The organism is Mycobacterium sp. NGS39 (genome assembly GCF_059812765.1).
Map to the genome: position 1 here is coordinate 228,987 of NZ_JCALDH010000005.1, position 56,138 is coordinate 285,124.

General features: G+C 66.5%; 56 protein-coding genes, 1 tRNA gene and 2 pseudogenes (2 of these 59 cut by a window edge). 18 read left to right on the top strand and 41 right to left on the bottom strand.

The window, feature by feature from the left end; translation table 11 throughout:
• Window positions 1-327, bottom strand: partial view of a DoxX family protein gene (locus AC5Y39_RS09560; protein WP_500018269.1) — the 5' portion only. 60 nt of this gene lie to the left of the window's left edge; the window shows 327 of its 387 coding nt (coding positions 1-327); the start codon lies at window positions 325-327; its stop codon lies beyond the left edge, outside the window.
• A gap of 73 nt (window positions 328-400) precedes the next feature.
• Between AC5Y39_RS09560 and AC5Y39_RS09565 the strand changes: the two genes are divergently transcribed.
• Both AC5Y39_RS09565 and nudC read left to right on the top strand, forming a co-directional pair.
• Window positions 401-1,462: a potassium channel family protein gene (locus tag AC5Y39_RS09565; RefSeq protein WP_500018402.1), complete on the top strand. Its 1,062-nt coding sequence runs from the start codon at window positions 401-403 to the stop codon at window positions 1,460-1,462.
• Window positions 1,463-1,464: 2 nt separating this feature from the next.
• Entirely contained in the window at window positions 1,465-2,376 is a 912-nt protein-coding gene (gene nudC, locus AC5Y39_RS09570) for an NAD(+) diphosphatase (protein ID WP_500018271.1), read from the top strand.
• On the opposite strand, the gene AC5Y39_RS09575 is transcribed toward nudC, so the two are convergent.
• The gene (locus AC5Y39_RS09575) at window positions 2,373-2,627 is read right to left on the bottom strand and encodes a mycoredoxin (protein WP_500018273.1); all 255 of its coding nucleotides are present in this window, start codon (window positions 2,625-2,627) and stop codon (window positions 2,373-2,375) included. The two genes, nudC and AC5Y39_RS09575, sit on opposite strands and share 4 nt — an antisense overlap.
• Window positions 2,628-2,702: 75 nt before the next feature.
• Between AC5Y39_RS09575 and AC5Y39_RS09580 the strand changes: the two genes are divergently transcribed.
• The 3 genes from AC5Y39_RS09580 to AC5Y39_RS09590 all read left to right on the top strand — a co-directional run bounded on the left by AC5Y39_RS09580 (window position 2,703) and on the right by AC5Y39_RS09590 (window position 5,527).
• Window positions 2,703-4,850 (top strand): ATP-dependent DNA helicase UvrD2, encoded by a 2,148-nt coding sequence (locus AC5Y39_RS09580; protein WP_500018275.1) that lies wholly within the window; start codon window positions 2,703-2,705, stop codon window positions 4,848-4,850.
• 108 nt (window positions 4,851-4,958) lie between these two features.
• A complete protein-coding gene (locus AC5Y39_RS09585) occupies window positions 4,959-5,132 on the top strand; it encodes a hypothetical protein (protein WP_500018277.1) in 174 nt (57 codons plus the stop codon).
• Window positions 5,133-5,260: 128 nt separating this feature from the next.
• On the top strand, window positions 5,261-5,527 hold the full coding sequence (locus AC5Y39_RS09590) for a WhiB family transcriptional regulator (RefSeq protein WP_500018279.1): 267 nt from the start codon (window positions 5,261-5,263) through the stop codon (window positions 5,525-5,527).
• Between the two features lie 16 nt (window positions 5,528-5,543).
• Here AC5Y39_RS09590 and AC5Y39_RS09595 read toward each other — a convergent pair whose 3' ends face one another.
• The 3 genes from AC5Y39_RS09595 to AC5Y39_RS09605 are packed head-to-tail and all read right to left on the bottom strand — an operon-like array spanning window position 5,544 to window position 9,137.
• A complete protein-coding gene (locus AC5Y39_RS09595; protein ID WP_500018404.1) occupies window positions 5,544-6,905 on the bottom strand; it encodes a macrolide-binding ATPase MABP-1 in 1,362 nt (453 codons plus the stop codon).
• A gap of 16 nt (window positions 6,906-6,921) precedes the next feature.
• The gene (locus tag AC5Y39_RS09600; RefSeq protein WP_500018281.1) at window positions 6,922-7,752 is read right to left on the bottom strand and encodes a cyclodehydratase; all 831 of its coding nucleotides are present in this window, start codon (window positions 7,750-7,752) and stop codon (window positions 6,922-6,924) included.
• Window positions 7,753-7,805: 53 nt separating this feature from the next.
• Window positions 7,806-9,137, bottom strand: coding sequence for a zinc-dependent metalloprotease (locus AC5Y39_RS09605; protein WP_500018283.1), 1,332 nt, complete (start codon window positions 9,135-9,137; stop codon window positions 7,806-7,808).
• Window positions 9,138-9,231: 94 nt separating this feature from the next.
• Between AC5Y39_RS09605 and AC5Y39_RS09610 the strand changes: the two genes are divergently transcribed.
• The 6 genes from AC5Y39_RS09610 to AC5Y39_RS09635 all read left to right on the top strand — a co-directional run bounded on the left by AC5Y39_RS09610 (window position 9,232) and on the right by AC5Y39_RS09635 (window position 15,584).
• Window positions 9,232-10,254: a YlbL family protein gene (locus AC5Y39_RS09610; RefSeq protein ID WP_500018285.1), complete on the top strand. Its 1,023-nt coding sequence runs from the start codon at window positions 9,232-9,234 to the stop codon at window positions 10,252-10,254.
• A gap of 99 nt (window positions 10,255-10,353) precedes the next feature.
• Window positions 10,354-13,362 (top strand): UPF0182 family protein, encoded by a 3,009-nt coding sequence (locus tag AC5Y39_RS09615; RefSeq protein ID WP_500018287.1) that lies wholly within the window; start codon window positions 10,354-10,356, stop codon window positions 13,360-13,362.
• Between the two features lie 133 nt (window positions 13,363-13,495).
• Window positions 13,496-13,572, top strand: a tRNA-Met gene (locus AC5Y39_RS09620).
• A 401-nt stretch (window positions 13,573-13,973) separates the two neighbouring features.
• Window positions 13,974-14,228, top strand: a complete 255-nt coding sequence (locus AC5Y39_RS09625) for a hypothetical protein (protein ID WP_499962272.1) — start codon at window positions 13,974-13,976, stop codon at window positions 14,226-14,228.
• A complete protein-coding gene (locus AC5Y39_RS09630) occupies window positions 14,228-14,647 on the top strand; it encodes a PIN domain nuclease (protein WP_500018289.1) in 420 nt (139 codons plus the stop codon). Before AC5Y39_RS09625 ends, AC5Y39_RS09630 begins: the two co-directional genes overlap by 1 nt.
• A gap of 118 nt (window positions 14,648-14,765) precedes the next feature.
• Window positions 14,766-15,584 carry a cutinase family protein gene (locus AC5Y39_RS09635; protein ID WP_500018291.1) on the top strand — a complete coding sequence of 273 codons (819 nt, stop codon included), beginning with the start codon at window positions 14,766-14,768 and terminating at the stop codon, window positions 15,582-15,584.
• A 40-nt stretch (window positions 15,585-15,624) separates the two neighbouring features.
• Here the strand turns inward: AC5Y39_RS09635 and AC5Y39_RS09640 are convergent, their stop codons facing one another.
• A complete protein-coding gene (locus AC5Y39_RS09640) occupies window positions 15,625-16,104 on the bottom strand; it encodes a hypothetical protein (protein ID WP_500018293.1) in 480 nt (159 codons plus the stop codon).
• A gap of 243 nt (window positions 16,105-16,347) precedes the next feature.
• Between AC5Y39_RS09640 and AC5Y39_RS09645 the strand changes: the two genes are divergently transcribed.
• Window positions 16,348-17,316, top strand: coding sequence for an alpha/beta fold hydrolase (locus AC5Y39_RS09645; RefSeq protein WP_500018295.1), 969 nt, complete (start codon window positions 16,348-16,350; stop codon window positions 17,314-17,316).
• Here AC5Y39_RS09645 and AC5Y39_RS09650 read toward each other — a convergent pair.
• Complete coding sequence (locus AC5Y39_RS09650; RefSeq protein WP_500018297.1) at window positions 17,313-18,662, bottom strand: flavin monoamine oxidase family protein; 1,350 nt, start codon at window positions 18,660-18,662, stop codon at window positions 17,313-17,315. The two genes, AC5Y39_RS09645 and AC5Y39_RS09650, sit on opposite strands and share 4 nt — an antisense overlap.
• A 47-nt stretch (window positions 18,663-18,709) precedes the next feature.
• Between AC5Y39_RS09650 and AC5Y39_RS09655 the strand changes: the two genes are divergently transcribed.
• Window positions 18,710-20,185, top strand: a complete 1,476-nt coding sequence (locus tag AC5Y39_RS09655) for a flavin-containing monooxygenase (RefSeq protein ID WP_500018299.1) — start codon at window positions 18,710-18,712, stop codon at window positions 20,183-20,185.
• Here the strand turns inward: AC5Y39_RS09655 and AC5Y39_RS09660 are convergent.
• Entirely contained in the window at window positions 20,182-21,297 is a 1,116-nt protein-coding gene (locus tag AC5Y39_RS09660; RefSeq protein WP_500018301.1) for an Rv3169 family protein, read from the bottom strand. The genes AC5Y39_RS09655 and AC5Y39_RS09660 overlap by 4 nt on opposite strands.
• Window positions 21,294-22,424 carry a phosphotransferase family protein gene (locus AC5Y39_RS09665; RefSeq protein ID WP_500018303.1) on the bottom strand — a complete coding sequence of 377 codons (1,131 nt, stop codon included), beginning with the start codon at window positions 22,422-22,424 and terminating at the stop codon, window positions 21,294-21,296. Before AC5Y39_RS09665 ends, AC5Y39_RS09660 begins: the two co-directional genes overlap by 4 nt.
• 33 nt (window positions 22,425-22,457) lie before the next feature.
• Here AC5Y39_RS09665 and AC5Y39_RS09670 point away from each other — a divergent pair, with 33 nt between their 5' ends.
• Both AC5Y39_RS09670 and AC5Y39_RS09675 read left to right on the top strand, forming a co-directional pair.
• Window positions 22,458-23,054: a TetR/AcrR family transcriptional regulator gene (locus tag AC5Y39_RS09670; protein WP_500018305.1), complete on the top strand. Its 597-nt coding sequence runs from the start codon at window positions 22,458-22,460 to the stop codon at window positions 23,052-23,054.
• Window positions 23,051-23,713: a PIG-L deacetylase family protein gene (locus AC5Y39_RS09675; protein ID WP_500018307.1), complete on the top strand. Its 663-nt coding sequence runs from the start codon at window positions 23,051-23,053 to the stop codon at window positions 23,711-23,713. The genes AC5Y39_RS09670 and AC5Y39_RS09675 overlap by 4 nt, the downstream gene beginning before the upstream one ends.
• 18 nt (window positions 23,714-23,731) lie before the next feature.
• On the opposite strand, the gene nuoN is transcribed toward AC5Y39_RS09675, so the two are convergent.
• The 25 genes and pseudogenes from nuoN to AC5Y39_RS09800 all read right to left on the bottom strand — a co-directional run bounded on the left by nuoN (window position 23,732) and on the right by AC5Y39_RS09800 (window position 48,076).
• Complete coding sequence (gene nuoN, locus AC5Y39_RS09680) at window positions 23,732-25,315, bottom strand: NADH-quinone oxidoreductase subunit NuoN (protein ID WP_500018309.1); 1,584 nt, start codon at window positions 25,313-25,315, stop codon at window positions 23,732-23,734.
• Window positions 25,312-26,871, bottom strand: coding sequence for an NADH-quinone oxidoreductase subunit M (locus AC5Y39_RS09685; protein WP_500018311.1), 1,560 nt, complete (start codon window positions 26,869-26,871; stop codon window positions 25,312-25,314). Before AC5Y39_RS09685 ends, nuoN begins: the two co-directional genes overlap by 4 nt.
• The gene (nuoL, locus tag AC5Y39_RS09690; RefSeq protein ID WP_500018313.1) at window positions 26,868-28,751 is read right to left on the bottom strand and encodes an NADH-quinone oxidoreductase subunit L; all 1,884 of its coding nucleotides are present in this window, start codon (window positions 28,749-28,751) and stop codon (window positions 26,868-26,870) included. Before nuoL ends, AC5Y39_RS09685 begins: the two co-directional genes overlap by 4 nt.
• A 1-nt stretch (window position 28,752) precedes the next feature.
• Window positions 28,753-29,052: an NADH-quinone oxidoreductase subunit NuoK gene (nuoK, locus tag AC5Y39_RS09695; RefSeq protein ID WP_500018315.1), complete on the bottom strand. Its 300-nt coding sequence runs from the start codon at window positions 29,050-29,052 to the stop codon at window positions 28,753-28,755.
• The gene (locus AC5Y39_RS09700; RefSeq protein WP_500018317.1) at window positions 29,049-29,807 is read right to left on the bottom strand and encodes an NADH-quinone oxidoreductase subunit J; all 759 of its coding nucleotides are present in this window, start codon (window positions 29,805-29,807) and stop codon (window positions 29,049-29,051) included. The genes nuoK and AC5Y39_RS09700 overlap by 4 nt, the downstream gene beginning before the upstream one ends.
• Window positions 29,804-30,331 (bottom strand): NADH-quinone oxidoreductase subunit NuoI, encoded by a 528-nt coding sequence (nuoI, locus tag AC5Y39_RS09705; protein ID WP_500018319.1) that lies wholly within the window; start codon window positions 30,329-30,331, stop codon window positions 29,804-29,806. The genes AC5Y39_RS09700 and nuoI overlap by 4 nt, the downstream gene beginning before the upstream one ends.
• Window positions 30,324-31,532 (bottom strand): NADH-quinone oxidoreductase subunit NuoH, encoded by a 1,209-nt coding sequence (nuoH, locus tag AC5Y39_RS09710; protein ID WP_500018321.1) that lies wholly within the window; start codon window positions 31,530-31,532, stop codon window positions 30,324-30,326. Before nuoH ends, nuoI begins: the two co-directional genes overlap by 8 nt.
• Complete coding sequence (locus AC5Y39_RS09715; protein ID WP_500018323.1) at window positions 31,529-33,922, bottom strand: NADH-quinone oxidoreductase subunit G; 2,394 nt, start codon at window positions 33,920-33,922, stop codon at window positions 31,529-31,531. Before AC5Y39_RS09715 ends, nuoH begins: the two co-directional genes overlap by 4 nt.
• A gap of 88 nt (window positions 33,923-34,010) precedes the next feature.
• Window positions 34,011-35,339, bottom strand: coding sequence for an NADH-quinone oxidoreductase subunit NuoF (gene nuoF / locus AC5Y39_RS09720; RefSeq protein WP_500018325.1), 1,329 nt, complete (start codon window positions 35,337-35,339; stop codon window positions 34,011-34,013).
• A gap of 1 nt (window position 35,340) precedes the next feature.
• Window positions 35,341-36,060, bottom strand: a complete 720-nt coding sequence (nuoE, locus tag AC5Y39_RS09725) for an NADH-quinone oxidoreductase subunit NuoE (protein WP_500018327.1) — start codon at window positions 36,058-36,060, stop codon at window positions 35,341-35,343.
• Complete coding sequence (nuoD, locus tag AC5Y39_RS09730) at window positions 36,060-37,352, bottom strand: NADH dehydrogenase (quinone) subunit D (protein ID WP_500018329.1); 1,293 nt, start codon at window positions 37,350-37,352, stop codon at window positions 36,060-36,062. Before nuoD ends, nuoE begins: the two co-directional genes overlap by 1 nt.
• Window positions 37,352-38,116: pseudogene (locus AC5Y39_RS09735) on the bottom strand (NADH-quinone oxidoreductase subunit C); the annotation flags it as partial. The gene nuoD and the pseudogene AC5Y39_RS09735, both read right to left, overlap by 1 nt.
• On the bottom strand, window positions 38,062-38,628 hold the full coding sequence (locus AC5Y39_RS09740) for a NuoB/complex I 20 kDa subunit family protein (RefSeq protein ID WP_499907827.1): 567 nt from the start codon (window positions 38,626-38,628) through the stop codon (window positions 38,062-38,064). The pseudogene AC5Y39_RS09735 and the gene AC5Y39_RS09740, both read right to left, overlap by 55 nt.
• Before the next feature lie 9 nt (window positions 38,629-38,637).
• Entirely contained in the window at window positions 38,638-39,015 is a 378-nt protein-coding gene (locus tag AC5Y39_RS09745) for an NADH-quinone oxidoreductase subunit A (RefSeq protein ID WP_499907828.1), read from the bottom strand.
• Between the two features lie 113 nt (window positions 39,016-39,128).
• Window positions 39,129-39,524 (bottom strand): Rv3143 family two-component system response regulator, encoded by a 396-nt coding sequence (locus AC5Y39_RS09750; RefSeq protein WP_500018331.1) that lies wholly within the window; start codon window positions 39,522-39,524, stop codon window positions 39,129-39,131.
• Window positions 39,525-39,534: 10 nt separating this feature from the next.
• The gene (locus AC5Y39_RS09755; protein WP_500018333.1) at window positions 39,535-40,071 is read right to left on the bottom strand and encodes a YceI family protein; all 537 of its coding nucleotides are present in this window, start codon (window positions 40,069-40,071) and stop codon (window positions 39,535-39,537) included.
• Window positions 40,072-40,080: 9 nt separating this feature from the next.
• Window positions 40,081-40,455: a nuclear transport factor 2 family protein gene (locus AC5Y39_RS09760; protein WP_500018406.1), complete on the bottom strand. Its 375-nt coding sequence runs from the start codon at window positions 40,453-40,455 to the stop codon at window positions 40,081-40,083.
• 3 nt (window positions 40,456-40,458) lie between these two features.
• A pseudogene (locus AC5Y39_RS09765) lies at window positions 40,459-40,764 on the bottom strand (DUF6285 domain-containing protein); the annotation flags it as partial.
• Complete coding sequence (locus tag AC5Y39_RS09770; RefSeq protein ID WP_500018334.1) at window positions 40,761-41,705, bottom strand: phosphotransferase family protein; 945 nt, start codon at window positions 41,703-41,705, stop codon at window positions 40,761-40,763. The gene AC5Y39_RS09770 and the pseudogene AC5Y39_RS09765, both read right to left, overlap by 4 nt.
• Window positions 41,706-41,748: 43 nt before the next feature.
• A complete protein-coding gene (locus AC5Y39_RS09775; protein WP_500018336.1) occupies window positions 41,749-42,993 on the bottom strand; it encodes an acyl-CoA dehydrogenase family protein in 1,245 nt (414 codons plus the stop codon).
• 48 nt (window positions 42,994-43,041) lie between these two features.
• Complete coding sequence (locus AC5Y39_RS09780) at window positions 43,042-43,650, bottom strand: TetR/AcrR family transcriptional regulator (protein WP_500018408.1); 609 nt, start codon at window positions 43,648-43,650, stop codon at window positions 43,042-43,044.
• A gap of 2 nt (window positions 43,651-43,652) precedes the next feature.
• Complete coding sequence (locus AC5Y39_RS09785) at window positions 43,653-44,564, bottom strand: hydroxymethylglutaryl-CoA lyase (RefSeq protein ID WP_500018337.1); 912 nt, start codon at window positions 44,562-44,564, stop codon at window positions 43,653-43,655.
• Window positions 44,561-45,766, bottom strand: a complete 1,206-nt coding sequence (locus AC5Y39_RS09790; RefSeq protein WP_500018339.1) for a CaiB/BaiF CoA transferase family protein — start codon at window positions 45,764-45,766, stop codon at window positions 44,561-44,563. Before AC5Y39_RS09790 ends, AC5Y39_RS09785 begins: the two co-directional genes overlap by 4 nt.
• A complete protein-coding gene (locus tag AC5Y39_RS09795) occupies window positions 45,763-46,959 on the bottom strand; it encodes an alpha/beta hydrolase family protein (protein WP_500018410.1) in 1,197 nt (398 codons plus the stop codon). The genes AC5Y39_RS09790 and AC5Y39_RS09795 overlap by 4 nt, the downstream gene beginning before the upstream one ends.
• The gene (locus tag AC5Y39_RS09800) at window positions 46,946-48,076 is read right to left on the bottom strand and encodes a homogentisate 1,2-dioxygenase (protein ID WP_500018342.1); all 1,131 of its coding nucleotides are present in this window, start codon (window positions 48,074-48,076) and stop codon (window positions 46,946-46,948) included. Before AC5Y39_RS09800 ends, AC5Y39_RS09795 begins: the two co-directional genes overlap by 14 nt.
• A 149-nt stretch (window positions 48,077-48,225) precedes the next feature.
• Between AC5Y39_RS09800 and AC5Y39_RS09805 the strand changes: the two genes are divergently transcribed.
• The gene (locus tag AC5Y39_RS09805; protein ID WP_500018344.1) at window positions 48,226-48,789 is read left to right on the top strand and encodes a hypothetical protein; all 564 of its coding nucleotides are present in this window, start codon (window positions 48,226-48,228) and stop codon (window positions 48,787-48,789) included.
• Window positions 48,790-48,796: 7 nt separating this feature from the next.
• Here AC5Y39_RS09805 and AC5Y39_RS09810 read toward each other — a convergent pair whose 3' ends face one another.
• On the bottom strand, window positions 48,797-49,513 hold the full coding sequence (locus tag AC5Y39_RS09810; protein ID WP_500018346.1) for a Crp/Fnr family transcriptional regulator: 717 nt from the start codon (window positions 49,511-49,513) through the stop codon (window positions 48,797-48,799).
• Window positions 49,514-49,700: 187 nt separating this feature from the next.
• Window positions 49,701-49,874, bottom strand: a complete 174-nt coding sequence (locus tag AC5Y39_RS09815; protein ID WP_500018348.1) for a hypothetical protein — start codon at window positions 49,872-49,874, stop codon at window positions 49,701-49,703.
• A gap of 20 nt (window positions 49,875-49,894) precedes the next feature.
• On the opposite strand from AC5Y39_RS09815, the gene AC5Y39_RS09820 reads away from it, so the two are divergent.
• Window positions 49,895-50,143 (top strand): hypothetical protein, encoded by a 249-nt coding sequence (locus tag AC5Y39_RS09820; RefSeq protein WP_500018351.1) that lies wholly within the window; start codon window positions 49,895-49,897, stop codon window positions 50,141-50,143.
• A 2-nt stretch (window positions 50,144-50,145) separates the two neighbouring features.
• Here the strand turns inward: AC5Y39_RS09820 and AC5Y39_RS09825 are convergent, their stop codons facing one another.
• From AC5Y39_RS09825 to hisN, 3 genes are all read right to left on the bottom strand, one after another.
• The gene (locus AC5Y39_RS09825; protein WP_500018353.1) at window positions 50,146-51,360 is read right to left on the bottom strand and encodes an acyl-CoA dehydrogenase family protein; all 1,215 of its coding nucleotides are present in this window, start codon (window positions 51,358-51,360) and stop codon (window positions 50,146-50,148) included.
• A 19-nt stretch (window positions 51,361-51,379) separates the two neighbouring features.
• Window positions 51,380-52,789, bottom strand: coding sequence for an acyl-CoA dehydrogenase family protein (locus tag AC5Y39_RS09830; protein ID WP_500018355.1), 1,410 nt, complete (start codon window positions 52,787-52,789; stop codon window positions 51,380-51,382).
• Between the two features lie 121 nt (window positions 52,790-52,910).
• A complete protein-coding gene (hisN, locus tag AC5Y39_RS09835) occupies window positions 52,911-53,693 on the bottom strand; it encodes a histidinol-phosphatase (protein WP_500018357.1) in 783 nt (260 codons plus the stop codon).
• Window positions 53,694-53,716: 23 nt separating this feature from the next.
• On the opposite strand from hisN, the gene AC5Y39_RS09840 reads away from it, so the two are divergent.
• Window positions 53,717-54,034: a hypothetical protein gene (locus AC5Y39_RS09840; RefSeq protein ID WP_500018359.1), complete on the top strand. Its 318-nt coding sequence runs from the start codon at window positions 53,717-53,719 to the stop codon at window positions 54,032-54,034.
• A gap of 2 nt (window positions 54,035-54,036) precedes the next feature.
• Here the strand turns inward: AC5Y39_RS09840 and AC5Y39_RS09845 are convergent, their stop codons facing one another.
• On the bottom strand, window positions 54,037-55,701 hold the full coding sequence (locus AC5Y39_RS09845; protein ID WP_500018361.1) for an Hsp70 family protein: 1,665 nt from the start codon (window positions 55,699-55,701) through the stop codon (window positions 54,037-54,039).
• Window positions 55,702-55,796: 95 nt separating this feature from the next.
• Window positions 55,797-56,138: the final stretch of a DUF4097 family beta strand repeat-containing protein gene (locus AC5Y39_RS09850; RefSeq protein ID WP_500018363.1), read on the bottom strand. It continues 462 nt past the right edge of the window; only the last 342 of its 804 coding nucleotides appear in the window; its start codon lies beyond the right edge, outside the window; its stop codon occupies window positions 55,797-55,799.

Consider the following 56,138-nt stretch of genomic DNA (forward strand, 5'->3'; position numbering starts at 1 on the left):
CCGGGCGATCGCCACCGCCCGCATCGGCCACGGCTTGCTCCACCAGAGCCGGACCATGTTGACGTTGGCGGGAAACACCGACAAGAACAGCGCTGCGGCCACCAGCCCGCCCACCCTGCGCGTGCGGGGCACCAACAGCAGCGCGCCCGTCGCCAACTCCGCCACCCCCGAGGCGTAGGTATAGAACCGCGCCGAGCCGGGCAGCTCGGCCGGCACGATCGAGTCGAACGGTTTCGGCGCGACGAAGTGCAGGGTGCCCATGCCGAGCAGCATCGCGCCCATCCGTGTCGCACGCGTGGCGGTCGGGTTGGCGTCGGTCCGTGTCATGAGAGCATTGTGCCCGTGCGGACCGGCCCAGACGGGAACCGAATCATGACGGGTCAGCGTGGCCAGCAGTAAGTTGAGGCGCTTGGCCAGCGGCGACGACGCGCTCACATCACGACCGGATGCCGCATTGGTCGACGTGCTGCGCATCCCGGAGAAGTTCGTCAGCCCCGGGCAGCGGATCTTTCGGCGGGTGGTGTACGCGGCGCTGGCGCTATTCGCGGCGGTGCTGATCGTGTATCTGGACCGCGACGGCTATCGGGACGGCGGACAAGACAACCCGCTGTCGTTCCTCGACTGCTTCTACTACGCGACGGTGTCGCTTTCGACCACCGGTTACGGCGACATCACCCCGGTCACCGAATCCGCCCGACTGGTCAACGTCCTGGTGATCACCCCGCTGCGGGTGGCCTTCCTGATCGTGCTGATCGGCACCACCGTCGAGACGCTCACCACGCAGTCCCGTCAGGCCCTCAAGATCCAGCGATGGAGGAAAAGAGTGCGTAACCACACCATCGTGATCGGCTACGGCACGAAGGGCAGGACAGCGGTCGACGCGATGATCGGCGACGGCACTCCAGCCGGCGAGATCGTGGTCGTGGACACCGACCAATCCGTGCTGGAACAGGCCGCCACCAACGGGCTCGTCACCGTTCACGGCAACGCCAGCAAGTCCGACGTCCTCCGGCTCGCCGGCGCACAGCACGCCGCCGCGATCGTGGTCGCCACCAACCGCGACGACACCGCGGTCCTCGTCACGCTCACCGCCCGCGAACTCGCCCCCAAGGCCAAGATCGTCGCGGCGGTGCGCGAGGCCGAAAACCGCCATCTGCTGCGGCAATCCGGCGCCGACTCGGTGGTGGTGTCGTCTGACACCGCCGGCCGGCTGCTGGGTATCGCGACGTCCACCCCCAGCGTCGTGGAGATGATGGAAGACCTGCTCACCCCTGAGGAAGGGTTCGCGATCGCCGAGCGCGAGGTGGAACGCAAGGAGGTCGGCGGTTCGCCGCGGCACCTGTCCGACATCGTGCTCGGGGTGGTCCGCAACGGCACGCTGCTGCGGGTCGACTCGCCGGAAGTCGATGCGCTCGAGCCGGGGGACCGGCTGCTATATGTGCGCAGCGTGGAACGCAGCTGATCTTGAAGCTGCGCAACGTCCCCTTGCTCGCCCGCGTCGGCGCCGATCGAGCCGACGCTGTTCGCACGGATGTCGACGCTGCGGTGGCCGGGTGGCCGAATGCCGTTGTGCTGCGGGTGGATTCACGTAACCGGGTGCTGGTCTCAGGCTCGCATGTGGTGCTCGACAGCGCCCTCGGACTCGGCGACAGGCCGCCGCAGGAGGCGGTGGTCCTCGGCCGGCTGCCGGACGGCCGGCACGTGTGGGGCATCCGCGCGCCGCTGGCCCACGACGACCACGACGGCGCCGAGGTTGTCGATCTGCGCCGCGGTGGACAGCTCTTCGATGACGTCAGCGCCCAACTCGTCGCCACCGCGGCGGCGCTGCTGAACTGGCATGACAACGCACGGTTCAGCCCGGTCGACGGCGCCCCCACCAAACCCGTCAAGGCCGGCTGGGCACGCGTCGACCCGGTCACCGGCCACGAGGAATACCCCCGGATCGACCCGGCGGTGATCTGTCTGGTGCACGACGGCGCTGACCGCGCGGTGCTGGCCCGCCAAACCGTCTGGCCCGAGAGGTTCTTCTCGCTGCTGGCCGGATTCGTCGAAGCCGGTGAGTCGTTCGAGTCGTGTGTGGTCCGCGAGATCGCCGAAGAGATCGGATTGCATGTGCGCGACGTGCGCTACCTGGGCAGCCAGCCGTGGCCATTCCCGCGGTCGCTGATGGTCGGCTTCCACGCGATCGCCGACCCCGACGAGCAGTTCTCCTTCAACGACGGCGAAATCGCCGAGGCCGCCTGGTTCAGCCGCGCCGAGGTCCGCGACGCGCTCGCGCAGGGCGACTGGAGCAGCAGTTCTGTGTCACGGCTGCTGCTGCCCGGATCGATTTCGATCGCCCGCGAGATCATCGAATCCTGGGCTTACGCAGACTAATTCGCCAGCTGCGCCAACTTCTGTTTGACCTGCGCCGCACTCGGATTGGTCATCGTGGAGCCGTCGGCGAACTTCACGGTGGGCACCGTGCGGTTGCCGCCGTTCACCGAACTGACGAACTGCGCAGCAGCCGGGTCCTCTTCGATGTTGATCTCCTCGTAGGCGATCCCGTCGGCCTTCAGCATCGTCTTCAACCGCACGCAATAACCGCACCAGCTGGTGGTGTACATGGTCAACGGCACAGATGTCATAGCCAGATTTAACCAATCGTCACACGCCGCGATTCCCGCGCCATGGTGTCGGGGCGTGCTGCCATGATGGGCACCATGCCGACGGTCCGGACCAGTGGCTCTTCGCCCGAGAGGCTCATCGCTGCTGGTGGCTCTTCGCCCGAGAGGCTCATCGCTGCCGACCTCGACGACGAGCAGCGCGAAGCCGTGCTGGCCCCGCGCGGACCGCTGTGCGTGCTGGCCGGCGCCGGCACCGGCAAGACCCGCACCATCACCCGCCGCATCGCGCACCTGGTCGCGGCCGGACACGTCGCACCCGGGCAGGTCCTGGCTGTGACATTCACCCAGCGCGCCGCCGGCGAGATGCGCAACCGGCTGCGCGAGCTCGACGACGGGGTCGGCACCGGCTCGGTGCAGGCCGTCACCTTCCATGCCGCTGCCCGCCGCCAGCTGAGCTACTTCTGGCCACGCGTAATCGGCGATGCCCGCTGGGAGCTGCTGGACAGCAAGTTCTCCGTCGTGGCGCACGCCGCCTCCCGGATGGGACTGCAGGTCTCCAGTGACGACGTGCGCGATCTCGCCGGCGAGATCGAGTGGGCAAAGGCATCGCTGATCACTCCGGAGGGATACGCGGACGCGGTCGCCGAAATCGGACGGGACACCCCACTGGACGCGGGCAAGGTCGCCGCGGTGTACGCGGGCTACGAAGCAGCTAAGACCCGCCGCGACGGCGTGGTGCTGCTCGACTTCGACGACCTGCTGCTGCACACCGCCGCGGCCATCGAGAACGACGCCGCCGTCGCGCAGGAGTTCCGGGACCGGTACCGCTGCTTCGTCGTCGACGAGTACCAGGACGTCACTCCGCTGCAGCAACGGGTGCTTACCGCCTGGCTGGGGGAGCGCGACGACCTGACGGTGGTCGGCGACGCGAACCAGACCATCTACTCGTTCACCGGCGCCACGCCACGCTTCCTTCTCGAGTTCTCCCGCCGCTTTCCGGACGCCACCGTGGTCCGTCTCGAGCGCGACTACCGGTCCACCCCGCAAGTCGTATCGCTCGCCAACCGGGTGATCGCAGCCGCGCGTGGCCGGGTCGCAGGCGCCAAGTTGCACCTGATCGGGCAACGCGCCCCCGGGCCGGTGCCGTCGTTCTCCGAACATTCCGACGAGGTCGCCGAGGCGGCTGCGGTCGCGTCGAAAATCAAAGCTCTGATCCAGGCCGGCACCGCCCCGTCGGAAATCGCGGTGCTGTACCGCATCAATGCCCAGTCCGAGGTGTACGAAGAGGCGCTCACCGAGGCCGGCGTTCCCTTCCAGGTCCGTGGCGGCGAAGGGTTTTTCACCCGCCAGGAAATCAGGCAGGCACTCGTGGCGCTGCATCGCGCCGCCGAACGCGGCGCCACCGGCGAGCTCGGCCCGCTGGTGCGGGCCCTGCTGGAGCCGCTCGGTCTGACCGCCACCCCACCGGCCGGCGCTCGGGCGCGGGAGCGTTGGGAGGCGCTCGGCGCGCTCGCCGAACTGGTCGACGACGAGGTCGCCCGCCGGCCCGGCCTCGACCTGCCCGGGCTGCTGGCCGAGTTGCGCGTGCGCGCCGACTCCCGCCACCCCCCGGTGGTCCAAGGGGTGACACTCGCGTCGCTGCACGCCGCCAAGGGCCTGGAATGGGATGCGGTGTTTCTGGTCGGGCTGGCCGACGGCACACTGCCCATTTCGCATGCCCTCGCCCACGGCCCCGACAGCGAGGCCGTCGAAGAGGAACGTCGACTGCTCTATGTCGGAATCACAAGGGCGCGAACGCATTTGGAGCTGAGTTGGGCGCTCTCGCGCACCGCCGGCGGTCGGCAGACCCGGCGACCGTCACGGTTTCTGGCGGGCATTGCGCCGCAGACACCGTCCGAGACCGCGGCCCGCAAGCCACGGCGTGCACGCGGGTCGACGCCACGCTGCCGGATCTGCAACGCCTCCCTTTCGACACCCACCGCGATCATGTTGCGCCGCTGCGAGAAATGTCCGGCCGATATCGACGAAGAACTGCTCAAGCAGCTCAAAGAATGGCGGTTGCGCACCGCCACAGCGATGGATGTGCCGGCGTTCGTGGTGTTCACGGACAACACGTTGATCGCGATCGCCGAACAGCTGCCCGCCGATGACCAGGCCTTGGTGGCCATCCCGGGCATCGGCGCGCGCAAGCTCGAACAATTCGGGCCCGACGTGCTCGCGCTCGTCCGCGCCCGCAGCGCATAACCGCAGGTCAAAAATTGGTTGTCGACGGATACTGCTACCCTTTACCCTCAAACGGGCGTGTGACGCCCACGATTCATCCGCAGCCGTGACGAGAGGAGGAGCCCGATCATGTTGAGCATCAATGCGTTCGCGGTAGGCATGCGCGTTGTCGGCGCTGCTCGGGCTCTTCCGGCCGGCACCTGGACCGCGCATGCCGCCGCGTCGGCGCATGCGGCGGCGGCGCCCGCGCGCAAGCGCCGCACCGCCGCGACTGTCGGGTTCGTGGACGGGAGCACCATCTAGCAGCTCCCACATCCAAGGCCACGGACCCGCAGACAGCAAGGATCCGTGGCCTTCTCGTTTTACGGGCACCTGGTCACAGATCCACCAGCAGACAACGACGGACTACGACCAGGAAGCAGGAATTGGACATGTCGCTCTCGACGTGTCGGGAGAGAAGGCCCGAATTACCTTGCCATGCAGGCGATCCCGACTTGTGGTTCGCCGACAATCCCGCTGATCTCGAACGCGCCAAGCAGCTGTGCGCCGGCTGCCCGATCCGTCGTCAGTGCTTACAGGCAGCGCTGGAGCGAGAAGAGCCGTGGGGTGTGTGGGGCGGCCAAATCCTCGAGCGGGGCACCATCATCGCCCGCAAGCGCCCGCGCGGCCGCCCGCGCAAGGACGCCGAGGCAGCGTGACACTTTCGACGACGAGCTAGCCGTTCGCGTCGGCGAATCCTGGAAGGTATTGCATCACAATGGATCCGATCGGCACATGGGCGTCCAATTGACATGCGATTGCGACATTGGACGCGATCACCCGCATCGGGATCGCCAGCTTCGGCGGCACGTCGAGCTGTCGGACCGTCTTGATCTGCGCCACCGAGCGTTCCATCTGCACGGCGGTCATCCGCTGCAACCACTTGCGGGTGTAGTGGAACACCTCCGCTTGGACGGGTTCGATGTACTGGCGCAGCATGTCGTCGATTTCGCGCGCTGACACCTTTTCGCCGGGCTGGATGAACCCGATCCCCTCCATCGTCGCGATCAGGTTGTCGTAGTCCCCGTCGATCGCATACCGCAGCATGTGGCCCAGCTCGACCGGCAGCCCGCCGGGCAGTGGGGCGACCGCCCCGAAGTCGATGACGCCCATCTTCTGGTCGGCCATCAGCATGAAATTTCCGGGATGCGCGTCGCCGTGCATCATCTCCAGTCGCTGCGGCGCGCTGTAGGTCAGCTCGGCCAGCAGGGTGCCCATCCGGTCCCGCTGCTCAACGGTGCCGTTGCGGATGATCTGCGACATCGGAATTCCGTCGATCCATTCCGCCACAAGCACTTTCGGGGCGCTCGCGACAATGTGAGGGATCACGAACTTCGGATCCCCCTCGTACGCCTTGGCGAATGCCCGCTGATTCTCGGCCTCGAGCCGGTAGTCGAGCTCCATCTCGGTGCGTTCGATCAGCTCGTCGACGACCGCATCGACATCGGCGCCGGGGGAGAGCTGCTTGAGCACGCCGACCATCCGCTGCATGGTCTTCAGGTCTGCGCGCAGCGCTTCGTCGGCACCGGGGTACTGGATCTTCACCGCGACCTGCCGGCCGTCGTGCCACACCGCCTTGTGCACCTGGCCGATGCTCGCGGAGGCGACGGGGGTGTCGTCGAACGACATGAACCGCTCGCGCCACTTGGTGCCCAGCTGCGCGTCGAGCACCCGGTGCACCTTGGCCGCCGGCAACGGCGGGGCGTCTTTCTGGAGCTTGGTCAGCGCCTCGCGGTACGGCTTGCCGTACTGCTCGGGGATCGCGGCCTCCATCACCGACAGCGCCTGGCCGACTTTCATCGCCCCGCCCTTGAGTTCACCGAGCACGGTGAACAACTGCTGGGCGGCCTTGTCCATCAGCTCAGCGTTGACCTCGTCTTTCGACTTGCCGGTCAGCCTCTTGCCGAAGCCCAGTGCGGCCCTGCCGGCGATGCCGACGGGCAGGGAGGCAAGCTTCGCGTTGCGAGCCGCCCGACCACGTTTGATGTCTGCCACTCCACCATCATCCCCGACGAACGGATCGGCGGTCGCACCGATGTGGCAACACGGGTTGTCAGCAGGAACACCGGGGATGTCGCTCCCACCGCCGCGCGACGATCGAGCTGGCGCCGACGTCGAATTCCAGCGTGGTGTCCAGCGTCGGCGGCGGGGCCGAGGTGCTGCCGTTCTGGATGGCCCGCAGTATCCGGTCGACCTGGTTGACCGCCAGCGCGGCGGTGGCCAGCACCGTCGCCCGGTCCGCCGTGCCGATGGTGTCGCGCAGCTGCGCTGCCACCGCGGGCCAGGCCGCATCGTGATCGCTGCGGTGAAGGTCGGCGCAGCGCAGACAGCTGGTCACACCCGGCACCACCATCGGCCCGACCAGGCCGGTGCCGTCGCGCACCCGGACCAGAAGGTGTGGCGTCGCTGCCGCGTGCAGTGCCCGCACCAGACCCGGGTCGACGACGAGGTAGTCGGTCAATACGACGAGGTCTGCGTCGGCTGCCGTGGCGCCGCGCTGGTTGGTGTGCCGCACACGAGCCCCTGAGCAGCGAATCGCGCTGACGACGACGTCGGACAGCGGGCCCCTGCCGTGCACCCGGACGTTGATCGACCGCGCGGTCCGCGAAAGACGTTGGCGCGTAGCAACATTCGCACACAATAGCTGCCGGACCACCTCCGCGAACTCCTGTGGATCGGCAAGCCCGAGCTCGACTGCGCTTGCCAGCAGGTCGGCCATCGGCACCCGCGACTGCATTCTGCGCAGCAGCACCGCCAAGCCGTCGGCCGTCATGCCCAGAGGTGGGCGCACCAGCACCGCCCGGCGTGGATCCCATCCCACTTGCACGAATCCGTCGGGGCGCAGCAGCACAGGCATCGACGGCTCGAGTGTGACGACCCCCATGGCTTGACTGTGCCATGCGCGCAGTCGCGCTCAGGGGTTATCCACAGGGACGGTCAGTCCTCGCCGTCGTCCTCGGTGCGCTCGTCGGTTTCGAATTGGGCGATCGCTTCGTCGATGCCGCTGGTGTCCCCGCCGATCACCCGGTCGATGAACCCGGCCGGCTCGTCGAGATCGTGGGAATCAGGCAGCAGGTCGGGGTGCTGCCAGACAGCGTCGCGACCGTCGATACCCGCCGCCTCGGTCAGCCGCTCCCACAACGCGGCGGCCTCGCGCATTTTGCGCGGCCGCAGCTCCAGGCCGACCAGCGTGCCGAAGGTCTGTTCCGCAGGCCCGCCCGTGGCCCGTCGCCGGCGCAGCATCTCGCTCAGCGCCGCCGTGCCGGGGATGCGGTCACCCAGCGCGGCCGTCACCACCGTCTGCACCCAGCCCTCGATCAACGCGAGCAGCGTCTCCAAGCGCTCCAGAGCCGCGGTCTGCTCGGGAGTGGCCTTGGGCTCGAACACGCCCTGGGTGAGCAACTGCTCCATCGCCGCCGGGTCGCCCAACGCCATCGGGTTGAAGCCGCGCGCCGCCTCTTCGATGCCGCTCATGTCGATCTTCATTCCGCGCGCATACGACTCGACCGCGTTCAGCAGCTGACTGGCCAGCCAGGGCACGTGGCTGAACAGGCGGTGGTGCGCGGCTTCGCGGGCCGCCAGGAACGTCAGGATCTCGCTGCGCGGCTGCTCGAGCCCCGTCGACAACTCTTCGATCGCGTCGGGCATCAGCGCGCCCACGCCCTTCGGCCCCAGCGGCAGTCCGATGTCGGTGGAGGTGAGCACCTCCTTGGACAGCGTGCCCAGTGCCTGGCCCAGCTGCGAGCCGAACGCCATCCCGCCCATCTGCGTCATCATCGACATCAGCGGGCCGGCCATCGCCTTGGCCTCCTCCGGCAGCGCCGCCGCCCACACCGTCGAAATCTGTTGTGCCATCGGGTCGCACAACCGCTTCCAGGTGTCCAGCGTGTTGTCCACCCAGTCCTGCGGCGTCCATCCGACCGCCTTGACCGTGCCGGCGGGCAGCGCGGTGGCCCCGTCCAGCCACGTCTCCGCGAGGTGCACAGCGTCGGCGATGGCCGACGACGTCGTGGCGGGAACCGGTTTGACGAAACCGATCGAACTGGACGCCAGCTGTCGCGCGAGGTCGTAGTTCACCGGTCCCGACGCCTTGCCGGAAGCCATTGCACTGCCCGCGCCGCTGAACATCTGGCCGAGTTGGGTGAACAGCTTGCCGAGGTCTGTGACGTCGAAGCCCATGGCGGACTCGTCGCCGGATTCGGCATCCTTCTTCCGCTTGTCGCGGTCGGGATCGTCGCCGGCGGAAAAGCCGAAAGGCAGGTCAGCCATACCCCAACGGTACTCACCGTCGGGAAACGTGGGGCGCCTCGGCGTCACGCTCTCCGTGAACGGGTTGTGGTTGCGGTTCCGTACTGTGTCTGGCGTGAACAGGCGGATTTTGACGCTGGTGGTGGCACTGGCGCCGATCGTCGCGTTCGGTGTGCTGCTCGGGGTGGTGACGGTGCCGTATGTGTCGCTCGGGCCGGGCCCGACTTTCAACACGCTCGGCGAGGTCGACGGCAAGGAGGTCGTCGACATCGAGGGCACCACGGTGTTTCCGGCGTCCGGCCACCTGAACATGACCACGGTGGCGCAGCGCGACCAGCTGACGCTCGGTCAGGCGGTGGTGCTGTGGATGTCGGGCCGCGAGCAGCTGGTGCCGCGCAGCCTGGTCTATCCACCCGACAAATCGCGCGACGAGGTCACCAAGGAGAACACCGAAGACTTCGAGGCCTCAGAAGACAAGGCGAAATATGCGGCTCTGGGCTTCCTTCACTACGCACCGGCGGTGACGGTCGAGGTGGTCAACGACGACGGTCCGTCGCACGACAAGCTGCAACCCGGCGACGCGATCGACAAGGTCAACGGCACTGCGATCACCAGCCTCGACCAGTTCCAGTCCCTGCTGAAGCAGACCAAACCGGACCAGCAGATCGTCGTCGACTTCCGCCGCAAGAACGCGCCGCCGGGAACGACGACGATCAAACTCGGCAAGAACAAGGACCGCGACTACGGTTTTCTCGGTGTCAGCGTGCGCGAGGCGCCGTGGGCGCCGTTCAAGATCACGTTCAATCTCGCCAATATCGGCGGGCCGTCAGCCGGGTTGATGTTCGCGCTCGCGGTGGTTGACAAGCTCACCACCGGAGACTTGACCGCATCGAAGTTCGTCGCCGGCACAGGCACCATCGACAGCGACGGCAAGGTCGGGCCGATCGGCGGGATCACCCACAAGATGCTCGCCGCCGAGGAAGCCGGCGCGACGGTGTTTCTGGTGCCCGCCGACAACTGCGCAGAGGCGCGCAGTGCCGACGACGACGGCCTGGAGCTGGTCAAGGTCGACTCGTTGGGCCAGGCGGTCGACGCACTGCACCAGCTTTCAGCCGGCGGCGAACCTCCTCGCTGCTGACAATCGAGCCTCACCGCTGATGCGTACAGTTGGATCACCACCGCCGAACCGCGCGAGGCTTGTCCGAGCGGGTAACTAGCACCAAGCAGGAGTTGAGACGTGGCAATGCGGCCGTCCGCCAGGATGCCCAAGCTGACTCGGCGAAGCCGGATCCTGATCGGCGTGGCGCTCGCCGTCGTGGCGTTGCTGCTGGTGGGCCCGCGGTTCGTGGACGCGTACGTCGACTGGCTGTGGTTCGGAGAACTCGGCTACCGCTCGGTGTTCAGCACCGTGGTGGTGACGCGCTTGGTGGTGTTTTTGGTCACGGCCCTGTTGGTCGGCGCGATCGTGTACGCCGGGCTGGCGCTGGCTTATCGGTCCCGTCCGGTGTTCGTGCCGGCCAACGGCCCCAACGACCCCGTCGCGCGGTACCGCACCGCGGTGCTGACGCGGCTGCGGTTGTTCGGCATCGGCATCCCGGCGGTGGTGGGTGTGCTGGCCGGGATCATCGCGCAGAGCTACTGGGCGCGGGTCCAGCTCTTCCTGCACGGCGGTGACTTCGGCGTCGCCGACCCGCAATTCGGCAAGGATCTCGGCTTCTACGCGTTCGACCTCCCGTTCTACCGGTTGGTGCTGAGCTATCTGTTCGTCGCGGTGTTTTTGGCGTTTCTGGCGAATCTGGTCAGCCACTACATTTTCGGCGGCATCCGCCTGTCGGGACGCACCGGAGCGCTGAGCCGCTCGGCGCGCATCCAGCTGGTCACGCTGGTCGGAATCCTGGTGCTGCTCAAAGCCATCGCGTACTGGCTGGACCGCTACGAGTTGCTGTCGCACACGCGCGGCGGCAAGCCGTTCACCGGCGCCGGCTACACCGACATCAACGCGGTGCTGCCCGCGAAGATGATCCTGCTGGCGATCGCGATCATCTGTGCGATCGCGGTGTTCTCGGCAATTGTGCTGCGCGACTTGCGGATTCCGGCGATCGGGCTGGTGCTGCTGTTGCTGTCGTCGCTCATCGTGGGCGCGGGCTGGCCGCTGATCGTCGAACAGTTGATCGTCAAACCCAATGCGGCGCAGAACGAAAGCGAATACATCAGCCGCAGCATCGCCGCGACCCGCCAGGCCTACGGGTTGACCTCCGAAGTGGTGACCTACCGCGACTACAGCGGCAACTCCGCGGCCACCGCCCAGCAGGTGGCCGCCGACCGGGCCACCACCTCCAACATCAGGGTGCTCGACCCGACGATCGTCAGCCCGGCGTTCACCCAGTTCCAGCAGGGCAAGAACTTCTACACCTTCCCCGACCAGTTGTCGATCGACCGCTACAAGGGCCCCGACGGCAACCTGCGCGATTACGTCGTGGCGGCCCGCGAACTCAACCCCGACCGGCTGATCGACAACCAGCGCGACTGGATCAACCGGCACACGGTGTACACCCACGGCAACGGGTTCATCGCCTCGCCGGCCAACACCGTGCGCGGAATTGCCAACGACCCCAACCAAAACGGCGGCTATCCCGAATTCCTGGTGAACGTCGTCGGCGCCAACGGAACCGTGCGCTCGGACGGACCGGCACCACTGGACCAACCCCGGATCTACTTCGGCCCGGTGATCGCCAACTCCGCCGACGACTACGCGATCGTCGGCAAGAACGGCGCCGACCGCGAATACGACTACGAGACCAACACCGAGACGAAGAACTACACCTACAGCGGGATCGGCGGGGTGCCGATCGGCAACTGGCTGTCGCGGAGCGTGTTCGCCGCCAAGTTCGCCGAACGAAACTTCTTGTTCTCCAACGTCATTGGCGACAACAGCCGGATCCTGTTCAACCGCGACCCCGCGCAGCGGGTGCAGGCGGCGGCGCCGTGGCTGACCACCGACAGTTCGGTCTATCCGGCGGTGGTCAACAAGCGGCTGGTGTGGATCGTCGACGGCTATACGACGCTGGACAACTACCCGTACTCGGAGCTGACCTCGCTGTCGTCGGCCACCGCCGACTCCAACGAGGTGGCGGTGAACCGGCTGGCGCCCGACAAGCAGGTGTCCTACATCCGAAACTCCGTCAAGGCGACCGTCGACGCTTACGACGGCAGCGTGTCGCTGTACGCGCAAGACGAGAACGATCCGGTGCTGAAGGCCTGGATGGCGGTGTTCCCGGGAACGGTGAAGCCGAAGAGCGAGATGTCGGCAGACTTGAAGGCGCATCTGCGATATCCGGAAGACTTGTTCAAGGTGCAGCGCATGCTCTTGGGCAAGTACCACGTGAACGAACCGGTGCCGTTCTTCAACGCGTCGGACTTCTGGGACGTGCCCCTCGACCCGAACCCGACGGCCAGCAGCTACCAGCCGCCGTACTACATCGTCGCGAAAAACCTTGTCAACGGCGATAATTCGTCGTCGTTCCAGTTGACCAGCGCGATGAACCGGTTCAAGCGCGACTTCTTGGCCGCCTACATCAGCGCCAGTTCTGATCCCGAGACGTACGGCAAGATCACCGTGCTGACGATCCCGGGCAACGTCAACGGGCCGAAGCTGGCCAACAACGCGATTACCACCGACACCGGGGTGTCGCAGTATCTGGGCGTGATCGGTCGGGACAACCAGAACCGGATCCGGTGGGGCAACCTGCTGACGCTGCCGATCGCCCAGGGCGGCTTGCTCTACGTCGAACCCGTCTACGCCTCGCCGGGCAGCAGCGACGCGGCGTCGTCGTACCCGCGGCTGATTCGCGTGGCGATGATGTACAACGACCGGGTCAGCTTCGGCCCGACCGTGCGCGACGCCTTGGACCAGATGTTCGGCGCGGGAGCCGGGGCCACGGCGACGGGTCCGGCGCCCGCTCCCGTGCCTGAAGGGACACCGGCCGCAGCGCCGCCCGCGACGCCTGCGCCCGGGCTCGTTCCGCCCGACGGCAGTGCGGCGCCGCCGGCCACCGCGCCCGTTCCGGCCGCGGTGCCGCCGGGAGGGCCGGTGCAGTTGTCGACGCAGAAAGCCGCGGCCTTGCAGGAGGTGCAGTCTGCGCTGGACGCGGTGCAGCAGGCGCAGCGAAGCGGCAACTTCGCCGATTACGGAAACGCGTTGCAGCGCCTCAACGACGCGATGACGAAGTACAACAACGCCAAGTAGCACCGCCCCTCCGCGCGAGGGTGCGTGTCTGCTCAGCAACACGCCGCTCTGGGCGTACGGCGGTGCACGCTCGCGGCCGTCGAGCGCGCGATTTGGCCACTGGCCGTGGCTTCGGTAACCTTGCGTTCACCGACGCGGGGTGGAGCAGCTCGGTAGCTCGCTGGGCTCATAACCCAGAGGTCGCAGGTTCAAATCCTGTCCCCGCTACCAAATAGAACGGCCTCCGGAGAGATCTCCGGGGGCCGTTTTCAGCCGCTAGCCGGCGCCTGGAGCGGCGTAGCGAAAGCGCCTGCCGAGCTCGAGGTGGGGGTCACGGGTAAGGAGAGCACCGGCCGCGCCGCAATGCGCAGGAAGCCAGTGCCGTCGCCGAGTTGATCAGACAGTGGTGTCCTCATGGAGCACGCCTATGCGCTCTTGGGTGTGACCGCGTTGCTTCGCCGGTTCGACGAACTGTTGGTTCTCGCGCAGCAACATCCGCGGGTTCGAAGGTGGGTCGTCTCGACCATGAAATCCCCGGTCGGCGATATGCATGCTCTAAGGAGCTAGTGGTGTATCACTTTCCATATTTTTGGTGTATAGATGCTTATCATGTTGGTGTAGTCTTGTTATCCGTGACACGCATCACGGTCGACGTGAACGACGAGTGGCTCAACGCCGCGAAAGAGGTACTTGGAACCGACACCAAGGTCGCCACTATCAATGCAGCGCTGCGCTCTTTCGCGCTGCGCACACAAGCCGGCAAGATCGTCGCCGCTCTCAACAGCGTTCCCATGGATTTCACGGATTCCAATTCCTCGTGGCGTTACGGTGCCGGCCGCGACCTCACTCGACTCGAACAAGAGGCCCAGGAATCGCAAGCGCTCTGATGGCCGGTGTTGTTTACCTGGCAGACACGACGGTCTACGTCTTGCAGGGTCGCCACGACGTCGTGCGCCGCCGATTCGAAACGCTGCTGGCAGAGGGGCGACTCGCAGGATGCCAGATGTCGGCTTTGGAGTACCTCAACGGCGCCCCGGATCCGAAGGGCTATGAGATCGTCTGGGGCGCCCTGCATGGACATCGTTGGATGCACGTGACGTCGGAAGCCATGAACCGGGCGTTGGATGTGCACCGAGAACTCGCCAAGACCAGCCAGCACCGCCACTTCCGGCTACCCGACCTGATCATCGCTGCGACAGCGGAAGTCAACGGGGCGACCGTCCTACATTACGACGGCGATTACGACCGTATCGCCGCCGTGACTGGCCAGGCCACAGAGTGGGTGGCAGCCAAGGGCTCGCTGTAACCGCGGGTTCGATGCACGTTCTAGACCCTCGAAGCCGTTGCTGTAACGCATGTGACTGTGCCGCCGATGACCTTCCGACGGACTTTGGCGCAGCGCAGGGGGTCGGGTGGTAGGACGCATGAGTGCGGTGGCTGTTGCCGTCGCGGTAGCAGGCGCAGCATTGATGGGTCTCGCGGCCGGCGTTGCAAACGCAGAGTCGACTTGTCCTGACGTCCATTGGATCGGTGCCGCCGGCTCCGGCGAGCGCGACGATCCCACCGCGAACGGCGGAATGGGCCGAGTGGTCTACCAGTCATACCGCGATCTCGCCCAGCAAGTGCAGCGAGACGGCCGGGTGATCACGGCCGAAGCAGTCGACTATCCCGCCAAGGCGGTGCCAGCTGACGGCGACCTGCTCGGCTGGGCCGGCTTCATGAGCAGCGTCGACGCCGGCACCACCGCATTGCGCACGCAATACGCGACGTTCGCAACACGTTGCCCCGCAAGCAAAGTCGTGCTGGCCGGTTACTCGCAGGGTGCAATGGTGGTGCACCGCAACCTGCAGGCGCTGGCCGACAGCCCGAACATCGCGGCGGCGCTGCTGGTCGCCGACGGCGACCGGCTACCCGGCGACACCGTGATCACCATCGGTTCGGCCACCGCGTCGCCCGGCTCGACCGGCAACGGCAAAGGCGTGGCGCAGGACTGGCCGATTCTGGCGCACGCTCCAGGCAAGCTCCCCGACACCATTGGCAGCCGCACGATCAGCGTGTGCGATCGCGGCGACGCCGTCTGTGACGCCGTCTCCGGCCCGACGACCGCCGCTGGCGTGGCCATCCACACGAGCTACGCGCTCAACACCAGCGGCGGATACGCCTGGACCGCTCCGGTCTATCAATTGCTCGGGCCGTCGCCCCAGGTTTCGCAGCTGGCGTCGGACACGCGCACGGTGAGGTAATGCCTAGAACGGTGCGGTAATGCCCCGTAGAACCGCGCGACTATCGGGCCGCTTCCAGCTGGCTCGGGGCACGCCGCTTGACCCGCCGCGCATTCGCAGCCTGAGCCGCTTCGGCGTTGCGCCGCAAGCGACGGATCTCGCGGTTGATGCGACGGGTAAGCACCCGGTCGTCGCGCTTGGTCAGTGACCGACTCCGTTCGACCAGCAGATCCAACTGCTGCCAGCTGAGACCGTCGAGGTCGCCGTCGGAGTCATGCGTTGCCACAACCACTCCGCCGCGCAGCAGCGGAACCGTTTTCGCGGTGAAATTCGTGGTGGCCAAGAGTATTTCGGTAGCCCTGCGGTTGGGACGGCGCTGGCACCGCCGGGTCGAGGGAGTGAACCAGAAGTCGAACTGCCTGTCGGTGCTGGTCAAGCTCTCCAGCCCACAGTTGTTGATCAGATCTGCGATGTCGGCCTTGCTGTAGGCCCGGGTTTCATAAGCGACGCCATTGGGGCTGAAGTAAAGGACAGTGTTCATTCAGGTGTTCCATTCGACTCTTTCTCGGTGGTGGTGATGGGCTGGTGCCTGACCAACCGCTGTTACCAAAGTTACCCATGTGACAGTTGAGATAAACCTCGATAACGAATTCGACACGTCGTGAAATAGGTCACTTTCCGCCCTGAGAGAACCGCACGGCACGCCACCGCAATACGGCATAACCGGCTCAGATACTGGGTAGGATTTGCTCACGCGGCAACGTCGCCGCCGATCGGAGTGGTCATGGCACACCAGATCCAGCGCGGCCGCGCAGCTAGATCGGCTAACGGCCTTGCCGAGTTATCTCCCACCCGCGCCATCATGGTCCGATCGTCAGACGGCACCCGGCTGCATACCGAGATTTTCGGCCCCGACGACGGCTATCCGATCGTGTTGAGCCACGGCATCACGTGTGCGCTTCGCGTATGGAAACACCAGATCGCCGACCTCGCCACCGACCACCGCGTGATCGCCTTCGATCACCGCGGCCACGGCCGCAGCGAAATCCCTCGCCATGGGCGCCACTACACCCTCGACTATCTCGCCGCCGACCTGAACGCCGTCCTCGACGCGACATTGCGACCGGGGGAGCGCGCGGTGATCGCCGGACACTCGATGGGCGGCATGACCATCAGCGCCTGGTCGCACCGGTACCGCGATTCAGTGCCACATCGCGCCGACGCGGTCGCGCTGATCAACACCGCCACCGGCGACCTTCTGCGCGAGCTGCGTCTGCTCAACGTGCCGGGTCTTCTGGCTGCGGCCCGAATTCGAGTGGCAGAACAGGTGATTCGCGCTATCGGGCCGCTGCCCGTCCCGGCCGGCGCCAAGTGGACCAGCCGTCGATTCATCACGGCACTCGCGGTGGGTGCGGACGCTCACCCGTCGGTCACCGATCTGGTCTACGAATTGTTCATGGGCACCTCTCCGGTCGCCCGTGGCGGATGTGCGCGAATGCTTGCCGACGCGCTGGGTCCGGAACACCTGCCCTTGGACGGTCTGACCGTGCCGGCGCTGGTGATCGGCAGCACCAAAGACCGCCTGCTGCCGATCGGGCAGTCACGAAAGATCGCCGAGGCTGTTCCGAATCTCGCCGGCTTCGTCGAACTGCCCGGCGGGCATTGCGCCATCCTCGAGCGCCCCGACGAAGTGAACCAGCACCTGCGCGACTTGGTGGCGTCGGTGACCCGGCCCCAGCGAGCGACCTCCTAGCCGCACAGCCGCTTCGCCACCTCAGCCGCGGCGCGCTGGCCCGACCGCACCGCCCCGTCCATGAATCCGGTCCACTCGTCGGCGGTTTCACTGCCCGCCCAGTGAATTGGGCCGACGGGCCGCCGCAGCCACGGACCGAACCGGCTCCACGACCCAGGCGGGACCGCCGCCGTCGGGCCGCCGGGTGCGAACGGTTCCTGACTCCAGCAGTGGTCGAGGTAGTCGATGGGATCCAGTGCCGCGTCCCCGAAGATGTCAGCGAAGCAGCCGACTGCGACCTCGCGACGACGGCTAGGCGGCAGCGGGTCGAACGTGCGAGCGTCGGCAAAACCGAGCAGGATGCCCGGGCCGCCGCCCGACGGGCTGGCGTCGAATGTGATGAACACCGGCCCCTCATCCGAAAGGGCTTGTCCGCTCTGCCCTTTCGTGCGCCAGAACGGTGTCTCGTAGGCGACGTAGGCCTTGCTGAGGTTGCCTTGCGGCCAGCGTTCGGCGAGTTGGCGGTGCTCCAGTGGCAGCTCCGGTGCGAACTCGATGCCGTCGCGATGTTCGGGCGCGATCGCGACGATCGCGAACCGCGCGTGCACCTCATGTCCGTCGTGGGACGCGGTCACCCCGTCGAAGTCGCGCCATGCGATGCGCCGCACTCGGGCGTCGAGGCGCAGCCGGGATCCGAGCTCGTCGGCGATTCGCAGCGCAATCTGCTGCGTCCCGCCGGGGAACCGGTCCTGCTGCGCACCGCCGCGGGTGTCGAGCATCCGGTCCAGCCCTCCGGCGGCATTGACGTAGCGCACGGCGTGTAATAGCGACACTTCGTCTGGTTCCGCACCCCACGTCACGCGGCTGATCAACGCCAGCAACACCCGCACCGTCTCCGAGGCGCGGATCGATCCGAGCCACTCCGCCAAAGACACCGCATCCAGCGACGCATCGGCCGTCCACGGTTCGGTGATCGACACCCGGCGACCCAGCCGGGCCAGCTGCCAACGCACCCGCGCCAGATCCAACAGTTCACGGATGGACAGCTTCGGAATGGTGCCGCGATACGCCCTGACGCGACCGCGCCAGCGGATCAGGTTGAGGCCGTCGGCGTAGGTGGGCACTGTCTGACATCCCAGGTCGGCCGCCACTTTGAGCACTTCGTCCTGGGTGGGACCAACGAACGTGGCGCCGAGGTCGACGGGCACGCCGGCGATGGTGCCGGTGCACGATCGTCCGCCGACGCGATCTCTGCCCTCGAGGACGACGACATCGTGGCCACGGTGGACCAGTTCCCGCGCTGCAGTCAGCCCCGCGAAGCCCGCGCCCACGACCACGACGTCGGTGTTGGTCTCAGTCACGGGCATCAGTCAACTCCTGTTCGGCGCAGCGATACATGCCTATCGTGGGAGACATGAACGTCAGCGCGGACGAATACTTCGATGTGTTGATCATCGGCGCCGGAATCTCCGGAATCGATGCGGCGTACCGAATTCGCGAGAAGAACCCCGATATTCGATATGCGTTGCTGGAGCGACGTGAGCGGTTGGGCGGCACCTGGGACCTGTTCCGCTATCCCGGCGTGCGCTCCGACAGCGACATCTTCACGCTGAGCTTCCCCTTCGAGCCGTGGCGCCGCGAGGAAGCGATCGCCGACGGTGCGCACATCTGGCAGTATCTCGCCGACACCGCTGACAAGTACCACATCACCGAACACATCCGGTTCAACACGTTCGTCCGGTCGGCCGACTGGGATTCCACCACTGACACGTGGACAGTTCGTGCCGAACAGGACGGCACCGAGAAGACTTATCAGTGCCGGTTCTTGTATTGCGCCACTGGCTATTACGACTACGACCACCCGTATCTGCCTGACTTCCAGGGCATCGAGGACTTCCAGGGGGAGGTGGTCCACCCCCAGCATTGGCCGGAGTCGCTCGACTACACGGGCAAGCACGTCGTGGTGATAGGCAGCGGCGCGACGGCGATCAGCCTGATTCCCGCGCTGGCGGAAAAGGCCGGGCGGGTGACCATGCTGCAGCGCTCACCCACATACCTGTATTCGTCAAAGCAGGTGGACCCGCTGTCCAACTGGTTCCGAAAGCTGTTGCCGCCCAAGGTGGCTTACTGGTTGATCCGCTGGCGGTTTGCACTCTTCTACGTGTTCACGTATCAGTTCGCCAAGAAGGCGCCCGGGTTGATGAAGAGGTTCTTGCGGCGGATGGCGGTCAACAACCTGCCCGAGGGCTACGACATCGACACCCACTTCAAGCCGCGCTACAACCCGTGGGATCAGCGCCTGTGCCTCATTCTCGACGCAGATGTCTACAAGACCATCGCCGAGGGCCGCACCGAAGTGGTCACCGACCACATCGACCACTTCGACCAGACAGGTATTGCGCTTGCCTCCGGCCGGCACATCGACGCGGACATCGTCGTCACCGCTACCGGCCTGCAGCTGCAGGCGCTCGGCGGCATCACGGTGAGCGTCGACGGCGAGAAGATCAACATGCACGACCGCTTCGTCTACAAGGGCTACATGCTCGACGACGTGCCCAACTTGGCGTGGTGTATCGGCTACACCAACGCGTCGTGGACGCTGCGCGCCGACATGAACGCGGAGTCGATCGCAAAGTTGTTGGCGCACATGCGATCTCATGGCTACACCCACGCCTATCCGCATCTCGAAAACAAGAGCCTGCCCGAGAAGCTGACGTGGGATCTGCAGGCCGGCTACGTCATGCGTGCGCTGGACGTGTTGCCGAAGTCGAGCGTGCACCGGCCGTGGAACATGCGGCACAACTACCTGCTCGACGCGCTCGACCACCGGTTCGACCGCCTCGAGGAGTCGATGGTGTTCGGCCGCGCAGAACAGGCCCGCGCCGCTTAGGGCGCCACCGACAGCCAGTCCGCGAAGCCCGACGGGTCGTGTCGGCCCAGGGCGCCGTGTTCGAACAGACCCCAGCCCTCGGCGGGCTCGCCGTTGCCGTCGCGGCACAGCGCCCGGCCCACGTGGTCGATCACCCCGAAGCCCGACCGCCCGACGATCGCCGGGTCCGTCATGTCGTAGGTCAGCCGCTCGGTGAACTTCTCGCCCTTCCACATCCCGTGCAGCCAGTCGGAGTCGCCGCCGTAGCCGCCACCGACATGAATCGGCACGGGAAGTTTGGATTCCACGTCGAACCGTACCGGTGTGCCGTCGGCGGCGGTGGCGTCGATGGTCGCGCCGGTGGGGATCCGCGTGCCGGATCGGTAGTGGATCTTCACCCGCGGCCAGCCGAGCTGCTCGACGCGCCCGTCGTGCCAGATCCGCGTGCAGTCGTTGAGCGACCGGAAACCGTCGGGCTCCTCTTGAATGATCAGCACGATGCCGAAGTCGTCGAACGCCATCGGCACATACAGCCACCACATGCCCTCGAACGGCGGATCGGCCGGCCGGCCGGCCGGTTCCGGTTCACCGATCGGTCGGATGCCCCACGACCTGTCCCGGGAGCCGATCCAGGTGCCGGGGTCGACGGCGATCTCCTCGCCGTCGATGGCGATGCGGCCGCTCCAGGTGCCCAGCTGAGCAAATCGCTGCGCGTCCAGGGTAATTCGGTTACCACTGCGCAGCACATGCCGCTGTTCCTGCACGGCGTCGAACAAGCCGTTCCACGTGAGGTCGACCGCAACACCTTCGGTTTCCTCGAGGACAATCCGCAGTTTGTGCAACGGCTCGACGACGTCCACGCGGTAGCCGATCACGTTCTGCCGCAGGCGGTCCTGGTCGAGTGCATCGGACAGATGAACGGCGGTCTGCACATCGCCTCTGCGCACCAGCACGAAAGCGTCCTTCACGCCGAGGTTCGGGTAGTAGCCGATCCCACTGATCACGAAGATGTCTCCGGTGCGGTCGTGGGCGTTGAAGTACGAGCGGTCGTAGAAGTTGCGGTCGCTGGAACCGGCCCAGGCGATCGGCTGCGGGACCTGGTGGACGGGGAATTCGTCGACAGGACCGATCATCGTGCCTCTTCTCCGATCAGCCGCTTCATCAATGCGGCGTGGTAGAACAGCGATTCCACGTCCTGCGGCCGCTCGACCTCGCCGAAGTGCACGCGTCGCGCGCCGGTGCGCATGAACACACACGCCCACATCACTCCCGAGTACGCGTAGAACCAGTGCAGGTCGCCGAGTTCCACTCCGGTCAACTCCCGATAGGTCGCCCGGACGTCGTCCTCCCGCAGCACGTCGGGCAGTCCCGGCAGCCCTGCCAGCCCGGCGAGTTCTTGAAACACCATGTGGGCGAAGATCAGCCACGCGACGTCGAGTTCGCGTGGGCCCAGAGTCGTCATCTCCCAGTCGAGCACTGCGACCGGTCGGAAGTCGCGGTACAAAACGTTGCCGATCCGCGCGTCGCCCCAGAGCAGCACCGGGTCGGCAGCGGCTACCTCGGTCGGCCAGTTGGCTTGCAGCCAGTCGAATGTCCGCTCCAACAACCCAGACCGGCCGATGTCGGGTACCGCGAAGTCATACCAGGACCGCACCCACGCGAAGTGCCGCTCCAGCGCATTACCGTCGGTGCCCAGGAACCCGAACGTCGACGTCGGATCCGGAATGGCATGCAGCTTCGCCAGCACCTCGATGGTCGAGTTCTGCAACAGTCGCTGCGATTGCGTCGGTGCATCGTGAAACCAGTTGCCGCCGAACGTATATGGCATCACATCGGGTGGCACCACACCGTCGACGTAATCCATCAGGAAGAACGGGGAACCGAGAACTGACCCGGTTGGCTCGAGCCAGCGCACCCGCGGCACGGGAACATCGGTGAGTTCACCGACCAGCCGTATCACCTCGAATTGATGGTCGAGCCGGTACGACGGAAACACCGGAACGTCTTGGGCGCCCGGGGCGACGCGTGCGACGAATCGTTGCTCGGTCGGCGTACCGCCGTCCACCCAGCGCGCCGTGAGAATGATGGTCTCCGAGGACATCCCGGTCGCGTCGACGCCACTTTCCACGGTGACGTCTGGAATCGGGTTGCCCGGCAGCACCGTGGACAGCCACTGCGACATCACATCTGGCAGCGTGCTGGTGTCCCGGCTGGATCGCTGTAGTCGGCTGACGTCGTCGACAGCCGGTTCTCCTGCCACTTTCGCTCCAATTACGATACTGTAGGTAGCGATATGAAAGCAGATCCGTCGACCGTTGACAAGACCCCGGGACGGCCGCGCGACCCCCGCATCGACGCGTCGATCCTGCGGGCCGCAACCGAATTGCTCACGGAGATCGGATATCCGAACCTGACCATGGCCGCGGTCGCCGAGCGGGCCGGTACCACCAAGACGGCGCTGTACCGGCGGTGGTCGAGCAAGGCCGAGCTGGTTCACGAGGCGGCGTTTCCGGCGGCGCCGACCGCGCTGGTCACACCGTCGAACAGCTTCGCCGACGACGTGCGCGCGATGGTGGAAGCCAGCCGTGACGTGTTCACCACGCCGGTGGTTCGCGCCGCGCTGCCCGGCCTGGTCGCTGACATGGCAGGCGATCCGGAGCTGAACAATCGCGTGATGCAACGCTTCACGGGTCTGTTCGCGGCGGTGCGCGACCGCGTGCGACGGGCGATCGACGAAGGCGATGCCCGGCCGGAAACCGACCCCGACCGGCTGGTGGAAGTGATTGGCGGCGCGACCATGTTGAGGCTCTTGCTGCATCCGGGGGAGGACCTCGACGACGACTGGGCCGCGCAAACCAGCGCAATAGTGCTCGACGGTGTGGTGGCATGACAGGCGTGCTGCAACCATTCCCCACCGACTGGCAGTCGATGCTGGTGCTGATGCCCCACCCCGACGACCCCGAGTACGGCATGGCGGCGGCTGTCGCGAAGTGGACGTCGGCAGGCAAGAGCGTGCGATACGTGATGGCGACGCGCGGTGAGGCGGGCATCGCCGGCATGGCGCCCGAGGAGACGGCAGCGATCCGCGAAGCCGAAGAGCGGCGCTCGGCCGCCATCGTCGGCGTGTCGAGCGTCGACTTCTGGGATTTCCCGGACAGCCAGCTGCGCGACTGCGACCAATTGCGCGCGAAGATCGCCGACACCATCCGCGACGCACAGCCCGACATCGTCGTGACGATCTTCGGCGGCCCGCAGTGGGCGCCCGGAGCGCCGAATCAGCGCGATCACATGGAGTTTGCCGCCGCCGTGCGCGCAGTCTGCACCGATCGCCGGCTGTTCAGCAATGGCCCCAACGGAACGCACGCGGAGATCGTCGACGAGTTCGTCGACGTCGCGGTGCAGTCCCTGGCGGCGCATGAGAAGTATCTGTCGGTGCTCGACCCGGATACGCCGGTGGTCGAGCAGGCACGCAAGCAAGTCGAGATGACGACGCCGGCGCATCCCGACTTCGGCGGGCACCGCGTCGTCGAGTTCATCCTCGAGAACTGATCACGATCAGGGTGAGCGTCAGCGCACGAATTCCGCTGCACGGTCGCACAAGTCGAGCAGCGGCTGTGGCATGATGCCGAGCACGATCGTGGCGGCGGCCGAGATCGCGATCGCGAACTTGCTCAGCGTGCTGGGCACCACCACCTGCGGCGGCTCGGCAGCGGGTTCGGTGAAGAACATCAGCACGATCACGCGGACGTAGAAGTACGCGGCGACGCCGCTGGCCACCACGCCGACGATCACCAGCGGTGCGGCCCCGCCTTCGACAGCGGCCTTGAACACCGCGAACTTCGCGACGAAGCCACTTGTCAACGGAATACCGGCGAACGCCAGAAGGAATCCGGAGAACATCGCGCCGACGAGCGGCCGCTCCCGGCCCAGCCCCGCCCAGCGCGACATGTCGGTGTCTTCGTCGCCCTCTCTGTTGCGCACCAACGACACCACGGCGAACGCGCCGAGCGTGCTGAACCCGTAGGCCACCAGATAGAACATCGTCGACGACAGTCCGGCTTTGTTCGCGGCAATCACGCCGGTGAGGATGAACCCGGCGTGCGCCACCGACGAATACGCGAGCATGCGTTTGGCGTCGGACTGCGTCACCGCGCTGATCGTGCCGACGGCCATCGTCAGGATCGCAATCGCCCACATCACCGGGCGCCATTGCGTCTGCATGTGCGGCAGCGCGACGTAGAACACCCGCAGCATCGCGCCGAACGCGGCGATCTTCGTCGCGGCGGCCATGAACCCGGTGATCGGCGTCGGCGCGCCCTGATACACGTCGGGGATCCACGAATGGAACGGCACCGCACCGACTTTGAACAGCAACCCCACCGACAGCAACGCGACGCCGATCAACGCCATCGTCTGGTCGCGCTGGCCACCGATGACGTCGCTGATCCCGCCCAGTGTCAGTGTGCCGGCATACCCGTACAGCAAGGCGATGCCGTACAAGAAGAACGCCGACGAAAACGCGCCCAGCAGAAAGTATTTCAGTGCCGCTTCCTGCGACAACAACCGGCGTCGGCGGGCCAGGCCGCACAGCAGGTACAGCGGCAGCGACAACACCTCGAGTGCCACGAACATGGTCAGCAGGTCGTTGGCCGCGGGAAACAGCAGCATCCCGGCGAGCGCGAACAACACCAACGGAAACACTTCCGTTTGGCTCATGCCGGTCCGGTCGGCCTCGCGCTCAGCGGTGCTGCCGGGCACGGTGGACGCTTGCGGCGTGAACGCGTCGAAGCCGGATCGTGCGACCGAAACAGCCTCCAACGCCGGATTTTCGACGCTGAGGCGGCGCTCGGCGATGAGCATCAGGGCCAAGATGCTGACCACCAACAGAGTGCCCTGCAGCAGCAGCGCCGGCCCGTCGATCGCGACAGATCCCGCGACGGCGACCTGGCCGGGCAGCCGCACGCCCGACGCCACCAGCACGACCGCGACCAGCGCGGCCACCGATGCGCCGAGGCTGAGGACCAGCTGAACCGGATAGCGCATCCTGCGCGGCGCGAACGCTTCGACCAGTACGCCCGCGACGGCGGCGCCGAAGACGATCAGCATAGGGGAGGCGAGGGCGTATTCGACGCTGGGGGCAGGAATGCTCATTTCGGCTGTCCCTCTGCGGTTTTCGACGGCGGCGCCGACGGCGCCGGATCGCGCTGGCCGATGGTGGTCAAGGTGTGGCCAACGGCGGGGTTGATGACGTCGAGGGCGGGCTTGGGATAGATCCCCAGCACCACAAGCAGTGCGATCAACGGTGCCACGACCACGGCCTCGCGCGGCAGCAGGTCGCGCAGCCGCTCGTTGCCGTCCTTCACGGGACCGGTCATCATCCGCTGGTACATCCACAGCACGTAGACCGCCGAGAGCACCAGTGCGGTGGCGGCCACGACGGCGGCGGCCTGATAGCGGGTGAATGTGCCGATGAGGACGAGGAATTCACTGATGAACGGTGCCAGTCCTGGCAGTGAAAGCGTGGCTAGCCCCGCAACCAGGAACGTGCCGGCCAGCACCGGTGCCACCTTCTGCACGCCGCCGAACGAGGCGATCGCGCGGCTGCCGCGCCGCGATGTCAGGAATCCGGCGATCAGGAACAGTGCGGCGGTGGAGATGCCGTGGTTGACCATGTACAGCGTGGACCCGGTCTGGCCCTGGCTCGTCATCACGAAGATGCCCAGGATGATGAACCCGAAGTGGCTGATCGACGTGTAGGCGATCAGGCGCATCACGTCGGTCTGACCGATCGCCACGATCGCGCCGTAGACAATGCCGACCACGGCGAGCGTGATCACCAGCGGCGCGAAGGTTCTCGATGCATCCGGGAACAGCTGTAAGCAGAATCGCAGCATGCCGAAGGTGCCGACCTTGTCCACCACCGCCATCATCAGCACCGCGGTGGCCGGTGTGGCCTGCACCGCGGCGTCGGGCAGCCAGGCGTGAAACGGCCACAGCGGCGCCTTGACCGCGAACGCGAACATGAAACCCAGGAACAGCGCGTTGAGCACCAGCGGGCTGGCACCGAGCTGGCCCGTGGACGCCATCGTCACGATCTCGCGGAAATCGAACGTGCCGCTGCCGTTGCGGGCTGTCACCACGTACAGGCCGATCACCGCGGCGAGCATGATCAACCCGCCGAAAAGGTTGTACAGCAGAAACTTCACGGCCGCGCGTGATCGATGTTCGCCGCCGAACCCGCCGATGAGAAAGTACATCGGGATCAGCATGGCCTCGAAGAACACGTAGAACAGCAGCACGTCAAGCGCCACAAGGGAAATCAGAACCATCGCCTCGACCGCGAGGATCAACGCCACATAGGTGTGCACGGCGCGTTTGCGGTCACCGGCGTCGTTCCAGGCGGCCACCAAGAGCAGCGGCACCAGCACAGCCGTGAGCACCACCAGCGCCAGGGCGATGCCGTCGAGCCCGAGCGTGTAACCGGTGCCGAAAGCCGGTATCCACTGGTGCTTTTCGACGAACTGGTACTGCGCACCGGAGGCGTCGAAAGAGACCGCGAGCACCACGGCGACGGCCAGCACGCCCAGCGATACGACCAGTCCCACCCACTTCGCCAGCGCCCGTTGTGCCGGCGGCAGCAGCATGATCAGCACCGTGCCGGCCACCGGCAGCAGCCACAGAATCGACAACCAGGGAATGTGGTTCACCACAGTTTCACCGCCAGGATTGCGGCGACCACCAGTGCGGCGCCGGCGAACATGGACAGCGCATAGGAACGCGCGAAACCCGTTTGGGCGGAACGCAGTGCGCCCGACAGCCGGCCGATTGCGCCTGCGAGTTCGGTGACGGTGCCGTCGATGCCCTTGTCGTCGACGCGCACCAGCGTTCGGGTCAGGTCGGCGCCGGGCCGCATGAACACCTCTTCGTTGAACGCGTCGCCGTAGAGGTCTTTGCGTGCCGCGACGGTGAGCACCGAACCGGCGGGTGCGACGGCGGGCACCGGACGTGTTCCGTAGAGCCGGTAGGCGATCGCGATCCCGACCGCAACCACGGCCAGCGTGATCGCGGTGGTCACCCACACCGGCACCGCATGGGTCACCTCTTCGTGGGCGCCGACGACGGGCTCCAGCCAGTGCTGCAACGTGCCGCCGATCGCGAGCAGTCCACCGGAGCCCACCGAGCCGACGGCCAGCACGATCATCGGCCACGTCATCACCTTCGGCGCCTCGTGCGGATGCACATTCTCGGCCCAACGTTTCTGCCCGAAGAACGTCATCAGCATCACCCGCGTCATGTAGAACGCGGTGATGCCTGCGCCCAGCAGCGCGGCTCCGCCCAGCACGGCGCCCTTGAATCCGCCTGCCGCCAAAGCTGTTTCGATGATCGCGTCCTTGGAGAAGAACCCGGCCAGCGGCGGAACGCCGATGATCGCCAGATAGCCGAGCCCGAACGTCACGTAGGTGATGGGCAGCGCTTTGCGCAGCGCGCCGAAGCGCCGCATGTCGACGTCGTCGTCCATCGCGTGCATCACCGACCCGGCGCCCAGAAACAGGCCGGCCTTGAAGAACCCGTGGGTCAACAGGTGCAGGATCGCGAACGCGTATCCGGCCGGTCCCAGTCCGGCGGCGAGCACCATGTAGCCGATCTGGCTCATCGTGGAGGCAGCGAGCGCCTTCTTGATGTCGTCCTTCGCGCAGCCGATGATCGCCCCGAACAGCAACGTGACCGCGCCGACGGCCACGACGCCGGCCTGAGCGCCGGGGGCCAGGTTGTAGATCGGGTGCGACCGCACGATCAGATACACCCCGGCGGTCACCATGGTGGCCGCGTGAATCAGCGCGGAGACCGGTGTGGGGCCTTCCATCGCATCGCCGAGCCAGGATTGCAGCGGCACCTGGGCAGACTTGCCGCAGGCGGCCAGCAGCAGCAGCAGCCCGATCGCGGTCAGCACCCCTTCGCTCGTGCGTCCGGTCGCGCCGAACACCCCGGTGAACGAGATCGTCCCAAACGTCGCGAACATCACCATCATCGCCACGGCCAGCCCGATGTCGCCGACGCGGTTGACCACGAACGCCTTCTTGGCGGCGGTGGCAGCCGACGGTTTGTGGTACCAGAACCCGATCAGCAGGTAGGAGGCCAGACCGACGCCCTCCCACCCGACGTACAGGCCGAGGTAGTTGTCGGCGAGCACCAGCAGCAGCATCGCCGCGACGAAAAGGTTCAGATACGCGAAAAACCTTCGCCGATCGGGGTCTTCGGCCATGTAGCCGATCGAGTAGATGTGGATCAGCGCGCCGACGCCGGTGATCAACAGCACGAAGCACATCGACAGAGGATCGACGAGCAGGCCGAAGTTCACCTGGAGGCCGCCCACGGGCACCCAGGAGAACCCGTCGAGATGGATCGCGCGGTCCTCCCCGTGGCGGCCGAGCAGCTCGGTCAGCAATACCACACCGACAGCGAACGCGCCCAGCACCGTCGCACACCCCAGCAGGTGCCCCCAGCGGTCACTGCGCCGACCGGCCAACAGCAAGACCACCGCGCCGAAAGCGGGCAGCGCCAACAACAACCAACTCAGCTCGCCCATGTCAGTGCCGCAGCAGGTTGGCGTCGTCGACGGAGGCCGAGCGGCGGGCGCGGAAGATCGTCATGATGATGGCCAGTCCGACGACCACTTCGCAGGCCGCCACCACCATCGTGAAGAACGCCACGACTTGGCCGTCGAGGTGGCCGTGCATCCGGGCGAACGTGACGAACGCCAGGTTGGCGGCGTTGAGCATCAGCTCCACGCACATGAACATCACGATCGCGTTGCGGCGCAACAAGACTCCGGCCGCTCCGGTCGTGAACAACAACGCCGACAAGTACAGGTAGTTCAGCGGATTCACTGGCCGTTCCTCTCGGGGGCCCCGGCGATCACGTCGACTGGTCGCGGTGTGAGAACCTTCGGCACCGACACCTCCGCGTAGGAGCCGTCGGGCAGCTTCGCGGGCACGTCGACGGCGTTGTGGCGGGCGTAAACCCCAGGACCGGGAAGCGGGGTCGGGTGTGCGCCGCGGGCGAAGCGCTCCTGGGACAGTTCGCGCTGAGTCTTGCGTCGGTCGAAGCGTTCTCGGTGCGCCAGCACCATCGCGCCGATCGCGGCGGTGATCAGCAGTGCGCTGGTGACCTCGAACGCCCACAGGTACCGCGTGAAGATCAGCACCGCCAAACCCTGGACGTTGCCGGCCGAATTCGCCTGTGCCAGCCCGGTGAACGACGTCGTACCGGCGCCCAGGCCCGCGATCAGCAGAACTCCGAAGCCCAGCCCGGCAAGAATCGCGGCAATGCGTTGTCCGCGAATGGTTTCCACCAAGGACTCCGCGGTGTCGACACCGATCAACATCAGCACGAACAGGAACAGCATCATCACCGCGCCGGTGTAGACCACGACCTGCACCACACCCAGGAACAACGCGTCCTGCGCGATGTAGAACACTGCGAGCACGATCATCGTCATCGCCAGAAAGATCGCCGAGTACACCGCCTTGGACGCCGTCACCATCCCGACGGCACCGATCACCGCGACCGTGCCCAGCATCCAGAACAGCACGGCCTCACCGGTTCCCGTGCGCGTCAGCGCCTCCGCCAGCACAGTGGTCATTGCACCGGCTCGCTGATCGGGGGCTTGATGTTGCCGCGATAGTAGTCCTCGTCGGTGGCCCCCGGCGCCATCGGATGCGGCGGGGCGACCATGCCGGGCTGCAGCGGCGCGAGCAGTCGATCCTTGCCGTAGATCATGTCGGCACGGTTGTCGTCGGCCATCTCGTAGTCGTTGGTCATCGTCAACGCTCGGGTGGGGCACGCTTCGATGCACAGCCCGCACCCGATGCAGCGCAGATAGTTGATCTGATACACCCGGCCGTAGCGCTCGCCCGGCGAATAGCGCTCCTCCTCGGTGTTGTCCGCGCCTTCGACGTAGATGGCATCGGCCGGGCAGGCCCACGCGCAGAGCTCACATCCGATGCACTTCTCCAGCCCGTCTGGGTACCGGTTGAGTTGGTGCCGCCCGTGATAGCGCGGTGCCACCGGCCCGGGTTTCTCTGGATACTGTTCGGTGATCGGCTTTTTGAACATCGTGGACAGCGTCACGCCGAATCCGGCGATCGCGTCGAGGAACTTAGGCATCTGCGGCTTTCTTCTCGGGGAGGGGAGGAACCGGGAAGTCGCTGTACGACGACGGCGCAGCCGATGGCATCGGTTGTGTCTTCTGGCGCCACACCATTCGGAACGACGCAAGCAATGCGACGGCGCCGAGCACGCTCGCGACGATCAGCGCCGCCGCCCAGCCGTGGTATCCCTCGGCGCGCAGCGTGCGCACAGTGGCGACGATCATCACCCACACCAGCGAGATCGGGATCAGGATCTTCCAGCCCAATGCCATGAACTGGTCGTAGCGCAGCCTGGGCAGAGTGGCGCGCAGCCAAATGAACAGGAACAAGAAACCCCACACCTTGCCGACGAACCACAGCAGCGGCCACCATCCGCTGTTGGCGGCGTCGATCATGTTGAACGGCCACGGCGCATGCCAGCCGCCGAGGAACAGCGTGGTGGCCAACGCCGACACGGTGGTCATGTTCACGTATTCGGCGAGCATGAACATCGCGAACTTCAGCGACGAATACTCGGTGTGAAAACCGCCGACGAGTTCGCCTTCGGCCTCGGGCAAATCGAATGGGGCGCGGTTGGTCTCGCCGACCATGCTGGTGACGTAGATGAGGAACGACGGCAGCAGCAGGAACACGAACCACAGCCGGTCCTGGGCGGCGACGATGCCGGAGGTCGACATTGTGCCCGAATACAGGAACACAGCCGCAAACGACAGCGCCATCGCGATTTCGTAGGAGATCACCTGCGCGCTGGATCGCAGCCCGCCCAGCAGCGGGTAGGTCGAGCCGGATGCCCAACCGGCCAACACGATTCCGTACACGCCCACCGAGGTCACCGCGAGCACGTAGAGCACCGCCACCGGCAGGTCGGTCAACTGCAGCGGCGTGGTGTGCCCGAACACCGACACCTGTGGGCCGAAGGGGATCACCGCGAACGCCATGAAGGCCGGGATCACCGAGATGACCGGGGCCAGCAGGTAGACCGGCTTGTCGACGCCTGCCGGAATGATCCCTTCCTTGAGCCCGAGTTTGAGCCCGTCGACCAGGCTCTGCAGCAAGCCGAACGGGCCGACACGGTTCGGCCCGAATCGCATTTGCATGCGCCCCAATACTTTTCGCTCGATGAGGATCGCCGCCAGCACGGTCAGCACCAGGAAGCCGAAGATCGCGACGGCCTTGCCGACCACCAACCACCAGGGATCGTGCCCGAACTCGGTCATGACACCACCTCGACGCGCACCACCGCACCCACCGTCGTCCGCAACTTCTGATGCACCGCTGAGGTGGCGGAGTTCATCGGCACCCAGACCACCCTGTCGGGCATCTCGGTGATCACCAGCGGCAGCGTGATCGATCCGTTCTCGTTGCTGACCCTGACCGAATCACCTTCGGATGCCCCGATTTCTGCGGCGGTTGCCGACGACAGGCGCGCCACGGGGCGGCGTGCAGTGCCGGCCAGATACGGCTCGCCGTCCTGCAGCCGTCCGGCGTCCAACAGCATTCGCCAGCTCGCCAGCACCGCCTCACCCGCACCGGGGTGCGGCGCGTCGCCGGCGGAAACGGTCGGCGGCTGCGGCCGTGTGCCTTGCCAGAGCCCGAGCTGGGCCAGCTCGGCGTGCGCCGCTGCCGGATGCGGCAGCCCGAATTCCACCCCCATCTCGTCGGCGATCATGTGCAGCACCCGCACGTCGGGGACCGCGCCGGTGTGACGCAGCGACGGCTCGAACGGACGCTGGCGCCCTTCCCAGTTCACGAAGGTGCCCGCCTTCTCCACCACCGGGGCGACCGGGAACACGACGTCGGCGCGTTCGGTGACCTCGCTGTGCCGTATCTCGAGGCTGACGACGAACGGCGCAGCGTCGAGCGCCGCGGCCGCAGCGACCGGATCGGGCAGGTCGGCCAATTCCACCCCGCCGATGACCAGAGCACCGAAAGAGTCTGCGGCGCTGAGGATTCCGGATGTGTCCCGACCGGCTGCCGCGGGCAGGCTCGTCACGTTCCACGCCGAGCTGACCTCTGCGCGGGCGTCGGGATCGGCGACCGGGCGCCCGCCGGGCAGCAGCGAAAACAGTGCGCCTGCCTCCACGGCGCCGCGCTCACCGGCGCGTCGCGGCACCCACGCCAGTCGCGCGCCGGTCGCGTCGGCCAAACGCGCGGCGGCAGACAGTGCGCCGGGGCAGTCCGCCAGCCGTTCGCCGACCATGATCACTGCGCCTGGGGTGCCTAATATTTCGCCGAGCTCTCCGGTGCGCAGCGCCTCCAGCGCCGCGGCCTCGCCACCAGGCGCGGCCGGCAACAGCGTGCCGTTCATCTTGGTCAGTCCGCGAGTGGCGAACGGTGCCAGCGAGTACACCTTGGTGCGGTTCTTGCGGGCGGCCTTGCGCAGCCGCAGGAACACGATCGGAGACTCCTCTTCCGGCTCGAACCCGGCGAGCAGTACCACCGGCGCCGCTTCGAGGTCGGCGTAGGTCACCGTCATCGGCTGCCCCGCGACGCGTGCGGCCAGGAAGTCGGCCTCCTCGGCCGAATGCGCGCGGGCCCGGAAGTCGATGTCGTTGCTGCCCAACACAAGACGCGCGAACTTGCCGTATGCGTAGGCGTCCTCCAGCGACACCCGGCCGCCCACCAGCACGCCGGCGTTCCCGTAGGCCGCCGACAATCCCTTAGCGGCCACAGTCAGCGCCTCGGACCACGAAGCCGTCACCAAGGTGCCGTCCTCGCCGCGGATCAGCGGCGTGGTGATCCGGTCCGGCTGGGTGGCGTACGTGAACGCCCAGCGGCCCTTGTCGCAGTTCCACTCTTCGTTGACGTGCGGGTCGTCACCGGCCAGCCGGCGCAGCACCACACCGCGGCGGTGGTCGGTGCGCTGGGCACACCCCGAGGCGCAGTGCTCGCAGACGCTCGGGCTGGAGACCAGGTCGAACGGGCGGGCGCGGAACCGGTAGGCGGTTCCGGTCAGTGCGCCCACCGGGCAGATCTGCACGGTGTTACCCGAGAAATACGAATCGAACGGCTCTTTCGTGTAGATGCCGACCTGCTGCAGCGCGCCGCGCTCGAGCAGCTCGATGAACGGATCGCCGGCGATCTGGTTGGAGAACCGGGTGCAGCGAGCGCACAGGACGCAGCGTTCGCGATCCAGCAGCACCTGGCTGCTGATGTTGATCGGTTTGGGGAACGTTCGCTTGACGTCCTCGAAGCGGGAGTCCGCGCGGCCGTTGGACATCGCCTGGTTCTGCAGCGGGCACTCGCCGCCCTTGTCGCACACTGGGCAGTCCAGAGGGTGGTTGATCAGCAGCAGCTCCATCACCCCGCGTTGCGCCTTGTCGGCGGCCTCGGAGGTGAACTGGGTGCGCACCACCATGCCGTCGGTGGCCACGGTGGTACACGACGCCATCGGCTTGCGCTGGCCCTCGACCTCCACCAGGCACTGCCGGCAGGCGCCGACCGGATCGAGTAGGGGATGGTCGCAGAACCGGGGAATCGACACGCCGATCAGCTCGGCGGCCCGAATCACCAACGTGCCCTTGGGAACTGACAACTCGACGTCGTCGATGGTCAGCGTCACCATTTCGGTTTCGGTGGCCGCGCCATGGTCAGCCGTCGCCGTCATCGAGACCCCCCTCGTGCCGCGACAGTGCGGTTTCGTACCCGACTCGCCGGGCGAGGTGTACGAAAACGCAGTCTCGACGCGCTTCCCGTCATACCGCTGCCCCTTCCGGCGCGACGAGCATGGAGTCGCGCGGATCGAACGGACACCCCTGCTGCGCAACGTGGGCGACGTACTCGTCACGAAAGTACTTGATCGACGAGGTGATCGGACTGGCCGCACCATCGCCCAACGCGCAGAACGACTTTCCGAAGATGGTGTCCGAAATGTCCAGCAGCTTCTCGATATCGGCCGCAGTGCCTGCTCCGGTTTCCAGCCGCTCGTAGATCTGCGCCAGCCAGTAGGTGCCCTCGCGGCACGGCGTGCACTTGCCGCAGGACTCGTGCTCGTAGAACTGTGTCCAGCGGCGCACCGCGCGCACCACACAGGTGGTCTCGTCGAAGATCTGCAATGCCTTGGTGCCCAGCATCGAGCCGGCGGCGCCCACGCCCTCGTAGTCCAGTGGCACGTCGAGATGCTCGGCGGTGAGGATCGGTGTCGACGAGCCACCGGGCGTCCAGAACTTCAGCTCGTGACCGGCGCGCACACCACCCGCATAGTCGAGCAGCTCGCGCAGGGTGATGCCCAGCGGCGCCTCGTACTGGCCCGGCCGCGTCACATGCCCGGACAGTGAATACAGCGTGAAGCCAGGCGATTTGTCGCTGCCCATCGACCGGAACCAGTCGACGCCGTTGAGGATGATCGGCGGCACACTGGCGATCGATTCGACGTTGTTGACCACGGTCGGGCATGCGTACAAACCCGACACGGCCGGGAACGGCGGACGCAGCCGGGGCTGGCCGCGACGGCCCTCCAGCGAGTCGAGCAGTGCGGTTTCCTCACCGCAGATGTACGCGCCGGCGCCGGCGTGCACGACGATCTCCACGTCGAAGCCGGAACCCAGGATGTCGCGGCCCATAAGGCCGGCCTGATAGGCCTCTGCGACGGCCGCGCGCAACCGGCGCAGCACCGGAACCACTTCGCCGCGAACGTAGATGAACGCATGCGACGCGCGGATTGCGTATGCGGCGATGACCGCACCCTCCACCAGAAAGTGCGGAGTGGTGAACATCAACGGAATGTCCTTGCAGGTCCCGGGTTCCGACTCGTCGGCATTGATCACCAGGTAGTGCGGCTTGGCGCCGGGGCCGGTCGAATCCTGTGGGATGAAGCCCCATTTCATGCCGGTGCCGAATCCGGCGCCCCCGCGGCCGCGCAGCCCGGAATCCTTGACGGTCTGCAACACTTCGTCCGGGCTCATCTTCAGCGCGGCGGCCAGCGCCTTGTACCCGTCGTTGTCGAGGTACGTCTCCAGCGTCCAGGACTTGGGGTGGTCCCAGAATCGGCTCAGCACAGGGGTCAGAGGTGTGCCGCCGGCCATCTCAGCTGTCCTCCCGATCGATGGCGCCGCTTTCTTGTGCGACCCGCAGACCGGCCAGCGTCGCCGCGCCCGGACCGCCCTGACCGTCGTCGGGACGGTCGTCGCTGAAACCCGCGAGGATGCGCGACGTTTCGCGGAAGGTGCACAGTGGCAGACCGCGACTGGGTGTGACGGTCTCGCCGGCGCGCAGCTTGTCGACGAGTTCGATCGCGGACTCCGGCGTCTGGTTGTCGAAGAATTCCCAGTTGACCATCACGACGGGGGCGTAGTCGCAGGCCGCATTGCATTCGATGTGCTGCAGCGTGATCTTGCCGTCGCTGGTCGTCTGGTCGTTGCCGATGTCCAAATGCTCACGCACGGCGTCAAATATCGCGTCACCGCCCATGATCGCGCACAGGGTGTTGGTGCATACTCCGACGAGGTAGTCGCCGGTCGGGTCCCGCCGGTACATCGAGTAGAACGTGGCCACGGCTGTCACCTCGGCGCCCGTCAAACCCAGTTGTCCGGCGCAGAACTCGACACCCGCGGGGGTGAGGCAGCCGTCCTCGGCCTGTACCAGATGCAGCAGCGGCAACAGCGCTGAGCGTGGCACCGGATAACGGGCGATGATCTGCGCCGCGTCGGCGGCCAACCTCTCGCGCACGTCGTCGGGATAGCTCTCGCGGCCCCGAAGATGGCTCGGCTCTTCAGGTTTGGGGCCCAGCGAGACGAATACGCTCATTACCTGTCCACCCCGCCCATGACCGGGTCGATCGACGCCACCGCCGAGATCGCGTCGGCCACCATGCCGCCCTCGCACATCGCCGCTACCGCTTGCAGATTCGTGAACGACGGGTCGCGGTAATGCACGCGATAGGGGCGGGTGCCGCCGTCGGAGACCATGTGCACCCCCAACTCGCCGCGCGGCGATTCGACCGCGACGTACACCTGGCCGGCCGGCACGCGGATGCCTTCGGTGACGATCTTGAAGTGGTGGATCAGCGCCTCCATCGAGCTGCCCATGATCTTGGCGATGTGCTCGGGGGAGTTGCCCAGACCGTCGGGGCCCAGCTTGAGGTCCGCGGGCCAGGCGAGCTTCTTGTCGCCGATCATCACCGGCCCCGGCTTGAGTTTGTCCAGGCACTGCTCGACGATCTTGATCGACTCGGTCATCTCCTTGACGCGGATCAGGAACCGTCCGTACGCATCGCAGCCGTCGTCGGTGATCACGTCGAATTCGTAGTTCTCGTAACCGCAGTAGGGGTCGGAACGACGCAGGTCGTGCGGCAGCCCGGTGGAGCGCAACACCGGCCCGGTGATCCCCAGTGCGATGCACCCGGTCAGGTCGAGGTAGCCGACGCCCTGGCAGCGGGCCTTCCAGATGTAGTTCTCCTTGAGCAGGTTCTCCATGTCGCGCAACCGCTTTGGCAGCAACTTGACCAGGTTGCGCAGCGCCGGCATCGCGTCGTCGGGAAGGTCGGCGGCCAAGCCGCCGGGCCGGATGAATGCGTGGTTCATCCGCAGGCCGGTGATCAGCTCGAACACCTTCAGGATTTCTTCGCGTTCGCGGAACCCGTAGAACATCGCCGACATCGCGCCCAGCTCCATGCCGCCCGTGGCCAGCGCGACCAGATGCGACGAGATGCGGTTGAGTTCCATCAGCATCACCCGAATCACGCTTGCGCGCTCCGGGATCTCGTCGGTGATGCCGAGCAGCTTCTCCACACCCAGGCAGTACGCCGTCTCGTTGAAGAACGGCGACAAATAGTCCATCCGGGTGACGAACGTGACGCCCTGGGTCCAGTTGCGGTACTCGAGGTTCTTCTCGATGCCGGTGTGCAGATAGCCGATGCCGCAACGCGCTTCGGTGATCGTCTCGCCCTCGATCTCCAGGATCAGCCGCAGCACCCCGTGAGTCGACGGGTGCTGCGGTCCCATGTTCACCACGATCCGCTCGCCGGCGGCGGATTCCCTTGCGGCGGCGACGACTTCGTCCCAGTCCTGGCCGCCCACCATGACCACGGTGTCGCTCATCAGTTGTAGGCCCTCCTCTCGTCGGGAGGGGGTATCTCGGCACCGTGGTATTCGACGGGCACCCCGCCCAGGGGATAGTCCTTGCGCTGCGGGTGCCCCTCCCAGTCGTCGGGCATCTCGATGCGGGTCAGCGACGGATGACCGTCGAAGATGATCCCGAAGAAGTCGTAGGTCTCCCGCTCGTGCCAGTCAGTGGTCGGATACACCGAAAACAGCGACGGCACATGGGGATTCGCGTCGGGTGCGGCCACTTCCACGCGGATCCTGCGGCCATGGGTGATCGACATCAGCGGATACACCGCATGCAGTTCACGGCCGGCTTCCTCGGGATAGTGCACGCCGGATACCCCAAGACACATCTCGAAGCGCAGCGCGGGGTCGTCGCGCAGGGTCTTCGCCACGTGGACCAGGTGTTCGCGGCGCACGTCGAGTGTGAGTTCGTTGCGATACACCACCACCCGCTCCACCGCGGCGTCGTAGGTCTCGTCGCCCAGCGCCTCGATCAGCGCGTCGACCACCTCGTCGAAGTAGCCACCGTAGGGCCGCGGCGAGCTGCCCGGCAGCGCCACCTCGCGCACCAGCCGCCCATACCCGGAGGTGTCACCGGTGCCTGTGATGCCGAACATGCCTCGGCGCACCTCGATGACCTCACGGTCACCCGAGGTCAACGGCGGACCGTCCGAGGACGTGTGCGTCGGCGTGGTGTCGGTCATCGGCGCAGCCCGCCGATCTGCAGCATGGTGGGCGCCGGATTGGCTGCTGCCAGTGCAGCGGCCTCCGCCTCGCGGATGGCTTCCTCGCGGTGCACGCCCAGCGGCATCTCCTGGATCTTGGCGTGCAGCTTCAGGATTGCGTGCAACAGCATCTCGGGGCGCGGCGGGCAGCCGGGCAGGTAGATGTCCACCGGCACCACATGGTCGACGCCCTGGACGATCGCGTAGTTGTTGAACATGCCCCCCGACGACGCGCAGACGCCCATCGCCAGCACCCATTTCGGCTCGGCCATCTGGTCGTAAACCTGCCGCAGCACCGGCGCCATCTTCTGGCTCACCCGCCCGGCGACGATCATCAGATCCGCCTGCCGCGGTGTGGCCGAGAACCGCTCCATCCCGAATCGGGCGATGTCGAATCGCGGACCGGCCGTCGCCATCATCTCGATCGCGCAGCAGGCCAGCCCGAACGTCGCCGGCCACAACGACCCGGCCCGCACGTAGCCGGCGACCTTTTCCACCGTGGACAGCAGAATTCCGCCGGGAAGCTTTTCTTCAAGACCCACCGACGACCCCTATTCCCAAGTCAACCCGCCGCGCCGCCACACGTAGGCGTACGCCACGAACACCGTGGCCATGAACAGCGCCATCTCCACCAACGCGAACACCCCCAGCGCGTCGAACGACACCGCCCACGGGTACAAGAACACGATCTCGATGTCGAAGATGATGAACAGCATCGCGGTCAGGTAGTACTTGATCGGGAACCGCTGACCCGGCGCGGCATTCGGGCCGCTGACCGACTTCTGGGTCGGCTCGATCCCGCACTCGTAAGCGGCCAACTTGGCCCGGTTGAAACGGCGTGGCCCCGCCAGCACCGCAACGAAGACAGAGAACACCGCGAACGCGGCGGCGATCCCTCCCAACACCAAGATCGGGACGTAGACGTTCAACTCGCTCCCTGATGCGTCGCAGCCATGTGACGTAACCCGACTGTGAGCCCGTCAGTGACCTCCCCCACAGCCTAAACATGCGCCGGCGGGGCCGCCGAGTAGGGGTAAGAGCGTCAGGCCCGGAGCAGTCCCACGACCGCGTCGGCCAGCTGAATCGGATCGATAGGCAGCGGCACCGCCGCCTCGGCGCGCGACCACTTGGCCAGCCAGGCGTCGTCGCGGCGTCCGGTCAGCACCACGATCGGCGGACAGTTGTCGACCTCGTCTTTGAGTTGCTTGGCAAGGCCCATTCCGCCGGTCGGGGTGGCTTCGCCGTCGAGGATGGCCAGGTCGACTTCGCCGTTTTCGATGTGGCGGATCACCATCGGACCGGTCGCCACGTCGACGTAGGTCAACTCCGGCAGCTCCGGGTGGATGCGCTTGCCCAGCGCAAGCTTGACCTGTTCGCGCACATTGGCGTCGTCGCTGTAGACCAAGACGCGGACGTGAGCATTCGAGTCGAGTGGCACGACGGGGATGCTAGCTTCCGGCGCTCCGGAACACCGCGTCAGCCGACAGCGTGGTGGTGTCGGGCATCATGCCGAGCATGTTGCCGCTGACACCGAGCTGCGTCCGCTCGACCGTAGTGGTGGTCCTCAGCCGCACGGCGCCGTCGTCGAGGCGCTCGGCACGCACCCGCAGCGGCAGCGCGACGGTGTTGCCGCGAATCGACAGCTCCGCGTGGACGTCGAATTCGTCGTCGCCGGCCGGGTCGACGCCACTGACGGTGACGGTGATGTCCGGGTGGTGCTCGGCATCGAAGAAGTCGGCGGAGCGCAGGTGGTTGTCGCGTCGTTTGATCCCGGTGACGACGGACGCGGCCTTGATCGTGATCCGGCCGGAGACGTTTCCGTCGGCGTCGACGCGGCCTTCGCCGCTGAAGTCGGTGAACCTGCCGTTGACCTTCGCCAGACCCCAGAAGGTCTTGTTCGTGAACGAGAACGACGACCTGCTTTGGTCGAGCAGCCAGCTGCCGACGGCCTTCGGGTCCGTCAATAGCTCTGTGACAGTTGACATTTCGCCTCCCTACCCGGATTGGTTCAGCAGCGGCGTAAGGTCCGCCGGGTCGAAGTACTCGTCGATGCGGGTGATCAGCCCGTCGCGGCCGACCCGGAAGATGATGCCGACGCGCAGGGAGTACGGCGCGCCGGCACGTGTGGTGCCGTGCAGCACGTGCTGCTGCACGAAACCGCCCGGAAAGAACTGCCGGTCGAGCACGTCGTAATGCCGCTCGGCGGTGGCGGTCACGAACCAGTCGATCACCCGCACGCCGCGCTTCTTGTCGCTGCGGGCGGTGTCGCCGGCATGCCATACGGTGACGTCGTCGGACCACAGCGCCGCGACCGCGTCGACGTCGCCGGCCTCTATCGCCGAGAACAGGCGGTCGGCCACCGCGGCCAGCGCGTAGCCGGGGTGGGCAACTTCCAGCCGGTTGAAGACCAGGGTGCGCAGAGCGGCCACGACATCGCCCGGCCGCTCGTCGAACTCGCCGGCCCGGATCGCGTCGATGAGCTGCTGCTCGTCGATCCCTGTCGCTTCGTTGCCCAGTTCACGTTCGACGATTCGCACGACGTTCGCCGCGACGCGGGCGTGAAAGCTGATTGGGCCGTCGGTGGCGCGTCGTACGTCGGTGTCGAGGAAATCGGCGACGGCGGCGAGAAGCTCGGGCGCGGTCGGTCGGCCGAACGGGCCGGTCGTGCCACTGCTCATGCCGTGGCCTCCAACAAGTCGAGCAGATCCCACTCGGTTTCGCAGACCCGCCGGCCGATCGCGGCCAGCTCGACCGACCGGGTCTGCCCGGACAGGTGCCGCTCGGCCTGGTAACGGCAGATGATGCCCCACGACAGCGTGGCCCGGATCAGCCACCAGCACATCGCCACGCGGTCGACGGTAGTCCCGCTGGCCTGCTCGTAGGCGGAAAGGAACTGTTCCATGCTGCCCAGGCCACCGGCAGCACGGCTCTGTGGTGCCCCGAACCGCCAGGCGCGAATGCAGAACCAAGCCAGGTCTTCATAAATTTCGCCGATGTGTACGAGCTCCCAGTCGAGCACCGCGGCCAGCCCGTCGTCGTCGACGATCAAGTTGCCCATGCGGAAGTCGCCGTGCACCATGACCGGCGGCGAGGGCGGCGGCCGGTTGGCGGAAAGCCAGCGCAGCGTCCAGTCGAAAGTGGCGGTGGTGTCGCCCATCTCGTCGAGCTGAGCCCGCCACAGCGCCATCTGGTCGTCGCGGCGCAGTTCGACGCCGGCCGGGTCGGCGCGGTGGATCGCGGCCAGCGCGTGCGCGCATTGCTCCAGCAGCCGTGATCGGGCGGCGTCGTCGAGCATTCGCAGGATGCGCGGCGCGATCGTCTCCCCGTCGATGAAGTCGCAGACCAGCGACGCCGCGTCAGCGACCAGCACATGCGGCACCGGCGCGCCCTGCGCCGCGGCCAGGCGTTGCACCCGGGCTTCCGTGTCCATCGAGACGTGCACATGGTCCGGGGGACCGGTTCGCAGGATCAGTCGCCGGCCGTTGGCCTCGAATGCCCAGGTCGACCGGCTGGCGCCGCCGGTCAGCGCGCGCACATTGCTGACGACGACGGGTTCGCCGAGCACCGGCTCGAGGACGCCCGACAACCAGTCAGCGACCCCGTGAGTGTGCGGTTTCATACGCGACCCGCCGAGTTGCCGCTACGAATCCGCACACTCGGCGTCATCGCCGCTCCCGGCCGAACTTGAACAGCCGCTGCGCCACCCGGCGGATCTGGATTTCCTCGGACCCCTCGGTGATGCGGTAGCGGCGGTGATGCCGGAAGATGTGCTCGAACGGCTGGTGCCGGGTGTAGCCGACGCCGCCGAACACCTGCATGGCCCGGTCGGCGGCCTCGCACACCAGCCGGTTCGCGCGGTAGTTGGCCATCGACACCTTGTCCGACACCTCGAGATGGTGATTGCGGTCCAGATGCCAGGCCGCGTAGTACACCAGCAGCCGCACCATCTGCGCCTCGGTGGCCAACTCGACCAGAGGCCACTGCACCGCCTGGTTCACCGACAGCGGCTTGCCGAACACCACGCGCTCTTTGGCGTACTCGACGGCCCGGCCGATGCAGTACTGCGCGGCGCCGAGACTGCTCGCGGCCTGGCGAATCCTGTTCTCGTGCAGGAAGGTCTGGGCCACCTCCAGCCCGCGGTCGACCTCGCCGAGCACCGCGTCGTCGGGCACGCGGACGTCGTGCAGCTCGACCTCGCCGTGGTCGGATGGCATGTTGAACGTCCACCAGTAGTACGGCACCTCGAAGCCCGGCGCATCGCACGGCACCAGAAAGGCGGTGATGCCCACCGCCTGCCCTGGTTCACCCGATGTGCGGGCGAACACCAGGTCGTGTGTCGCCCGGTGCACCCCGGTGTTGAACCGCTTGGCGCCGTTGATCACCCAGCCGTCGCCGCTGCGTTCGGCCCGCGTCTCCAGCCAGGTGGCATCTGAGCCGTGTCCCGGTTCGGTGAGCCCGAACGCGAAGCTACGCTCGCCGGTGATCAGCGCCTCCGACCACTGCTTGCGCTGGGTGTCGGTGCCGAACCGCTCCATCATGATCACTTGTGGGAAGTTGCCGACGATCGACGACTCGTCCTGCAGGTCGTTGTGCAGCCCAAGACCCTTGGCTGCCAGGTGTTCTCGGATCACCGCCATATCGAGGTTGGTGCCGTCGCGACCGCCCAGCGACGACGGCAATCCGTAGCGCAGCCAGCCGGCTTTGTCGGCCCGCTTGCGCATCTCGCCGAGCAGTTCCTCCCAGGCCCGTGCCGGGATACCGCCGTTATCCCAGTCGGTACGGGCGTATTCGCGGCGCTGGTCGAAGTACTGCATGTGATCACGCTCGAGCGGCTTGATCTCACGCTCGATAAACGCGTCGATCTCGTCGAGCACCCCCGGAAGATGTTCGGGCAGCGTGAAATCCACTATGTCTCCTTTCGCGCCGAAACTACGGTTGTCGACGGATCCGTCGGCCTAGAAGCCATACAGCGTCTTTTTCCAGATCGTCGACAGGGTTGCGATCGCGTCTGTGTCACTGATCTGCCCCAGACCCGACGACGCGACGAACACCGTCGTGAAGTTCTCGAACAGCAGCGCGATCGCTGCGGCGACGTGCTGTGCGTTCAACTCGCGACCGTAACCCTGTTCTTGCGCTCGAAGAACCGACGCGGCGACGATCTCCATGCCGAAGCGGCGGAATTCGTTCTGCACGTGGGCAAACCGCTGCTGTGTGGCCGCCAACTGTGCAACCGCGATCATGATCCCGATGTTCTGCTTGAACATGTTCCAGTAGCCGGTGACGACCGTGGTGAAGAACTCGGTGTCGTCCGGAGATTCCGGCAACGAGACGGACAGTCCCGACGGCTCCACCACGTCGTGAAGAAAAGACTCCGCCAGAGCGGCCAGCAGATCTTCCTTGTCGTCGAAATAGCGGTAGAACACCGCGGGCGATTTCCCCGCCGCCGACGTGATGTCGGCCAGCGTAGTGCCGTGAAAGCCGCGCTCCGCGAACAACTTTCGGGCTGCCTGCGCGATGGCCTCCCGCGTCTGGCGGCCTTTGGAGCTCAGCGTCTGGACAGCCATCGTCACAGCAGCCGGTCACCGGCTCGCAACAGCGCGCTCGGCAACTCATGGCCGACCACACGTGAAGCGACGCGCGCCGCGTCGATCGCGGCCGGGAGGTCGACATCCACTGAAATTCCGCTGTCGCGCAACAGGTACACAAGGTCCTCGGTGGCGATGTTGCCACTGGCGCCCGGCGCGAACGGGCATCCGCCCAGCCCGCCGACCGATGCGTCAAGCCGAGTGACACCGGCTTGCACCGCCGCGTATGCGCTGGCGAGCCCTGCGCCACGGGTGTTGTGGAAATGCGCGCCGAGCGGAATGTCACCGAGGACGGTACGCACGTCGGCGAACAGCTCAGCCGTGCGGCGCGGCGTGGTGGTGCCGATCGTGTCGGCCAGCGCCAGGCGGTCGACCCCGTCGCCGCATGCCTTCTCGACGATGTCGAGCACGCGGCGCGGGGGAGTCGGGCCGTCGAACGGGCAATCCCACGCACAGGCGACGATCACTTCCACCGACGCCCCGCTGTCGTGTGCGACGGAGACGATGTCGGAGATCTGTGCGGCCGCTTCGGCGCTGAGCTGGCCGACGTTGGCGCGGCTGTGCCCGTCGGACGCGGACACTACATACTCGATCGACCGAAGGCCCGCGGCCACAGCGCGTTTCGCGCCGTTCGGGCTCGCCACCAGCGCGGAGAACTCGACGCCGGCCGAGTCTCGGTACCGGTCCAATTCGGCCGCCAGCTCGGCGGCGTCGGCCAGCGCCGGCACTTTCGACGGAGACACGAACGCGGTCGCTTCGACTTCTCGCACGCCGGTAGCCACCACGGCGTCGAGCAGTTCCAGCTTCGCGCTCAACGGAATAGGATCTTCGATCTGTAGTCCGTCGCGCAGCGACACCTCGCGGATCGTGACGTGGCTGGGTAGCTCGCTCATATCACTCCCTCGGCTTGCAGCGCTTCGAGGTCATCGGGGGTCTTGCCGAGCAGTCCGATGTAGACGTCCTCGTTGTGCTGTCCGGGACGTGCGGGCCCGGCGTTGCGGATCGTGCCCGGTGTGTCAGACAGCACGGGTACCACACCGGGGCCGAGCACCGTCCGCTCCACCCGTTCGTCCCAATGCTCGGCGATCATCCCGCGCGCCCGCAGCTGGGGATCGTCGACAACCTCGGCCACCGTGTTGATCGGCCCGCTGATCACGCCTGCATCCGACAGCGTCGAGATGATGTCGTCGGGCTGACGCTCGGCGGCCCAGTCGGCGATGATCTTGTCCAGCTCGTCCTGATTGCGCCCTCGCGCAACGTGATTGGCGAACCGATCGTCGGTGGCGAGCTCCGGTCGGCCCATCGCTGCGCACAGCCGCCGGAACACGGTGTCCTGATTGGCGGCGATCACCACCCAGCTGCCGTCGGCCGTGCGGTAGATGTTCGACGGGGCGATGCCCTCCAACCGGGTGCCCGACGGTCCGCGCACGATCCCACCGACGTCGTAGTCGGGAATCGTGGATTCCTGTATCGCCAAACATGATTCGGTCAGCGCCGCGTCGACGACCTGTCCCTCACCGGTGACAGTTCGCCGGTACAGGGCCGCGAGGGCGCCTTGCACGGCGAACATGCCGGCCAAGCTGTCACCCAACGACAGCGCGAGCCGCGGCGGCGGGCCGCCGGGGAATCCGTTCATGTACCGCAGGCCGCTGACCGCCTCGGCGACCGACGCGTACCCGGCCTTGTGTGCCTCTGGTCCGGTCTGGCCACAGCCGGACACGCGCACCAGGATGATGCCCCGGTTGCGTTCGCGCAGAGCGTCATAGCCCAGCCCCCACTTCTCCAGTGTGGCGGGGCGAAAGTTCTCGACGACGATGTCGGAGCGCTCGACGAGGTCGAGGAAGAGCTCCCGGCCGGCGGCGCCACGCAGGTTCAGCGTCACCGCCTTCTTGTTGCGCGCATGCACCGTCCAGAAGAAATGGTGCCCGTTCAACTCGGCCTGCCCCCACGTACGCAGTGGATCGGGCTGGCCCGGCGGCTCGATCTTGATCACCTCGGCGCCGAGGTCGCCGAGCAGCCGGCCGGCGAACGGGCCCGAGATCAGCGTGCCGACCTCGACCACCCGAATGCCGTCCAGCGGACCGGCGACGCTCATGGCGCCTCCAGCGAAAAGCCGTGCCGGGTAAGCCAATCGGTGCAGATCCCGACGGCCTTGCGCAGCGTGTCACGTTGGTCCGGGCCGGCGTAGTAGTGGTTGGCACCGGGAATCTCGTGCATTTCCTTATCGGGGTGGCCGATGGCTTCGAAGAGCCGGTGGGTGTGGCTGGGCGTGCAGGCGTCGTCGGCGAGGTTGCCGATGACCAATGTCGGAACGGCAATGTCCGGCCCGCACTTGACGGCGTCCCCGTTCGCGTCGTCATAGCTCCATTGCGACAGCCAGCTGCGCAGCGTGCAGAACCGCGCCAGCCCGACGGGGGAGTTGTTGACCCACTGCGGATCGCCCAGATAACAGGTGCCGGGCGTGCGCTCGTTCGGGTCCACCGTCGGGTCCAGCCAGCGTGGGTCGGCCATCGTGCCGTGGACGACGAACGCGAATTCGTCGTCGGGCCGACCCGATGCCTTCAGCTCGGCCAGTTTCCCCTTGACCCACTTCGTGATCCGGCGATTGCGGTCGATCTGGGCCTGCCGGTAGCGGGCGAGGAACTCCTCGGTGTAGGGCGGCTGATTCGGGTTGTCGGGGTTGTAGAGGTCCAGTTCGGGATCGCGTTTGGTGGGGTCGCACTCGTCGAGGATCGACGCGTCGAGCCATTCGGTCAGCGTGCCGTGCCGGCTCACGTGCGCGGCCAACAACATCAACCCGTCGGCGGGAATCAACCCGAGCTTGGTCAGGTCGGGCCCGTCGCCCGACGGGCTGGCCGTCACCGTCGGGTGCTGAGCCTGCTGTTGGTAGAACACCGACAGCGAGCCGCCGCCGCTCCAGCCCGCCAGCACCACCTTCGAGTAGCCGAGCCGGTTCGTGGCGTCCTTGATGCACTCACCCAGATCCTGAACCACCTTCTCCATCAGCAGCGCGGAGTCGGTGCCCCGGAACCGGCTGTTGCAGTAGATGACATGATGGCCCGCGCGGGCGAGCGCATTGATCATCGGCAGGTAGGCGCCCCCGCCGATCGGATGCATGAAGACGAGCACGGTATCGGACTGCTTGGTCTTCGGCCGCAGCAGGTAGCTTTCCAGCACCACGAGCTCGGCGACGCCGCCGTAGACGTCCCGCACCCCTGAATCATTCTGGTACGCAACGAGATACGGGATGCGGTCGTAGTCGTGCTTGACGGGACTATTTGCGGACAGTGCTGGCTCCCTTCGATGTCGCGGCCGCTGCCGCTCCGAGGTCGTGTGCGAGCACCTCGTTGGATGGAGTGAGACGCCGGCGGGTGTCGATGGCGATGACCTGCCAGTCGACGCGGTCGAAGTCGTCGAATTTGCGACGCGCCCGTTCTCGCGCCTTCTCCGGTGCGCCGTGGTGAATGCCTTGCGGCGCATGCGAAATGAGGCCCGGCGGCATCGGGATGCCGTACAGCGCGCCGCCGTGGAAAAACGCGATCTCGTCGTAGTCGACGTTGCGGTGATACCACGGCGTGCGCTCGGTGCCCGGCACGCTTTCGGCGGGCTTGGGCAGGAAGTTCATCACGTAGACGCCGGTGGCTTGCATGAACAGGTGCACGGTCGGCGGCAAGTGCACGCTGTCGGAGGTGACGACGTTGTAGTCGCAGATGTTGAACGTGAACGGGAAGTTGTCACCACGCCACCCGACGACATCGAGCGGATTGTGTTCGTAATAAAGGAAAGTCGGGCCGCCATCGTGCACGAGCCGGACTTCGTACTGGTCGCGTCCATCATCGTCGAGCGGTGCCGGATCGGGGATGGTGACCTGTGACGGGTCGAACGGGAAGTGCCGGCCGAGGTAACCGGGCGACGGCACCCGGAATTCGTCGGTGGCCTCGATCATCAGCAGTGTCGTCTCAGCGTCAGGCACCTGACGCCACGTCGTCGCCTTCGGCAGATAAACCCAGTCGCCCTCGCGGTAGGGCATCGGGCCGAACTCTGTCTGCAAAAGTCCGGAGCCTCGGTGCACGAATGACAGAAGGTCGCCGTCGACGTGGCGGACGAAGTACGGCATCTCCTCCGTGCGACGGCTCAACGACACCCGGCAATCGGGGTTGGAGAACAGCAGCAGCGGCCCGCCGGCGGCATCAGTCGCATCGCTGGGCTTGAGCTCTGTCGAGAGCACATCGATCGGCCGCAGCGGACCCACGCAGCGGTACGCGGTGGGGTCGTGCCGCCGGTACATGTTCGCGGTGCGCCCGGTGAACCCGCCGCGGCCCAGCTCGTCGTCCTTGAGCCCGTCGAGGTCTGCGTGCAGGCGCCGCGGCGTGGTGCCTTTGCGCAGGTGGACGAACGACTCCATCGTCGGCTCCCTCGGATACACGGACCAAAACTAAAAGTGACATTACTTTTCGTTACTGCCCGCCACAAGGCCTCGACGCATTCCGGGCGGCGTGTCGCGAAGCGCAGTGCACTGTCGGCGCAGGACAGGCCATGGGAAGGTAGTCAGCAATGCAGAACTACCAGTTCATCTCTTACGAGCAATTCGGCCGTAACTTCTTCGAAGTTGCCGTCACCGAGGAGCGCGTGGCGGCCGCGTTCGCCGCAATCGCCGGCGACCAGTTCGAGATGGGCCCGATGCGTCAGGGCCCGGGCGGGCTCGCCAAGGTCACCGCCAAGGTCACGATCAAGCAGCCCGAGGCGTACCGGGTCCTCGGCGAGACCATCACCTTCGACATCCGCATTCCGCTGGCGATCGACATGGTGATCGACTTGCGCCTGGACAAGCCCAGATTCAACGTCGCCGGCGAGATCAAGTTGAGGGCCGAGGCGCGGGCGGCCGAACCGCTGCTGCTCTACATCGACGTCGCGAAACCGCGCCCGTCCGACATCGTGGTCGATGTGGCGTCGACGTCGTTGCGCGCTGAACTGCTGCGGATCGTGGCCGGGGTCGATGCCGAGATCAAGCGCTTCATCGCTCAGTATGTCCGCGACGAGATCGACAGTCCGGCCTCGGAGAAGGCGCAGGTGATCGACGTGGCCCAGCGTCTCGACGAGGCCTGGACCGGCATCTGAGGGGCTGCTAGCGGGCGCGGCGAGCCAGCCGCTCGGTGTCAAGGATCAGCACGCTCTTGCCGTCCCAGCGGATCCAGCCACGATGGGCGAAGTCGGACAACGCCTTGTTCACCGTTTCCCGTGAGGCACCGACGAGCTGGGCGATCTCCTCCTGGGTGAGATCGTGTTTGACGCGCAGGCCGCCGGGCTCCGAGGTGCCGAACTTCTGGGCCATCTTCAGCAGCTCTTTCGCGACACGGCCAGGCACGTCGGTGAAGATCAGATCGGTCAGGTGATCGTTGGTGCGGCGCAGCCGCCGGGCGAGCACCTGCAACAGCCGTTCGGTGATCTCCGGCCGGTTGGCGATCCAGGCGGTCAGCGCGGCGCGGTCCATCGCCGCCAGGCACACCGTGGTGATCGCGGTCGCCGTCGCGGTGCGCGGCCCAGGATCGAACGCCGACAGCACGCCGAACATGTCGGACGGCCCCATGATCGTCAGCAACTTCTCGCGGCCGTCCGGTGAGCGCCGGCCGATCTTCACTTTGCCGGTGATGACGATGTACAGCCGGTCGCCGGGATCGCCCGCCGCGTAGATGGTGTGCCCGCGCGGGAACTCCACGAGCTGCAGTTGCCGCATCAGATCGGCCGCCGCCTCCGGCGACACTCCTTGCAAGATCCCGGAGCGCGCCAACACCGCCTCGGCGAGCCCGCCGTCGCGGCCCAGACCTGACGAATTTTCGGTCATGTCCCTTGGATGATTACCCGACATGTCACGGCGGCGGGGGAAAACTCTGAGAACTGGTAGGGAGGCCGTGCCGTTCACCGAGGTGTGTCTGCGACGTGACCTGGCCGCGACAGCAGCAGAGCACGCTCGTATTCGTGACGGCGCTCGAGGCGGTGTGCGCGTTGGTCGCCGCGGCGTCGATCGGTTACTACCTCGGCAGCTCGACGAGATCGGCAAAGAGGAGACGAAGACGGCGCGCCGCGCTGTGCGGGATCGCGCTGAGCGTGACGACGCTGATTGTGGTCAGACGCATCCTGCGCCGACTTCGGCGATCGATGCCCGCGATTTCCGGGTATCTACCGAAGATCAGCTTCCCGGCCATGCGAGAGATTGGACATCAACATGAGGGCAGTCCTGCTGAATCGTCGTTTCAGCGCTACCGTCGGGGCCGCCGCGATGATCGCGCTGGCCGTCGTCGGGTCTGCGTGTAGCAGCGATTCGGGTAACGGGCCTGCGACCACCACCGGCGGGCCGACCACCACGTCGGACAGTGTCCGCAGCTCGGTCTCGGCGACGCTGAGCTCGTGGATGAGTTCGGCCAGCTCGGTGATCAGCTCGCAGGTTCACGACTCGCCGACACCGTCGCCGTAGTCCTACTTCAGCTCAGCGGAGGACAGCCCGAGTAGTCGGCGGGCGACTACCAACTGCTGGATCTGCTGGGTGCCCTCGAAGATGTCGAGGATCTTCGAATCGCGGGCCCACTTCTCCAGTAGCGTCTGCTCGGAATAGCCTGTGGTGCCTGCCAATTCGACGGCCTTGAGCGTGATGTCGCTGGCCACGCGGGCTGCCTTGGCCTTGCCCATCGAGGCCTCTTTGCTGTTCGGGATGTCGTTGTCGGCCTGCCACGCCGAACGCACCGTCAACAGATAGCCCGCCTCCCAGTCGGCCTCCATCCGCAAAAACTCTGCGGCAGGAGCACTTTGAGCATGCGTCGGCTTGTCGTAGGAAATCTCGATGCCGGCATCGGTGAGGATGCGGCGCAGCTCTTCGAGTGCGGCGCGGCCGATGCCGACGGCCATCGCGGCGACCACAGGGCGCGTGTTGTCGAACGTCTCCATCACCCCGGCGAACGCCTTCTCGACGTCGATCTCAGGGCTGCCGAGCAGGTTTTCCTTCGGGATGCGGACGTTGTCGAACCGGATCACCGCGGTGTCGGATGCCTTGATGCCCAGCTTGTCCTCGAGCCGCTCGACCGTGACGCCGGGATGGTCGCGGGGCACGATGAACGACTTGATCGCGGCGCGGCCTTTGGACTTGTCCAGCGTGGCCCACACCACGATGTGGGTGGCGCGTGAGCCTGCGGTGACGAAGATCTTCTCGCCGTTGATGACGTACTCGTCGCCGTCGAGGGTGGCCGTGGTGGACACCGCGGCCGAGTCCGAGCCGAAGCCGGGCTCGGTGATCGCCATCGCCGCCCACACGCCCTTGCCGAGGCGCTCGAGCTGCTCCTTGGTCGCGACGCTGTTGATGGCGGCGTTGCCCAGGCCCTGCCGTGGCACCGACAGCATCAAAGCCACGTCGCCCCAACTGATTTCCATGACGTTGAGCACGGCCGACATGTTCGCGCCGTTGTGATTCTCGTTCTTGGCCTCGTCGGCGTCCCGGAATGCTTCTGCTCCTGCGAACGCGAACGTCTTTGCCTCAGAGATGCCTTCGAACAGGTTGGCCAGGGTGTCCAGCTCGACGGGGTATTCGTGCTCGCGCAGGTCCCACTTGCGTGAGATCGGCCGCAGCATCTCGGCGGCACCCTGGTGCGCCTTGTCCACCACCGCTTGCAGCTTGCGGGGCAGTTCCAAATTGATTGCCATGACTGGGTTTTCCGTTCGCTCAGATTACTACGACGCCCTCGGCGACCCCGATTGCGCGGAGGTCGCGGTACCAGCGTTCGACGGGGTGCTCTTTGGTGTAGCCGTGGCCGCCCAGCAGTTGCACGCCGTCGAGCCCGATCTGCATGCCCTTGTCGGTGCCGAGTCGCTTGGCCAGCGCGGCCTCGCGGATGAACGGCAGGCCCTGTTCCGCGCGCGATGCGCCGCGCCACGTGATCAGGCGAAGGCCGTCGAGCTCGATCGCGATGTTGGCGCACATGAACGCGACGGATTGGCGGTGAGCGATCGGTTCCCCGAACGCGTGGCGCTCTTTGACGTAGGGCACGACGTAGTCGAGCACCGCATGCGCAGTGCCGACGGCCAGCGCCGCCCAGCCCAGCCGGGACAACGCGACGGCTTCGGAGTAGTCGGCGTCGGTGGCCTCGTCCTCACCGAGCCGTGCGCTCACCGGTACCGAGACATTGTCGAGCTCGACCTGTCCCAGGGCGGCCGGCCGCAGACCCATGCTGCGGTCCGCCTTGACGGTGAGACCCTGCGATGACGACTCGACGATGAAAAGCGCTGGCTTGCCGTTCAATTGGGCACCGACGATGAACAGCTCCGCGTCCGCGGCAGCCGGCACAAGTGATTTCACGCCGCGCAGCCGGTAGCCGCTGGGGGTGCGAACGGCGGTGGTCTTCAGCGCCGTCGGATCGAACAACGGTTGCGGTTCGGCAATTGCCACGCATGCCTGCGGCACGTTCTCACCGGCGAATTCTTTGAGATAGGTGGCCTGCTGGTCGGCGCTGCCCCAGTTGGTCAGGGCGGCCGCAACGCCGCCCGGCGCCAAGATCGGCAGGGCCAGTCCCATGTCGCCGTACGCCAGCGCCTCGGCCACAAGGGCATTGGTCACCGTCGAACGGTGTGCCGCGATGCCGTCGAAGTCCTCGGGGATGTTGATGGCGGTGATGCCCAGTTCGGCCGCGCGGCTGATCAGGTCCGGCGGGTAGGTGGCCGCGTCGTCGGCCTCCCGCGCAGCGGGCCGGAGCACCTCCTCGGCGAATTCGCTGACCGTGCTGACGATCATCTTCTGGTCGTCGTCGGGCGTCAGGTCGAAGTAGTCCTTGCCGCTGGACTTCAACCGCGTAGGGCCGCTGCGCAAGCCTTGCACCCGTTTGAACTGCCGGGTGCTGGCACCGGCCACCGAGAACGCCTGCTTGATGCCGTAGCGCAGCGCCCGGTTGACCGGGTCGCGCAGGTGGTAGCGGTCGAGGAACTCCTGCCCGACGATCGGCGTCACCAACGCGAGCCCGATGTCGGTCGGAGTGCGCTTGTGCCGTTGCAGGCCGACCGCGCTCTCGCGGCCGGGAGCAGAATTGCGGCGGTTCTCGCGGCGCGACGATGCCCGCTTGGACGGTAGGAAATTGGTCATGTCATCAGCCTCAATAGATGGATGGCGATGCGATAACGGTATCTTACTCCGGAGTAAGATAGCGATAGCCTGTTAACTAATTCACAGTCGGCGAACACTTGTTCACGCCAGGCTCGAGCACTTAGCCGGACGACAGCTGAGCCAGGACGGTGTCATGCAGCTTGCCGTTCGTCGCCATAGCACTCCTGCCGTGCGGACCCGCGACCCCGTCGAGGTTTGTGAATGTCCCACCCGCCTCGCGGATGAGGATGTCGAGTGGCGCCAAATCCCACAGAGAGACTTCGGGTTCGGCCGCGATATCGACCGCGCCCTCGGCCAGCAGGCAGTACGAGAAGAAATCACCGAACGCGCGCACGCGCCACACTGCGTCGGTCAGCGCAAGAAACCGCTCGCGGCGCCGGCCCCACCCCGACAAGCTGGAAAACGAGAGGCTGGCCGCAGACAACTCACCCACCGCCGACACCGAGAGCCGCCGAGGCGTGCCGTCTGCCACCGCGGCGAAGGCGCCGCGACCCGCAGAAGCCCACCACCGCCGCTGCAGCGCCGGAGCGCTGACCACGCCGACCACTGGCACGCCGTCGTCAAGCAATGCGATCAACGTGGCCCACACCGGTACGCCCCGAACGAAGTTCTTGGTCCCGTCGATCGGATCGATCACCCACTGGCGACCGACGAATTGCGTTGCGCCACCGAATTCTTCGCCTACCACAGCATCGTCGGGACGCTGAGCCGTAAGCGTCTGGCGCATCGCCTCTTCCACGTCCCGATCGGCATCGGTGACCGGCGTGAGATCAGGTTTTGTCTCGACGCGCAGGTCGAGCGCACCGAACCGCGGTGTGGTCAACGCGTCTGCTTCGTCGGCCAAGCGCAGCGCCAGCCCAAGGTCGTCCGACTGATCGCCCATGGCAGCAGTCCTACCATGAGGGCGTGTGGGAAATCTTCTGGATAATCGTGGTCCTCGGCGCGCTCGCGCTGCTAGCGGCGCCGTGGCTGCGCCGACTCAGACAGCCCGCGGACGCGGTGGACGGCACTCTGCTGATCACCGGCGTCAGCCCGCGGCCGGATGCGACGGGGGAGCAGTTCGTCACCGTCACCGGCGTGATCAACGGTCCCACGGTCAACGAGCATGTGGTGTATCAGCGTTACGCCGTCGACGTCGGCAGCTGGCCACGCGTGGGTGAACTCATCCCGGTGCTGTATTCGCCCCGAAATCCGGACAACTGGCGCGTCGCGCAGGGTGGCTGAATCTACTGCTGCGGCACCTGAATAGGGATCGGAACCGGCAGGAACGGCACATTCAGATACGTCGTCGTCATCGGATTCGTTGTCGTTGTTGTTGTCGTCGGTTCCGTTGTTGTTGTCGTCGTCGGGGCGGTCGTCGTCGTGGTGGTGGTCGTTGTCGTTGTCGTTGTGGTGGTCGTTGTGGTGGTGGTTGTTGTCGGTGTGGTGGTGGCCGCCGGTGTTGTGGCGGGTGGGGGCAGCAAAGCGGTGACGGTCGGCGCCGGTGGCTCAGCCGGCGCGGGAGGGCCGGCGTTGACGATCGCGCTGGTCGCAGCTTCCGACGAGGGCACGGGCGCAGGCGGGCTGGCCGGCGATGACGTCACCGCGGTCGGCGGACGGGGCTTGTCCTCATGCGATGTCAGTGTGTATGCCAGCCCGCCCAGGGCGACCAACAGCACCGCGGCCGCCAGACCGACAGCAGCCATCGGTCGGCGATACCAGCGAGGCGATCGTTCGACAGGCCCGTCGGCAGGCAGGAACTCCACGGGTGGCCGCGCCTCGTCGGGGTCCCATGCCGGGTAATCGGCGCCGGTGAAAGGCACCGGGTCTGCCGCGGCCGCATCGTCTTCTGACCACGCCAGTGCCCGAAACGTCGCCGAACCGGCCTGCTCAGTCGGCGGAGGCACCCATGCCGCCACAGTGGCCTCGTCTGTCGGCAGTCGCGCGCTCATCAACGCCGCCCCCGCGGCCGCGTTGAGCTCCGCGCGCGGCGTCGTCACCACTGGCATGCGTAAGTCTTCAGAGAGGCGCAGGGTGATCGCCGGAATTGCGGCCCCACCGCCAACCGTCGCGACCGCGGCAAGCCGTTGCGGGCCAATTCCGTTGCGCCGCAAAACCTCATGCAGTGCTGTGATCACCCCTGTCAGCGGCTGCGCGAGCTGACCCTCGAGTTCGGCGCGCGTGAGTCGAATCCTGCTGCGGTGCAACGGAAGTTCGACACTCACCTCGGTCACCGAATCGGCCGACAAGCGTTCTTTGGCCTGGCGGCAGTTCTCACGCAGCAGTCGAAGCGCGCCGACGGCCGCGGTGGCCGCCGAATCGATTCCCTGGGTGCCCGCAATTCCGGCGAGAATGTGCGTGAGCAGCAGCTGGTCGATCTGATCGCCGGAGAAGTCGGTGTATCGCAGCGTCTCGTCCACCGCCCCGAAGCCCGATCCCGCGTCGGCGAGCGTGATGCTCGTCCCGCCCGCGCCGAAGTCGAGCAGCGCAACCACTCCGTCGGTGGGCAGGCCGGGATCCACGGCCAGGGCGGTCAGCGCTGCGGTGGCATCCGAAACAACCAGTGGTGCAAGCCCATTCGGGTTCAGCTCGCGTACGGCCGGGATCGCAGACCGTAGGGCAGACACTGCGGCGTTGCCCCACCAGGCGGGCCGGGCGATCGTGACGGCAGTGGGCCATGCGCCGCTGTCACGCACCATCGCCGCGAGCGCCTCGACTGTCAAACGATCGGCACGGTGTGCTGTCCCGTCGGCCGCGACGAGCGGCACGGGGTCGCCGACCCGCTCCACAAATCCGGTGATCGACACACCGCCTGACAACGTCAGCGCAGCAGGGCGTAGCACAGGTGGGTTTCCGACGCGCGCCGCGACCAGGCTGGCCGTTCCGATCGACAACCCCAGGGGGTCGCTCATAGGGCATCCACCGTAGCGTCCGAAGGGCCGAATTCTCCAGTCGACACCCCGGCGCGAAATCTCAAGGGCTGATGGGAATTTCCTGTGACAGCAGGTCAGGCCGCCGAGTCGGCCGCCGCCCGGCGCACGGTGATGTCACCCGAGCCGCTGCGCACCTGCACCTCGAGTGTCTGGTCACCCGCGGCGGGCCCGTCGGACATCTGCATGTCGTTGGTGACGACGCCTGACCCAGTCGCGACGTTGAGGTGCGCCGCGGTGCCGGGTGCCACCGCGACCTCGACGTCGCCGCTGGCGGTGTGCGCGAAGATCTTGCCGCGCACCGCGGCGGTGACGCGGACCGATCCCGACGCTGTCTGCGCCTTGACGTTTCCCGCCAACCGCCCGATGGTCAGTTTTCCGCTGGCGGCTTGGAATTTCAGATCGCCGACGCACGCGCC

Excerpts from the sequence above, each read along its gene's own strand:
- AC5Y39_RS09600 (WP_500018281.1), bottom strand. The coding sequence starts at position 7,752 with ATGGGGGTCGTCACACTCGAGCCGTCGATGCCTGTGCTGCTGCGCCCC.
- AC5Y39_RS09845 (WP_500018361.1), bottom strand. The coding sequence starts at position 55,701 with ATGAGCGACCCCCTGGGGTTGTCGATCGGAACGGCCAGCCTGGTCGCG.
- hisN (WP_500018357.1), bottom strand. The coding sequence starts at position 53,693 with ATGGGCGATCAGTCGGACGACCTTGGGCTGGCGCTGCGCTTGGCCGAC.
- AC5Y39_RS09575 (WP_500018273.1), bottom strand. The coding sequence starts at position 2,627 with ATGACATCTGTGCCGTTGACCATGTACACCACCAGCTGGTGCGGTTAT.
- AC5Y39_RS09590 (WP_500018279.1), top strand. The coding sequence starts at position 5,261 with ATGTCGCTCTCGACGTGTCGGGAGAGAAGGCCCGAATTACCTTGCCAT.
- AC5Y39_RS09700 (WP_500018317.1), bottom strand. The coding sequence starts at position 29,807 with ATGACCACTGTGCTGGCGGAGGCGCTGACGCGCACGGGAACCGGTGAG.
- AC5Y39_RS09630 (WP_500018289.1), top strand. The coding sequence starts at position 14,228 with ATGGCCGGTGTTGTTTACCTGGCAGACACGACGGTCTACGTCTTGCAG.
- nuoF (WP_500018325.1), bottom strand. The coding sequence starts at position 35,339 with ATGGCCGGCGGCACACCTCTGACCCCTGTGCTGAGCCGATTCTGGGAC.
- AC5Y39_RS09755 (WP_500018333.1), bottom strand. The coding sequence starts at position 40,071 with ATGTCAACTGTCACAGAGCTATTGACGGACCCGAAGGCCGTCGGCAGC.
- AC5Y39_RS09675 (WP_500018307.1), top strand. The coding sequence starts at position 23,051 with ATGACAGGCGTGCTGCAACCATTCCCCACCGACTGGCAGTCGATGCTG.
- nuoD (WP_500018329.1), bottom strand. The coding sequence starts at position 37,352 with ATGAGCGACACCGTGGTCATGGTGGGCGGCCAGGACTGGGACGAAGTC.
- AC5Y39_RS09810 (WP_500018346.1), bottom strand. The coding sequence starts at position 49,513 with ATGACCGAAAATTCGTCAGGTCTGGGCCGCGACGGCGGGCTCGCCGAG.
- nuoL (WP_500018313.1), bottom strand. The coding sequence starts at position 28,751 with ATGGGCGAGCTGAGTTGGTTGTTGTTGGCGCTGCCCGCTTTCGGCGCG.
- nuoN (WP_500018309.1), bottom strand. The coding sequence starts at position 25,315 with ATGAGCATTCCTGCCCCCAGCGTCGAATACGCCCTCGCCTCCCCTATG.
- nuoH (WP_500018321.1), bottom strand. The coding sequence starts at position 31,532 with ATGACCGAGTTCGGGCACGATCCCTGGTGGTTGGTGGTCGGCAAGGCC.
- AC5Y39_RS09640 (WP_500018293.1), bottom strand. The coding sequence starts at position 16,104 with ATGAACACTGTCCTTTACTTCAGCCCCAATGGCGTCGCTTATGAAACC.
- AC5Y39_RS09805 (WP_500018344.1), top strand. The coding sequence starts at position 48,226 with ATGCAGAACTACCAGTTCATCTCTTACGAGCAATTCGGCCGTAACTTC.
- AC5Y39_RS09605 (WP_500018283.1), bottom strand. The coding sequence starts at position 9,137 with ATGGCTGACCTGCCTTTCGGCTTTTCCGCCGGCGACGATCCCGACCGC.
- AC5Y39_RS09790 (WP_500018339.1), bottom strand. The coding sequence starts at position 45,766 with ATGAGCGTCGCCGGTCCGCTGGACGGCATTCGGGTGGTCGAGGTCGGC.
- AC5Y39_RS09580 (WP_500018275.1), top strand. The coding sequence starts at position 2,703 with ATGCCGACGGTCCGGACCAGTGGCTCTTCGCCCGAGAGGCTCATCGCT.
- AC5Y39_RS09585 (WP_500018277.1), top strand. The coding sequence starts at position 4,959 with ATGTTGAGCATCAATGCGTTCGCGGTAGGCATGCGCGTTGTCGGCGCT.
- AC5Y39_RS09670 (WP_500018305.1), top strand. The coding sequence starts at position 22,458 with ATGAAAGCAGATCCGTCGACCGTTGACAAGACCCCGGGACGGCCGCGC.
- AC5Y39_RS09785 (WP_500018337.1), bottom strand. The coding sequence starts at position 44,564 with ATGAGCGAGCTACCCAGCCACGTCACGATCCGCGAGGTGTCGCTGCGC.
- AC5Y39_RS09800 (WP_500018342.1), bottom strand. The coding sequence starts at position 48,076 with ATGGAGTCGTTCGTCCACCTGCGCAAAGGCACCACGCCGCGGCGCCTG.
- nuoI (WP_500018319.1), bottom strand. The coding sequence starts at position 30,331 with ATGCCTAAGTTCCTCGACGCGATCGCCGGATTCGGCGTGACGCTGTCC.
- nuoE (WP_500018327.1), bottom strand. The coding sequence starts at position 36,060 with ATGAGCGTATTCGTCTCGCTGGGCCCCAAACCTGAAGAGCCGAGCCAT.
- AC5Y39_RS09830 (WP_500018355.1), bottom strand. The coding sequence starts at position 52,789 with ATGACCAATTTCCTACCGTCCAAGCGGGCATCGTCGCGCCGCGAGAAC.
- AC5Y39_RS09780 (WP_500018408.1), bottom strand. The coding sequence starts at position 43,650 with ATGGCTGTCCAGACGCTGAGCTCCAAAGGCCGCCAGACGCGGGAGGCC.
- AC5Y39_RS09655 (WP_500018299.1), top strand. The coding sequence starts at position 18,710 with ATGAACGTCAGCGCGGACGAATACTTCGATGTGTTGATCATCGGCGCC.
- AC5Y39_RS09820 (WP_500018351.1), top strand. The coding sequence starts at position 49,895 with ATGAGGGCAGTCCTGCTGAATCGTCGTTTCAGCGCTACCGTCGGGGCC.
- AC5Y39_RS09635 (WP_500018291.1), top strand. The coding sequence starts at position 14,766 with ATGAGTGCGGTGGCTGTTGCCGTCGCGGTAGCAGGCGCAGCATTGATG.
- AC5Y39_RS09770 (WP_500018334.1), bottom strand. The coding sequence starts at position 41,705 with ATGAAACCGCACACTCACGGGGTCGCTGACTGGTTGTCGGGCGTCCTC.
- AC5Y39_RS09645 (WP_500018295.1), top strand. The coding sequence starts at position 16,348 with ATGGCACACCAGATCCAGCGCGGCCGCGCAGCTAGATCGGCTAACGGC.
- AC5Y39_RS09650 (WP_500018297.1), bottom strand. The coding sequence starts at position 18,662 with ATGCCCGTGACTGAGACCAACACCGACGTCGTGGTCGTGGGCGCGGGC.
- AC5Y39_RS09825 (WP_500018353.1), bottom strand. The coding sequence starts at position 51,360 with ATGGCAATCAATTTGGAACTGCCCCGCAAGCTGCAAGCGGTGGTGGAC.
- AC5Y39_RS09660 (WP_500018301.1), bottom strand. The coding sequence starts at position 21,297 with ATGATCGGTCCTGTCGACGAATTCCCCGTCCACCAGGTCCCGCAGCCG.
- AC5Y39_RS09815 (WP_500018348.1), bottom strand. The coding sequence starts at position 49,874 with ATGGCCGGGAAGCTGATCTTCGGTAGATACCCGGAAATCGCGGGCATC.
- AC5Y39_RS09715 (WP_500018323.1), bottom strand. The coding sequence starts at position 33,922 with ATGACGGCGACGGCTGACCATGGCGCGGCCACCGAAACCGAAATGGTG.